At 45.4% G+C, this 56,373-nt stretch carries 65 protein-coding genes, 1 rRNA gene and 1 pseudogene (1 of these 67 only partly in view); 27 read left to right on the top strand and 40 right to left on the bottom strand.

Annotated features, from left to right (window positions below; translation table 11 throughout):
• Together Q0K92_RS04065 and prfB are read right to left on the bottom strand one after the other, a co-directional pair.
• A 16S ribosomal RNA gene (locus tag Q0K92_RS04065) occupies positions 1-195 on the bottom strand; the annotation flags it as partial.
• 322 nt (positions 196-517) lie between these two features.
• A protein-coding gene (gene prfB / locus Q0K92_RS04070; RefSeq protein ID WP_297324529.1) for a peptide chain release factor 2 occupies positions 518-1,625 on the bottom strand; the annotation gives its coding sequence in 2 pieces (ribosomal slippage) (positions 518-1,543 and positions 1,545-1,625; 1,107 coding nt in all).
• Positions 1,626-1,871: 246 nt separating this feature from the next.
• On the opposite strand from prfB, the gene ispD reads away from it, so the two are divergent.
• The 6 genes from ispD to Q0K92_RS04100 all read left to right on the top strand — a co-directional run bounded on the left by ispD (position 1,872) and on the right by Q0K92_RS04100 (position 5,552).
• Positions 1,872-2,576, top strand: coding sequence for a 2-C-methyl-D-erythritol 4-phosphate cytidylyltransferase (ispD, locus tag Q0K92_RS04075; protein ID WP_297324607.1), 705 nt, complete (start codon positions 1,872-1,874; stop codon positions 2,574-2,576).
• A gap of 5 nt (positions 2,577-2,581) precedes the next feature.
• Entirely contained in the window at positions 2,582-3,073 is a 492-nt protein-coding gene (gene ispF / locus Q0K92_RS04080) for a 2-C-methyl-D-erythritol 2,4-cyclodiphosphate synthase (protein ID WP_297324608.1), read from the top strand.
• Positions 3,066-3,614, top strand: a complete 549-nt coding sequence (thpR, locus tag Q0K92_RS04085; protein WP_297324530.1) for an RNA 2',3'-cyclic phosphodiesterase — start codon at positions 3,066-3,068, stop codon at positions 3,612-3,614. Before ispF ends, thpR begins: the two co-directional genes overlap by 8 nt.
• Before the next feature lie 77 nt (positions 3,615-3,691).
• Complete coding sequence (tsaB, locus tag Q0K92_RS04090) at positions 3,692-4,366, top strand: tRNA (adenosine(37)-N6)-threonylcarbamoyltransferase complex dimerization subunit type 1 TsaB (RefSeq protein WP_297324531.1); 675 nt, start codon at positions 3,692-3,694, stop codon at positions 4,364-4,366.
• Complete coding sequence (gene rimI, locus Q0K92_RS04095) at positions 4,363-4,824, top strand: ribosomal protein S18-alanine N-acetyltransferase (RefSeq protein WP_297324532.1); 462 nt, start codon at positions 4,363-4,365, stop codon at positions 4,822-4,824. The genes tsaB and rimI overlap by 4 nt, the downstream gene beginning before the upstream one ends.
• The gene (locus Q0K92_RS04100; RefSeq protein ID WP_297324533.1) at positions 4,821-5,552 is read left to right on the top strand and encodes a uracil-DNA glycosylase; all 732 of its coding nucleotides are present in this window, start codon (positions 4,821-4,823) and stop codon (positions 5,550-5,552) included. Before rimI ends, Q0K92_RS04100 begins: the two co-directional genes overlap by 4 nt.
• A gap of 42 nt (positions 5,553-5,594) precedes the next feature.
• Here Q0K92_RS04100 and lplT read toward each other — a convergent pair whose 3' ends face one another.
• On the bottom strand, positions 5,595-6,869 hold the full coding sequence (gene lplT / locus Q0K92_RS04105) for a lysophospholipid transporter LplT (protein ID WP_297324534.1): 1,275 nt from the start codon (positions 6,867-6,869) through the stop codon (positions 5,595-5,597).
• 244 nt (positions 6,870-7,113) lie between these two features.
• On the opposite strand from lplT, the gene alr reads away from it, so the two are divergent.
• On the top strand, positions 7,114-8,193 hold the full coding sequence (alr, locus tag Q0K92_RS04110; protein WP_297324535.1) for an alanine racemase: 1,080 nt from the start codon (positions 7,114-7,116) through the stop codon (positions 8,191-8,193).
• 41 nt (positions 8,194-8,234) lie between these two features.
• Here alr and Q0K92_RS04115 read toward each other — a convergent pair whose 3' ends face one another.
• From Q0K92_RS04115 to Q0K92_RS04180, 14 genes are all read right to left on the bottom strand, one after another.
• Positions 8,235-9,029, bottom strand: coding sequence for a peptidylprolyl isomerase (locus tag Q0K92_RS04115; protein ID WP_297324536.1), 795 nt, complete (start codon positions 9,027-9,029; stop codon positions 8,235-8,237).
• A 147-nt stretch (positions 9,030-9,176) separates the two neighbouring features.
• Positions 9,177-9,479 (bottom strand): YciI family protein, encoded by a 303-nt coding sequence (locus Q0K92_RS04120; protein ID WP_297324609.1) that lies wholly within the window; start codon positions 9,477-9,479, stop codon positions 9,177-9,179.
• Positions 9,479-10,081, bottom strand: coding sequence for a septation protein A (locus tag Q0K92_RS04125; RefSeq protein ID WP_297324537.1), 603 nt, complete (start codon positions 10,079-10,081; stop codon positions 9,479-9,481). Before Q0K92_RS04125 ends, Q0K92_RS04120 begins: the two co-directional genes overlap by 1 nt.
• The gene (locus Q0K92_RS04130; RefSeq protein ID WP_297324538.1) at positions 10,078-11,229 is read right to left on the bottom strand and encodes an FAD-dependent oxidoreductase; all 1,152 of its coding nucleotides are present in this window, start codon (positions 11,227-11,229) and stop codon (positions 10,078-10,080) included. Before Q0K92_RS04130 ends, Q0K92_RS04125 begins: the two co-directional genes overlap by 4 nt.
• 3 nt (positions 11,230-11,232) lie before the next feature.
• A complete protein-coding gene (locus tag Q0K92_RS04135) occupies positions 11,233-11,397 on the bottom strand; it encodes a rubredoxin (protein ID WP_297324539.1) in 165 nt (54 codons plus the stop codon).
• A gap of 243 nt (positions 11,398-11,640) precedes the next feature.
• Positions 11,641-12,411, bottom strand: coding sequence for a VacJ family lipoprotein (locus Q0K92_RS04140; RefSeq protein ID WP_297324540.1), 771 nt, complete (start codon positions 12,409-12,411; stop codon positions 11,641-11,643).
• A 233-nt stretch (positions 12,412-12,644) separates the two neighbouring features.
• The gene (locus tag Q0K92_RS04145; protein ID WP_297324541.1) at positions 12,645-14,738 is read right to left on the bottom strand and encodes a M3 family metallopeptidase; all 2,094 of its coding nucleotides are present in this window, start codon (positions 14,736-14,738) and stop codon (positions 12,645-12,647) included.
• 83 nt (positions 14,739-14,821) lie between these two features.
• Positions 14,822-16,096 (bottom strand): dihydroorotase, encoded by a 1,275-nt coding sequence (locus Q0K92_RS04150; protein WP_297324542.1) that lies wholly within the window; start codon positions 16,094-16,096, stop codon positions 14,822-14,824.
• A 10-nt stretch (positions 16,097-16,106) separates the two neighbouring features.
• Complete coding sequence (locus Q0K92_RS04155) at positions 16,107-17,063, bottom strand: aspartate carbamoyltransferase catalytic subunit (protein ID WP_297324610.1); 957 nt, start codon at positions 17,061-17,063, stop codon at positions 16,107-16,109.
• Positions 17,063-17,569, bottom strand: coding sequence for a bifunctional pyr operon transcriptional regulator/uracil phosphoribosyltransferase PyrR (pyrR, locus tag Q0K92_RS04160; protein WP_297324543.1), 507 nt, complete (start codon positions 17,567-17,569; stop codon positions 17,063-17,065). The genes Q0K92_RS04155 and pyrR overlap by 1 nt, the downstream gene beginning before the upstream one ends.
• On the bottom strand, positions 17,550-18,035 hold the full coding sequence (gene ruvX, locus Q0K92_RS04165) for a Holliday junction resolvase RuvX (RefSeq protein WP_297324544.1): 486 nt from the start codon (positions 18,033-18,035) through the stop codon (positions 17,550-17,552). Before ruvX ends, pyrR begins: the two co-directional genes overlap by 20 nt.
• A gap of 21 nt (positions 18,036-18,056) precedes the next feature.
• Complete coding sequence (locus Q0K92_RS04170; protein WP_297324545.1) at positions 18,057-18,617, bottom strand: YqgE/AlgH family protein; 561 nt, start codon at positions 18,615-18,617, stop codon at positions 18,057-18,059.
• A 97-nt stretch (positions 18,618-18,714) separates the two neighbouring features.
• On the bottom strand, positions 18,715-19,341 hold the full coding sequence (coq7, locus tag Q0K92_RS04175; RefSeq protein ID WP_297324546.1) for a 2-polyprenyl-3-methyl-6-methoxy-1,4-benzoquinone monooxygenase: 627 nt from the start codon (positions 19,339-19,341) through the stop codon (positions 18,715-18,717).
• 168 nt (positions 19,342-19,509) lie between these two features.
• Positions 19,510-20,796, bottom strand: a complete 1,287-nt coding sequence (locus Q0K92_RS04180) for a (Fe-S)-binding protein (RefSeq protein WP_297324547.1) — start codon at positions 20,794-20,796, stop codon at positions 19,510-19,512.
• 161 nt (positions 20,797-20,957) lie between these two features.
• On the opposite strand from Q0K92_RS04180, the gene rpsP reads away from it, so the two are divergent.
• Genes rpsP through rplS form a run of 4 tightly spaced genes read left to right on the top strand, consistent with a single transcriptional unit; the run spans position 20,958 to position 23,009 of the window.
• The gene (gene rpsP, locus Q0K92_RS04185; protein WP_297324548.1) at positions 20,958-21,224 is read left to right on the top strand and encodes a 30S ribosomal protein S16; all 267 of its coding nucleotides are present in this window, start codon (positions 20,958-20,960) and stop codon (positions 21,222-21,224) included.
• A 25-nt stretch (positions 21,225-21,249) separates the two neighbouring features.
• Entirely contained in the window at positions 21,250-21,768 is a 519-nt protein-coding gene (gene rimM / locus Q0K92_RS04190; protein WP_366084025.1) for a ribosome maturation factor RimM, read from the top strand.
• A gap of 11 nt (positions 21,769-21,779) precedes the next feature.
• A complete protein-coding gene (gene trmD / locus Q0K92_RS04195; RefSeq protein ID WP_297324549.1) occupies positions 21,780-22,550 on the top strand; it encodes a tRNA (guanosine(37)-N1)-methyltransferase TrmD in 771 nt (256 codons plus the stop codon).
• 33 nt (positions 22,551-22,583) lie between these two features.
• On the top strand, positions 22,584-23,009 hold the full coding sequence (gene rplS / locus Q0K92_RS04200; RefSeq protein ID WP_297324550.1) for a 50S ribosomal protein L19: 426 nt from the start codon (positions 22,584-22,586) through the stop codon (positions 23,007-23,009).
• 134 nt (positions 23,010-23,143) lie between these two features.
• On the opposite strand, the gene Q0K92_RS04205 is transcribed toward rplS, so the two are convergent.
• The 9 genes from Q0K92_RS04205 to Q0K92_RS04245 form a co-directional block, all read right to left on the bottom strand.
• Entirely contained in the window at positions 23,144-23,488 is a 345-nt protein-coding gene (locus Q0K92_RS04205; protein ID WP_297324551.1) for an arsenate reductase family protein, read from the bottom strand.
• Positions 23,489-23,588: 100 nt separating this feature from the next.
• Positions 23,589-24,104 carry an invasion associated locus B family protein gene (locus Q0K92_RS04210; RefSeq protein ID WP_297324552.1) on the bottom strand — a complete coding sequence of 172 codons (516 nt, stop codon included), beginning with the start codon at positions 24,102-24,104 and terminating at the stop codon, positions 23,589-23,591.
• A gap of 69 nt (positions 24,105-24,173) precedes the next feature.
• Positions 24,174-24,428 carry a DUF2024 family protein gene (locus Q0K92_RS04215; RefSeq protein ID WP_297324553.1) on the bottom strand — a complete coding sequence of 85 codons (255 nt, stop codon included), beginning with the start codon at positions 24,426-24,428 and terminating at the stop codon, positions 24,174-24,176.
• A gap of 166 nt (positions 24,429-24,594) precedes the next feature.
• Positions 24,595-25,242, bottom strand: a complete 648-nt coding sequence (locus tag Q0K92_RS04220; RefSeq protein ID WP_297324554.1) for an O-methyltransferase — start codon at positions 25,240-25,242, stop codon at positions 24,595-24,597.
• Positions 25,243-25,284: 42 nt separating this feature from the next.
• Entirely contained in the window at positions 25,285-26,292 is a 1,008-nt protein-coding gene (locus Q0K92_RS04225; protein ID WP_297324555.1) for a class I SAM-dependent methyltransferase, read from the bottom strand.
• A gap of 51 nt (positions 26,293-26,343) precedes the next feature.
• Positions 26,344-27,516: an O-antigen ligase family protein gene (locus Q0K92_RS04230; protein WP_297324556.1), complete on the bottom strand. Its 1,173-nt coding sequence runs from the start codon at positions 27,514-27,516 to the stop codon at positions 26,344-26,346.
• Between the two features lie 66 nt (positions 27,517-27,582).
• Complete coding sequence (locus Q0K92_RS04235) at positions 27,583-28,698, bottom strand: glycosyltransferase family 2 protein (protein WP_297324557.1); 1,116 nt, start codon at positions 28,696-28,698, stop codon at positions 27,583-27,585.
• A gap of 6 nt (positions 28,699-28,704) precedes the next feature.
• On the bottom strand, positions 28,705-29,469 hold the full coding sequence (locus Q0K92_RS04240) for an FkbM family methyltransferase (RefSeq protein ID WP_297324558.1): 765 nt from the start codon (positions 29,467-29,469) through the stop codon (positions 28,705-28,707).
• Positions 29,470-29,532: 63 nt separating this feature from the next.
• Positions 29,533-30,798, bottom strand: a complete 1,266-nt coding sequence (locus Q0K92_RS04245) for a hypothetical protein (RefSeq protein ID WP_297324559.1) — start codon at positions 30,796-30,798, stop codon at positions 29,533-29,535.
• A gap of 280 nt (positions 30,799-31,078) precedes the next feature.
• Here Q0K92_RS04245 and Q0K92_RS04250 point away from each other — a divergent pair, with 280 nt between their 5' ends.
• The 10 genes from Q0K92_RS04250 to Q0K92_RS13045 all read left to right on the top strand — a co-directional run bounded on the left by Q0K92_RS04250 (position 31,079) and on the right by Q0K92_RS13045 (position 41,775).
• Entirely contained in the window at positions 31,079-31,828 is a 750-nt protein-coding gene (locus Q0K92_RS04250; RefSeq protein ID WP_297324560.1) for a 3-deoxy-manno-octulosonate cytidylyltransferase, read from the top strand.
• A gap of 8 nt (positions 31,829-31,836) precedes the next feature.
• On the top strand, positions 31,837-32,607 hold the full coding sequence (locus Q0K92_RS04255; RefSeq protein ID WP_297324561.1) for an aldolase/citrate lyase family protein: 771 nt from the start codon (positions 31,837-31,839) through the stop codon (positions 32,605-32,607).
• Positions 32,604-33,536 (top strand): phosphoglycerate dehydrogenase, encoded by a 933-nt coding sequence (locus Q0K92_RS04260; protein ID WP_297324562.1) that lies wholly within the window; start codon positions 32,604-32,606, stop codon positions 33,534-33,536. Before Q0K92_RS04255 ends, Q0K92_RS04260 begins: the two co-directional genes overlap by 4 nt.
• Before the next feature lie 11 nt (positions 33,537-33,547).
• Complete coding sequence (locus tag Q0K92_RS04265; RefSeq protein WP_297324563.1) at positions 33,548-34,477, top strand: NAD(P)-dependent oxidoreductase; 930 nt, start codon at positions 33,548-33,550, stop codon at positions 34,475-34,477.
• A 2-nt stretch (positions 34,478-34,479) separates the two neighbouring features.
• Positions 34,480-35,121, top strand: coding sequence for an HAD-IA family hydrolase (locus Q0K92_RS04270; RefSeq protein ID WP_297324564.1), 642 nt, complete (start codon positions 34,480-34,482; stop codon positions 35,119-35,121).
• Positions 35,122-35,137: 16 nt separating this feature from the next.
• Entirely contained in the window at positions 35,138-35,815 is a 678-nt protein-coding gene (gene pgl / locus Q0K92_RS04275) for a 6-phosphogluconolactonase (protein ID WP_297324565.1), read from the top strand.
• A gap of 10 nt (positions 35,816-35,825) precedes the next feature.
• Positions 35,826-36,881 carry a DNA cytosine methyltransferase gene (locus Q0K92_RS04280; RefSeq protein WP_297324566.1) on the top strand — a complete coding sequence of 352 codons (1,056 nt, stop codon included), beginning with the start codon at positions 35,826-35,828 and terminating at the stop codon, positions 36,879-36,881.
• 3 nt (positions 36,882-36,884) lie between these two features.
• A complete protein-coding gene (locus Q0K92_RS04285; protein WP_297324567.1) occupies positions 36,885-39,854 on the top strand; it encodes an ATP-binding protein in 2,970 nt (989 codons plus the stop codon).
• Positions 39,838-41,082: a response regulator receiver domain gene (locus Q0K92_RS04290; RefSeq protein WP_297324568.1), complete on the top strand. Its 1,245-nt coding sequence runs from the start codon at positions 39,838-39,840 to the stop codon at positions 41,080-41,082. The genes Q0K92_RS04285 and Q0K92_RS04290 overlap by 17 nt, the downstream gene beginning before the upstream one ends.
• A gap of 477 nt (positions 41,083-41,559) precedes the next feature.
• The gene (locus Q0K92_RS13045; RefSeq protein WP_366084030.1) at positions 41,560-41,775 is read left to right on the top strand and encodes a hypothetical protein; all 216 of its coding nucleotides are present in this window, start codon (positions 41,560-41,562) and stop codon (positions 41,773-41,775) included.
• Between the two features lie 557 nt (positions 41,776-42,332).
• On the opposite strand, the gene Q0K92_RS04295 is transcribed toward Q0K92_RS13045, so the two are convergent.
• From Q0K92_RS04295 to Q0K92_RS04300, 3 genes are all read right to left on the bottom strand, one after another.
• Entirely contained in the window at positions 42,333-42,545 is a 213-nt protein-coding gene (locus tag Q0K92_RS04295) for a transposase (RefSeq protein ID WP_297324569.1), read from the bottom strand.
• Positions 42,542-42,682 (bottom strand): transposase, encoded by a 141-nt coding sequence (locus Q0K92_RS13050; protein ID WP_366084043.1) that lies wholly within the window; start codon positions 42,680-42,682, stop codon positions 42,542-42,544. The genes Q0K92_RS04295 and Q0K92_RS13050 overlap by 4 nt, the downstream gene beginning before the upstream one ends.
• Positions 42,683-42,761: 79 nt before the next feature.
• Positions 42,762-42,890, bottom strand: coding sequence for a hypothetical protein (locus Q0K92_RS04300; protein WP_297324570.1), 129 nt, complete (start codon positions 42,888-42,890; stop codon positions 42,762-42,764).
• Positions 42,891-43,310: 420 nt separating this feature from the next.
• Here Q0K92_RS04300 and Q0K92_RS04305 point away from each other — a divergent pair, with 420 nt between their 5' ends.
• The gene (locus Q0K92_RS04305) at positions 43,311-43,511 is read left to right on the top strand and encodes a hypothetical protein (protein WP_297324571.1); all 201 of its coding nucleotides are present in this window, start codon (positions 43,311-43,313) and stop codon (positions 43,509-43,511) included.
• 14 nt (positions 43,512-43,525) lie between these two features.
• Positions 43,526-43,864: a hypothetical protein gene (locus Q0K92_RS04310; RefSeq protein WP_297324572.1), complete on the top strand. Its 339-nt coding sequence runs from the start codon at positions 43,526-43,528 to the stop codon at positions 43,862-43,864.
• 79 nt (positions 43,865-43,943) lie between these two features.
• Here Q0K92_RS04310 and Q0K92_RS04315 read toward each other — a convergent pair whose 3' ends face one another.
• Positions 43,944-44,366 carry an acyl-CoA thioesterase gene (locus tag Q0K92_RS04315; protein WP_297324573.1) on the bottom strand — a complete coding sequence of 141 codons (423 nt, stop codon included), beginning with the start codon at positions 44,364-44,366 and terminating at the stop codon, positions 43,944-43,946.
• A gap of 174 nt (positions 44,367-44,540) precedes the next feature.
• Here Q0K92_RS04315 and Q0K92_RS04320 point away from each other — a divergent pair, with 174 nt between their 5' ends.
• On the top strand, positions 44,541-45,386 hold the full coding sequence (locus Q0K92_RS04320) for a ferritin-like domain-containing protein (protein WP_297324574.1): 846 nt from the start codon (positions 44,541-44,543) through the stop codon (positions 45,384-45,386).
• Here the strand turns inward: Q0K92_RS04320 and Q0K92_RS04325 are convergent.
• The 6 genes and pseudogenes from Q0K92_RS04325 to Q0K92_RS04350 form a co-directional block, all read right to left on the bottom strand.
• A complete protein-coding gene (locus Q0K92_RS04325; RefSeq protein ID WP_297324575.1) occupies positions 45,383-46,000 on the bottom strand; it encodes a response regulator in 618 nt (205 codons plus the stop codon). The genes Q0K92_RS04320 and Q0K92_RS04325 overlap by 4 nt on opposite strands.
• Positions 45,997-46,272, bottom strand: a complete 276-nt coding sequence (locus tag Q0K92_RS04330) for an ATP-binding protein (protein WP_297324576.1) — start codon at positions 46,270-46,272, stop codon at positions 45,997-45,999. Before Q0K92_RS04330 ends, Q0K92_RS04325 begins: the two co-directional genes overlap by 4 nt.
• Before the next feature lie 92 nt (positions 46,273-46,364).
• Positions 46,365-46,592, bottom strand: a complete 228-nt coding sequence (locus Q0K92_RS04335) for a hypothetical protein (protein WP_297324577.1) — start codon at positions 46,590-46,592, stop codon at positions 46,365-46,367.
• Entirely contained in the window at positions 46,555-46,899 is a 345-nt protein-coding gene (locus Q0K92_RS04340; protein ID WP_297324578.1) for a hypothetical protein, read from the bottom strand. Before Q0K92_RS04340 ends, Q0K92_RS04335 begins: the two co-directional genes overlap by 38 nt.
• A gap of 381 nt (positions 46,900-47,280) precedes the next feature.
• Positions 47,281-47,427, bottom strand: a complete 147-nt coding sequence (locus Q0K92_RS04345) for a PAS domain S-box protein (protein WP_297324579.1) — start codon at positions 47,425-47,427, stop codon at positions 47,281-47,283.
• A gap of 763 nt (positions 47,428-48,190) precedes the next feature.
• Positions 48,191-49,273, bottom strand: a pseudogene (locus Q0K92_RS04350) (IS3 family transposase).
• A 281-nt stretch (positions 49,274-49,554) separates the two neighbouring features.
• Between Q0K92_RS04350 and Q0K92_RS04355 the strand changes: the two are divergent.
• Positions 49,555-50,451, top strand: coding sequence for a sodium-dependent bicarbonate transport family permease (locus tag Q0K92_RS04355; RefSeq protein WP_297324580.1), 897 nt, complete (start codon positions 49,555-49,557; stop codon positions 50,449-50,451).
• Between the two features lie 253 nt (positions 50,452-50,704).
• Entirely contained in the window at positions 50,705-51,034 is a 330-nt protein-coding gene (locus Q0K92_RS04360) for a transcriptional regulator (protein ID WP_297324581.1), read from the top strand.
• 245 nt (positions 51,035-51,279) lie between these two features.
• Here Q0K92_RS04360 and Q0K92_RS04365 read toward each other — a convergent pair whose 3' ends face one another.
• On the bottom strand, positions 51,280-51,438 hold the full coding sequence (locus tag Q0K92_RS04365; protein ID WP_297324582.1) for a hypothetical protein: 159 nt from the start codon (positions 51,436-51,438) through the stop codon (positions 51,280-51,282).
• A gap of 207 nt (positions 51,439-51,645) precedes the next feature.
• Between Q0K92_RS04365 and Q0K92_RS04370 the strand changes: the two genes are divergently transcribed.
• A complete protein-coding gene (locus Q0K92_RS04370) occupies positions 51,646-53,124 on the top strand; it encodes an alginate export family protein (protein ID WP_297324583.1) in 1,479 nt (492 codons plus the stop codon).
• A 131-nt stretch (positions 53,125-53,255) separates the two neighbouring features.
• On the opposite strand, the gene metW is transcribed toward Q0K92_RS04370, so the two are convergent.
• From metW to ptsP, 3 genes are all read right to left on the bottom strand, one after another.
• Positions 53,256-53,870, bottom strand: coding sequence for a methionine biosynthesis protein MetW (gene metW, locus Q0K92_RS04375; RefSeq protein WP_297324584.1), 615 nt, complete (start codon positions 53,868-53,870; stop codon positions 53,256-53,258).
• A 20-nt stretch (positions 53,871-53,890) separates the two neighbouring features.
• The gene (locus Q0K92_RS04380) at positions 53,891-55,018 is read right to left on the bottom strand and encodes a homoserine O-acetyltransferase (RefSeq protein ID WP_297324585.1); all 1,128 of its coding nucleotides are present in this window, start codon (positions 55,016-55,018) and stop codon (positions 53,891-53,893) included.
• A gap of 94 nt (positions 55,019-55,112) precedes the next feature.
• Positions 55,113-56,373, bottom strand: partial view of a phosphoenolpyruvate--protein phosphotransferase gene (gene ptsP / locus Q0K92_RS04385; RefSeq protein ID WP_297324586.1) — the 3' portion only. It continues 467 nt past the right edge of the window; the window shows 1,261 of its 1,728 coding nt (coding positions 468-1,728); the start codon falls outside the window, past its right edge — the gene reads right to left on this strand; it ends in the stop codon at positions 55,113-55,115.

Below are 56,373 nucleotides of genomic sequence, written 5' to 3' on the forward strand. Positions count from 1 at the left end.
ACTTTCCTCCTCAGAGAATATGCGGTATTAGCACATCTTTCGATGCGTTATCCCCCACTTTAGGACACGTTCCGATGCATTACTCACCCGTTCGCCACTCGCCACCAAGTGCAAGCACTCGTGCTGCCGTTCGACTTGCATGTGTAAAGCATGCCGCCAGCGTTCAATCTGAGCCAGGATCAAACTCTTAAGTTTAATTCTGTTTTACTCTCGCTTGACGTTTCTTGATGTTGATTAATAAACCAATATCTACCTATCTTGCGAATACCAAATTACTTTTTTTAGAGCTCTTACACTCCAAATTTTCTATTAAGTACTCACACCTATCGATTGTATTTTTTTAAAGAGCGTCGCTACTTACTAATGTGTTGCTAAGCAGCGAGAAGCGGAATTATACAGACTCTATCTTGCTGGTCAAGATGTTTTTATACTTAATCTTTATATAAAAATTATAATGAATCTACAAGTGCCATAAGCCTTTGTAAATTCAACCATTCAGTCGTTCCTCTTTTATATTTCATCTGACGCCTTGCTTAAGACTTGCTTCGATAAAATGATTTAGATCTCCATCTAAAACACTTTGCGTGTTCCCAATCTCTAAATTTGTTCGCAGATCTTTGATGCGCGATTGATCCAGTACATAGGATCGAATTTGATGCCCCCAACCGATATCTGTTTTAGTCTCTTCAATGGCTTGCTTTTCATCATTCTGCTTACGAAGTTCAGCCTCATATAACCTTGACCTTAGCATTGCGAGTGCATCTGCTTTATTGCGATGCTGTGATCGCCCACTTTGACACTGCACTACTATCCCCGTGGGGTTATGTGTAATACGAATTGCGGAATCTGTTTTATTAATATGCTGCCCACCTGCTCCTGAGGCTCTAAAAGTATCGATTCTTAAATCTGCCGGATTAATTTCAATTTCTATCGTATCATCCACTTCCGGGTAAACAAATACACTCGCAAACGATGTGTGTCGACGATTACCGGAATCAAATGGCGATTTCCTGACCAGACGATGAACGCCGGTCTCGGTACGCAAATATCCGTAAGCATATTCACCAGACACCTTTAAGGTAGCATTTTTAATACCGGCAATATCACCCGGCGACTCCTCTAAAACTTCGACATTGAATCCTTGTCGCTCACAATAGCGTAAATACATCCGCTCAAGCATCGCTGCCCAATCTTGTGCTTCGGTTCCTCCAGAGCCCGACTGAATATCCACAAAACAATTATTCGGATCCATAGGATCAGAAAACATGCGCCGAAACTCCAGGTCAGCTATCACTTTTTCCACATTCCCGACATCGTCAGCAATACTGGAAAGAGTTGCATCGTCTGATTCATCCTTCGCTATTTGAAACAACTCTTGGGCATCATTTAACTGATGCTCCATTGTCTCCAATGTGACAACCGTATCTTCCAATAGCTTTTTCTCACGGCCTATTTCCTGAGTGCGTTTACTGTCATTCCAAATAGCTGGATCCTCAAGCAACCGAGTTAGCTCACTCAATCGAGTCTGTTTAGTATCGAAGTCAAAGAAACCTCCGTAATTCATTGGCTCGATTTTCCAGATCTTGAAGATGATTAGCGATTGAATTGATTTGTTCTGCTTCCATAATTTTCACCTAAAATTTAATTCTTTAATTATACCTATTAGCGCACCAAATCTTGAGTATCTGCCATTAATTCCCGCAAACCATCTTTCTCCGCTACAACAGATACAATTTTTTAAACGGATAACACAACATTCTCAAACTATAGATCAGCAAAAAAATTATAATCGTTTGCAAGTGCAACTGAAGGTTCGTACATTTTTCATAAGCCGGTTAGTTTTATTAATCCATTCTTTCGAAAACTCAATGATGTCAAAGTTTATTGCATTAATTCCAGCGGCAGGCTCAGGTTCCCGCATGGGCCATGAGCTTCCTAAGCAATATCTATCACTGAATAATAAGCCCATGATTTATCATGCCATAAATACGCTATGGCAGAGTCGGCTCATTACAAGGATTCTTGTCATACTTGCACCTGGTGATCTTGAATGGTTTAAATACGACTGGTCACAATTCTCAGAAAAACTAACCGTACTAAACTGTGGCGGCATAACTCGGGCAGAAAGTGTGCTCAACGGCCTCATTGCAGCAAAACAAAAAGATCTGGTTCAATCCAATGACTGGATATTAGTACACGATGCCGCACGACCTTGTTTAACTTCAATCCAGCTGGAAAATCTAATCAAAGAATTAGCTGAAGACGAAGTGGGTGGATTACTGGCCGTACCAGTCGCCGATACATTAAAACGCAGTAATGCTAGTCATCGGATAATACAAACCGAATCGAGAGAAAGTTTATGGCAAGCACAAACTCCGCAAATGTTCCGTTATGACTTACTCACTCAAGCACTTCATAATGCAGCTAACGCAAATATCACGGATGATGCCAGTGCAATCGAAGCCTTAGGACTACACCCCCGACTTGTACTCAGCGATGCTTACAATTTTAAAGTAACCTACCCTCAAGATCTGGCTTTAGCCGAATTAATACTACAAGAAAGGAATAATTTGTGAATACCATGAGAATTGGACAAGGTTTCGATGTACATCAATTAGCTGAAGGCCGCCTACTCATTATTGGCGGCGTAACTATCCCTTACGACATGGGATTACTCGGTCATTCCGATGCCGATGTGTTATTGCATGCAATTTGTGACGCATTGCTAGGTGCCGCCGCATTGGGAGATATTGGTCAACATTTTTCAGATTCTGACCCGCGCTACAAAAATATTGATAGTCGCCTGTTATTGCGCAATGTATACAGCTTATTGGAAAGCAATCAATATCGAATTGTTAATATTGATGCAACCATTATTGCGCAAGCCCCCAAAATGGCCCCCCATATCCCTGCCATGATTGCAAATATCGCGCATGATTTAAAAACCCACCCGAACAATATCAACATTAAGGCCAAAACGGCTGAGCATCTGGGTGCAATTGGTCGCAAAGAAGGTATTGCGGCAGAAGCTGTATGTTTAGTTGATCGTACGCCGGGAAGTGAGATTGATTAAAAAACACACCCATTCCAATACAAAACCGATTCGAGTATTTTTTGCTATTTTTCCAGACAAATCTGTGCAAGCACAATTAGCTCATCAAGCAGAACAATTAGAATCCATTTGCGGTGGCAGCGCAGTCAAAATGCAACAGATTCATCTCACTTTGCTATTTTTAGGAAATATAGCTATTCACCAGCTTGAGATACTTCAGCAAGCCATGAAAAATATTTCTGCAGAAAAATTTGAATTTAAATTGGAGGAAATTTGCTATTGGAAACACAATCAAATTGTTTATAGTCAGACAAAACAATTCCCTGTAGCGCTGTTTACCCTTGTTGATACATTAAGGAACGCATTATCAGAAGCTGGATTCCAAATTGATACGCGCGCCTATAAGCCCCATGTTACGCTAATTCGGAAGGCAACTCATTGCACAAAAACCAACCTGGATATTCCCCTTGTCTGGCATGTCAATGAGTGGTTTCTCATTCAGTCCAAACAAACGCATAGCGGTGTTGAGTACATTCCGCTGAGTCAATGGCATTTGCGATAAATTGATATGAATGAACAACATCTCTTAATCTGTAACCCTGATTACAAAACATCGACAACCCATAGCACTTAATCATCTTGAAAATTCTCGCCCTCGAAACCTCTACTGAATATTGTTCAGTCGCACTTTATCTGGATGGCAAGATTCTCAATAAGGAAATTCTTGCTGAGCGTCGTCATTCTGAAATTCTTTTGCCTATGGTTCAAGAGATATTGGCGGAAGCTGAATTAACATTGCGTCAAATCGATGGCATCGCTTTTGGTGCAGGCCCAGGTTCTTTTACTGGTTTGCGCATAGCATGTGGAGTCGCCCAAGGTTTAGCGTATGCGGTCACTCTACCTGTTGTTGGCATTAGCACGCTGACAGCAGTTGCACAAAAAATCAGGAAACAAAAAGTCATTGTGGCACTCGATGCTCGTATGGGCGAAATTTATCATGCGGCCTATCAACAATTAACAAGCCACACCTGGGAAATCATTAGCCCCCCCATACTCTGTTCACCGCAACATTCACCCGCGATAGCAGGCAATGAATGGAATGGATGCGGTAGTGGTTTTGAGGTATATAGCAAAGAACTGGCATTGATTTATAATAACAACCTCGAACAGATTCATTATGGATTCCATCCCCAGGCTGGGGAAATAGCACAACTTGCGCTACCCAAATTTACTGATGGATCCGCTGCCGATCCAGCAAACGCAGCTCCCATATATATACGCAATAAAGTGGCCTTAAAGGAAAGTGAGCGATGAATACCACGGAACAACAAATGGTTGAGATCAGAAATATGCAACCAGCGGATCTGAATCGTGTCATTCTCATCGAACGAGAAATTTTTCTTTTTCCATGGTCACTGGGAAATTTTGCGGATTCAATCGAGGCGGGTTATGTCTGTCAGGTTCTGCAACAAACCGATACGCTGATGGGTTACGGCATCATGATGATGAGCCCCGAAGAAGCGCATGTTCTCACGCTGGGTATTGCCGCAAACTGGCAGAAAAAAGGCTGGGGGAAGAAACTCCTGCAACATTTCATTCACTATGCCAAAGATGAAAATGCAAAATCGATGTTCCTGGATGTACGGGAATCCAATCACGGTGCCGCACAACTCTATCAACAAATGGGTTTCCAACACATTGCCACACGCAAAGGCTATTATCCTGCCATGTGTGGACGCGAAGACGCGCTGGTCATGCAACTGATGCTATGAACACCCGGCGTAAGCAAATACTCAAAGAATTAGGTCTTACACCCATGTGGCATTTAAAATCAGCCGCGCTCATGCCCAATAAGATACTGGAATCTCAATCGATTGAGATCAATAACTTGGCAGCTTCACCTGATCCTGCAAAAGATTTGCAGCGGCCCCAGGAAATCCAACAGATGAATTGGGAGCAACTCAAATTATCGGTATCTCATTGCACTGCCTGCCCTTTAAGCCAGGCACGCACGCAAACAGTATTTGGCGTTGGTGACGAAAATGCTGATTGGCTCTTTGTAGGTGAAGGTCCCGGCGCACGAGAAGATGCAACAGGAGAGCCCTTTGTAGGGCAGGCTGGCAAACTGCTTGATCAAATGTTGGCGGCTATCGGCTTAAAACGCGACCATCAAGTTTATATCGCGAATATTGTAAAATGCCGCCCGCCCAATAACAGGAATCCCAGTTTAGCCGAGGCTCGTCGGTGCGAACCGTACCTGACTCGGCAGATTGAATTAATAAAACCTAAGCTTATCATTGCATTGGGAAAAGTTGCCGCACAGAATCTGCTTGGCTGTGAAGACAGCATCTCCAGCTTGCGTGGAAAGGTACATGATTATTCCGGTATACCCTTGATCGTCACTTACCATCCGGCCTACTTGTTACGCGCGCTCCCGGAGAAAGCCAAGGCCTGGAAAGATTTATGTTTCGCCCGATCAACAATGCAATCCATCCAATAAACCACTTATTCCACGCAACTGTAAAGCTTTATTCCATTAAAATCAGTGCTTCTTCTCTGCACCAATCAAATGCAACGAATCGGCTTTACTCTGATTCAACAAATGCCACTTTCTAATCAACGTCATCATAATCGATACAAATAATCCAAAAGCGACAATGACAACGTAAATATGCACTTCAAATAATATCAATACCGCATACACTGACAGCATCGCCAAAATGCTCAAATTCTCATTGAAATTTTGCACTGCGATGGAATGTCCGGCTCCCATCAAAATATGTCCCCGGTGTTGTAACAATGCATTCATTGGCACGACAAAGAATCCGGCTAATCCACCAATGAGCATCAACAAAATAATTGCGATCCACAAATCCTTTACGAAAACCATCGCCATCACGACAATACCCATTGCAATGCCCAGCGGAATAACTTTTACCGATTGCTTCAACGACACCCATCGCGCTGCCATGACAGCACCCACGGCAATGCCCACAGCAACCACACCTTGTAGCTGAGCAGCTTGATTGAGTGGATAGTTCATTGCCACTTCGGCCCATTTCAGGACAATAAACTGTAGCGTAGCTCCCGCCCCCCAGAACAGTGTCGTGACTGCAAGCGAAATCTGCCCGAGTTTGTCCGACCATAATAATTTTATGCAATGACTAAACTCATGAATCAGATAAAAAGGATTCTTCTTAGGAATGCGATGGTCAACACCGGTATTGGGAATATACAAGTTAAATAGCGCCGCAATCGCATAAATGATAGCTATCAAAAAAATGCCACTCTCCAATGCGCTGTCTATTCCCGTGTCAATGAGCGGAAAATCAAATCCCAACAAAATACTTGCGACAGCGGGAGTAATCAGAATACCGCCCAAAACAGTACCCAACACGATGGATGCCACCGTCAATCCTTCGATCCATCCATTGGCAATCACCAATTTCTCGGCTGGCAATAATTCGGTCAATATGCCATATTTAGCGGGTGAATAAGCTGCTGCGCCTAACCCCACAACGGCATAAGCAGCCAATGCAAAATATTGGTGCATGGCAATAAATAATAAGCCACAGCCTACAATTTTAATGGTATTGCTGACAAACATGACGCGCCCTTTCGGCATAGAATCAGCAAATGCACCAACGAAGGGAGCGAGAATGACGTAAAACAATACAAAAACAAACTTCAACATGGGTGTTAAGTAGGCGGGAGCATGCAAATCAATCAACAGCGCAATCGCCACAACCAGCAACGCATTATCTGCCAGAGAAGAGAAAAACTGCGCTGCCATAATGGTATAAAAACCGCGTTCCAAGCTATTTCCTTGTAGGGGTAAGTTTTAAAGAATTAATTTTTGTCATTCATTTGTTCTAAAAGCTATTTAAACAATGTCACACATCGTTTTTCATATTCTATTCATTGAGAGCGCGAGATTATCATATTATGTCGGTTATTAGCATGTCATTATCTGAAAGTTGAATTCAGCACACCCAATTAGATTATTATAAAAACCCTGCGAAAGAATATATTCACTGCTGCTCATTCTGGACACAATATCAATGCCGCGCCCCATCAAAGCTTCAATAGACCTTTCTGCTTTAGCACACAATCTGACCATAGTACGCCAATATGCGCCACACTCGCGCATTATGGCCGTCATCAAAGCCGACGCTTATGGCCATGGGCTACTGCATACCGCTAGCGCTTTAAAAGATGTTGATGGATTTGCACTGCTGGAACTGGGTGCTGCAATCTCTCTACGCGATGCCGGTTATCAGCAGCCCATCCTGCTGTTGGAAGGTTTTTTTTCTACACAAGAATTGGTGCTGTTTGAACAGTATCAATTAAGCGCAGTCATTCACCATAGTGAACAAGTCGCTATGCTATTAGATTCCAAGCATCAGAAATTGGATTTATTTATAAAAATCAATACCGGCATGAATCGCTTAGGACTGGCACCTGAACAATTTCCCGGAACAATGCGGCAACTCAAAGAAAATCGATATGCACACAATATTACATTGATGACGCATTTTGCCTGCGCCGATGAGTCTTCAGAAGAAGAAAGTGTGTTGCGACAGCTCCGGTGTTTTGAACTGACTACCAAGGAATACAACCATCCACGCTCACTTGCAAATTCAGCGGCCATCATACGTTATCCTAACACACATGCCGATTGGGTACGCCCTGGCATCATGTTATATGGCGCTTCCCCCTTTTCTGATCAAACCGCATCAGATCTCAACTTGCGGCCTGTTATGACACTGTCCAGCCGGATCATCGCAATACACAATCTAAAATATGGAGACAAAGTAGGCTATCACGGCCTATTCCAAGCTGACCGCCCAATGCGTATCGGAATTGTGGCGTGCGGCTATGCCGATGGATACCCACGCCATGCACCGACAAACACACCGGTACTGGTAAACAATCAGCGTAGCCGCTTATTGGGTCGAGTATCTATGGATATGCTGGCTGTAGACTTAACTGAAATTGAGAACGCCGGACTAAACAGCCCGGTTATTCTTTGGGGAGCAGGGGTATCGGTTGATGAAGTCGCTCATCGGGCGGGCACAACCAGCTATGAGCTGCTTTGCGCGTTAGCACCACGAGTAGATAAATTGTGCGCTAGTTATTAAAGAACCCAATCTACCCGTGGTAGCCCGACAATCCAGAAATACTATTCCACTTTTGCTTTACCACGTAAATCTTGCACAACTGTTGCAAATTCTCGCTGTAATACACGTTGCTGTATATTCTGTTTTACTTCTTCAAATGGTGGAACTTCCATCGGACGCGTATCCATTAATTGAATCACGTGCCAACCAAAAGAAGTTTGTACCGGTTGTTCTGTCAACCCACCTTTCGATAACTTTACCAGCGCTTCGGAAAAAGGCCGAACATAGGCCGCTGGCGGGCTCCAATTCAGTTCACCGCCATTTTCCTTGCTACCGTCATCGATGGACTTCTCTGCAGCGATTTTGGCAAAATTACCGCCTTTCTTAAGGTTAGCAATGATATCGCGCGCCGCACTTTCACTGTCCACCAGAATATGTCGTGCTTTATATTCTTTATCGCCCATCTGCACTTTCAGCATCTCATATTCTTTGCGCAACGTATCGTCACTCACCGCATTATGTTTGATGTAATCAGCCTGGAATGCTCTTACCAATACTGCTTGCCGGGATACTTCAAGCTGTGCAATAACTTCCGGATCTTTATCCAGTTTCTTTTTCATTGCTTCTTGCGCAAGAATCTCCTCAGCAATCAGATTTTCACGCAACGCTTTTCTCATTTCCGGACCATCTGGCTGACCTTGTGCAACACTTGCTTTCACCATTAATTCCAGACGCGATTGCGGAATTGCTACACCATTCACCTTAGCCACTACTCCTGTTGACTGGGCTTGAACTGATAGCGTAAGCAAGCCCAAAATACTAACTGTCATTACTTGTGAAAATTTCGTCAAACGCATGGAATTTCCTTATCGTGATTTGGATAAAATTTATATTCTGATGAATATAATTGCCTTGAGAAAGTATACGCCTTAACTTGATGGACGTGAATCCTTACGTATTTTCATTGCTCTTGAAGCAATTGGGAGAGTAAAGTGTACAAGCGCTTATGCAGGCAATACCTTTTTAAAAGGTTTAATGGTCACTTTTTGATAAACACCTGCATGCTTATAGGGATCAGCGTCAGCCCAGGCTTGTGCAGCTTCTAAGGATTCAAACTCTGCCACAATCAAGCTTCCTGAAAAACCCGCTGACCCCGGATCCTGATTATCGATCGCAGGATACGGTCCGGCTAAAATTAAACGCCCTGCCGCTTGCAACGCTTGAATTCTTTTTAAGTGCTCCGGACGAACCGCCATTCTTTTTTCCAAACTGTTCGGAACATCTTCACCATGGATAGCGTATAACATCATTGCTCTTTACTCACTTTATTTTCGTTCTTTTCCGTTGCATTACCCTGCTCGCTGACTGCTAATATTTGCGGTGTATCTTTTAGATATTTTCCTAGCATCATTACTTGCACTATGATGAAAACAAGCATCAAACCAGTCGCTCCAAATAATTTAAACGTAACCCAAGTATCTACTGAGAAACCAAATGCAACATAAAGATTAATACAACCCATTGATAGAAAAAATCCTATCCAGCTCAAATTCAGTTTATTCCAGACGATTGATGGCAATACCATCTGTTTTTCCAGCATCGCTTGAATCAGATTTTTTCTGAAAATCAGATTGGATACCAGTAAAGCAGTTGCAATCAGCCAATACAGCACTGTCGGTTTCCATTTAATAAATGTTTCATCCTGAGATACTAATGTAGCACCACCAAAAATGACAATGATAGCCAAATTTGACCACATCATTTTATCGACGTGGCGATGCCGGAACCAAAGCCAGCCAATTTGTACAATAGCCGCCGCTATCGCAACTGCAGTCGCGACAAAAATATCGTAAACCTTGAAAGCTACGAAAAACAAAATGACGGGAAACAAATCGAATAGAAACTTCATACCAATACTGCCGGTAATTGGCTTGTAAGATTATTTTTTTCCTTGGTTGCGGCACCCAATAATGCATACCCCAGTAAATTACCGGTCTCATCCCGATACAATGCTTTTACGCCATCGGTATCAGCCTCAACCTGCCATTCGCCCTGCACACTAAAATCAGGCGGTGAAACGACTGTTGGGCACGCCGGTGTTTTCACCATGACCGGCATTGCCGGATAGTGAACAGATGTTGGATTACCTGCAAGTGTTGCAGCTAAAGCCCGCGCTGCGTGTGTAATCGGCATCACAAAAGGTAACACTTTACTTTCGACTTCTGCACAATCGCCCAAAGCATAAATATTAGCAAACCGAGTTTGTAATAAGCGATTCACCACAATGCCACGATTAACTGGAATACCCGCTGCTTCAGCGAGTTGCGTACGAGGACGTAGCCCCACTGATGAAAGTACCAGATCAGAATCGATTGACTCACCACTGGTGAGTGTTAAACGTAGTCGGTCTTCAACCTGATCAACCGTCTGAGTTGTCGCATTTAAGTGAAAAACCACACCGGCCGCTGCCAATTTCTGCTGTATAAATGCACCACTTGCCGGTGGCAACAACCTCCCTAGCGGTTGTGTGCTGATATCAATGACATCTACCTGATATCCCGATGCCGCCAAGTCGTTTGCAAATTCACAACCGATTAAACCAGCGCCGATAATACTGACTCGTTTCTTACCAATCAACGCTTCACGGAAATTTTGATAATCATCCAGGTCATTCACGGTTAATATTTTTGCTACGCCATCTCCCTGCAACGGCAACCGCACCTGATCCGCGCCTAATGCCAGAACCAGTTGACCATAGAATATTTTCTCACCATCGGCCAAAATCACGGCGCTTTGCGATTGATCAATGGTAGTGACACGACAATGAGGGCGAATGGAAATCTTCAATTGTGACGCCATTTGAACAGCATCACTATTTAAAATAGATGCGGGAGTCTTACCGAATGACAAGGCATTCGATAACATCGGCTTGGAATAAAAACCACCGTGATCGGCAGATATCATCGTTACCGGAATATCTGTATTAAGTTTTCGTAACTCACGCGCCACAGCATAACCAGCCAGACCACTCCCCACAATAACTACCGGATTACCCATTACTCAGATCTCCACCATTTCAAAATCCGCTTTATCCACGCCACACTCAGGACAAGACCAGTTCTCGGGAATATCTTCCCAACGTGTCCCGGCTTTTACACCATGCTCGGGATCACCCACTGCTTCATCATAAATAAATCCGCATATATTGCATTGAAATTTCTTCATTTCTTTAAACTTTATTTACAGAACTGTATAAAAAATAGGCACATTAATTTAGAGAAACTTTCCGTCAATCAATGTGCCTATTTATTATTCAATAGCGGTGTAGTGCTGAATAGCTCTTCATCAGAAATAATATATGGAAAAATTTAACTTTCCGAAGTGCGGTCATGTAATCAATGTAAATAGGATAAGCAATCACTCACAAAACAGTAGCAACATAAAAGCAAAGTATACCTTCCACTTTTATTATTTATTTTCCACTGTAGCTGTGTTGTTGATCAAGCTGGTACGTCTTTGCAAATAGGCGTCACGCATGAATTCATATTTATCCAGTGCGGCCTCTTCAAGCGTTTTATCGTCATCAAGAAACTGTGCACGTGCATTGATAGTTCTCGCTGTTGCAACGGGTAAACGTAATGCCACCGTATTCAGATAATCCACATCTTTCATAAAAACCCCTGTTACCCCCTGTGTGACAGGATCCATAAAGAAACTATCAACAGCGATTCCGAATGTATCGCGTACAGAACTTGGTCCCAAGAAAGGCAGCACAATATACGGTCCACTGGCAACACCATAACGTCCCAATGTTTGACCGAAGTCCTCGTTGCGTTTATTAAGATTAACATCGCTTGCTGCACTGATATCACTGGCAATATCAATCAAGCCGAATATACCAAAAGTGGTATTGATCAATACCCGTGTACTGCTGACAAGTGCGCTCTCATAATTTAATTGCAGCACAGAATTAGTGGCCACCACCACGTCGTTCAGATTGGAGAAAAAGTTTCCAACCACCAGTTCGATAGGATCTGGAGTAACTCGCTTATACCCTCTGGCAACCGGATCCAATACATTGTCATACACCATTTCATTAAAATTAAAAACGGCGCGGTTCATGGGCTCCAGAGGATCATAAGGACCATTCTGGTTATTCGTTTTGGTTGCAGCGCAGCCCGTTAAAAATAAACCAAATACCAGAATAGCAACAACTTTGGAACGGATAGTATTCATCATGCTCTTATTTATTTTAGTAAAAATTCGGTCGATCTTGCCACATTTACACAATTGGTTCAATACGCCTTGCCGCTAAGTGTGATTCGTTTGAATCAACTTTCAGTCGAGACACCACATGCAAAAACCAAAAAGTTTTCATTAAATCAACTACCAAGTCTCTGATATACGGAAAGTTTCCCATAGCACTTCATAACATTATATTTATTCAATGAGAAAATAATGTAGTTTAACGATTATGCTGTTTCCATCCCATTATGACGCAACAATGCATCCAGTTCCGGTTCACGGCCGCGAAATGCCATAAATGATTCCAATGCTGAACGGCTTCCGCCCATCGCAAGGATCTCTTCAAGAAAACGTGAACCGGTTGCAGCATTGACTACACCATCCGAAGCAGTCTCTTCAAACATACTATAAGCATCTGCCGAGAGTACTTCCGCCCACTTATAGCTGTAATAACCCGCAGCATACCCCCCAGCAAAAATATGTGCAAAACTATTAGGAAAGCGATTAAAATCCGGCGGAATGATGACCGCGACCGCTTTGCGAATATCATCCAGCAGTTGTAGCACCGTCTGGTCACCACTTGGTTTAAAATCAAAGTGGATATGCATATCAAAAAGTGCAAATTCTATCTGCCGCAACATCTGCAATCCACTTTGAAAGTTCTTGGCTTTGATCATCTTATCGAATAAAGTTCTCGGCAGCGATTCGCCGGTATCGACATGCTGCGTCATTCCGGTTAGCACATCCCATTCCCAACAAAAATTCTCCATAAACTGACTGGGCAATTCCACTGCATCCCATTCAACCCCGTTAATACCCGATACGCCCAAATCTTCCACTTGTGTCAGCAAATGATGCAAGCCATGGCCGAATTCATGAAACAGCACGATCACTTCATTATGGGTGAATAAAGCCGGACGATGTTGGTTATTGATAGTCACAGGCGCCGAGAAATTACACGTGAGATATGCGACCGGTATTTGTATATCGTGATTTCCTGCTTGTGCATTGTTGATTCGACGACGTGTAATCGCATCATCCATCCATGCGCCGCCCCGCTTGGTAGGCCGTGCATAGAGATCAAGATAAAATTGACCGATTAATTGACCTTTCGCATCGTTAATATCAAAAAATTTCACATCAGGATGCCAGCACTGAACATTGCGTGCAGCTATCGCTGGCACAATATGTATACCGTACAGCTTTTCCACTAACTTGAACATGCCCGCCAATACCTTATCTTCCGGGAAATATTGCTTAACTTTCTGATCTGAGAAAGCATAGCGCTCTTCGCGCAATTTCTCACTCACATAGGCCAAGTCCCAAGCTTCAAGCTTCGGCAGATTCAGCTTCTCTGCTGCAAATTGCTGCAGTGCTTTCAGATCTCGTTCAGCGTACGGTTTTGCTTTGGCGGCTAATTTCCTTAGAAAATCCAAAACCTGTTGCGGGGAAGTCGCCATTTTCGTTGCCAGCGAAACTTCAGCATAATTCTCATACCCCAGCATTTGCGCTGCTTCCTGGCGTAGCGCCAGTATCTTGTTGATAAGCGGCATATTGTCTTTATCTAGTCCGGCCTGACCATCTAACTCACTGGCACGCGTCGCATAAGCACGGTACATTTGCTCGCGAAAATTGCGATTGTCGGCATACTGCAGTATTGGAAGATAAGATGGCATATGCAAGGTAAATTTCCATCCCGTTTTGGAATCCGCTGCAGCCTGTTCCTTAGCGGTTTGTAATACATCGTCCGGAATACCTGCTACGGTTTCTGCATCTTCAACAAATAATGCATAGGCATTCGTGGCATCCAGTAAGTTATCATTAAACTCTGATGATAATTTCGACAGGTCTTCCTGGATCTGCATGAATCGTTGCTTTTTGTCAGACGGCAATTCCGCGCCACCTAAACGAAAATCCCTTAATTCATTTTCAATAATTTTTTTTCGCGCCGCAGTCAAATGGTCAAATTCCGCACTTGCTCGCAATTGCTTAAACTTTTCGAACAATACCAAATCCTGCGATAGTTCAGCGTAAAACTGCGTAATCAATGGAAGATTCGCATTATAGATCTCGCGAAGTTGCGGACTGTTCATCACTGCATTCAAATGCGATACCTGCCCCCAAGCACGTGATAAACGTTCATTGGCATCCACCATCGGCTGCACAAAAATTTGCCAGGTAGGCACCTGATTATCAGTCCGCACTTTTTCGATCACCGTGCGATTTTCTTTCAACAAGGTCTCGATGGCTGGTGAAATATGTTCATTCTTTATTTCCGCAAAACGGGGCAATCCGGAAAAATCAAGTAACGGGTTTGACATGTTGTTCCCAATAATCAGTTAAAAACTTGCGTCGTGCTAATGCGCATTGACAGGCCGTTGAAATCCGTGAAACACCATCAGACTCAGCGCTCGTAAACAATCTGGCCGTTCACCAAAGTATATTTAATACCACCGGGTAATTCCATACCCATAAAGGGCGTGTTTTTACCTTGACTCAGAATGGCAGTCGATGTCACCTTCCAATAATGGTCAGGATCAAATATGCAGATATCCGCGGCACTTCCGACGGCGATATGTCCTGCATCAATTCCCAGTATTTGTGCCGGGTCCGATGTAATCTTCGCCAACACTTTCAACAAAGGCAGGCGCATTTCCACCCCCCATTTTAAGGTTAGCGGCAGCAATAATTCCACACCGGTAGCACCGATCTCGGACTGACCGAACGGCAGCAATTTAGCATCTTCATCCACCGGCGCATGATCTGAACAAATCGCATCGATCGTGCCATCCAGCACACCTTGCCGCAACGCGTCCCGGTCACTGAAACCACGCAACGGCGGCATCAGATGACAATTGGAATCGAAGAAACCGATGTCCATGTCAGACAGATGCAGATGATTGATCGTCACATCGCAACTTATTGGCAAACCCTGCTGCTTAGCGACACGAACCATCGCCAGACCTTCAGCACTGGAAATCCGACACAAATGCACTCTGACGCCTGTTTCTTTCGTCAGTAAAATAATATTGGCTAAAGCAATTGTTTCAGCACACACAGGAACTGTGGGCAAACCCAGCCGAGTTGCCACTTCTCCATCATGCGCCACGCCATCACTGGTCAAGCTGATTTCTTGTGGCCGTAACCATACGCTGAAACCGAATGTAGAAGCGTACCGCATTGCCTGCATCAACACGCGCAAGTTGGATAATAAGCCATCCGACTGACCAAACACAACACACCCGGCATCATTCAATTCCGCCATCTCAGTCAGGCGCTCACCGTTTAATCCTTGAGTAAGCGCACCAATGGGATAAACATGTGCCTGATTAAGACTTTTAGCACGATGCTTCAGCATTTCGACCAACCCCGGTTCATCCAATGGAGGATCCGTATCCGGCGGACAGGCAAAACTCGTTACACCACCCGCAACCGCCGCTCCCATCTCAGATTCCAGCGTTGCTTTATATTCAAAACCAGGTTCGCGCAAGCGCACTGACAAATCAACGAAACCCGGGCAAACGATTAACGAGCGCGCATCAATGACGCGACTGGCCTGAAATTCCTTGGGAATTTCACCTATGGCGACGATTTTACCCTTCGCAATAAAAATATCCTGAACGGCATCAACACCATGCTTGGGATCAATCAAACGCCCATTCTTAATATGAATTTTCATGCAGACGACCTTAAGCTTGATTACCCGCCAGAATCGACATCACAGCCATGCGTACTGCGATACCAAATGTCACCTGAGACAAAATCACCGACTGTTTACCATCTGCAACCGCAGAATCAATTTCCACGCCCCGATTCATCGGTCCAGGATGCATGACAATGGCGTCACGCCGCGCAAGCGATAACTTTTCCGGAGTCAGTCCATAGTATTTAAAATATTCTTCCGGGCTAGGCAGATTCGCACCTTGCATGCGTTCATTCTGCAGGCGCAGCATCATCAACACATCAATATCCTTCAATCCTTTCGCCATATCATGATAGACATGTACACCCAAGCGTTCTACCATTTTTGGCAACAAAGTTTTAGGTGCAATCACACGCACTTCCGGTACTCCCAATGTAGTCAACGCATGAATCTGAGAACGCGCGACTCTGGAATGTAGAATGTCGCCAATGATTGCAACGCGCAAATTATGGAAATCCTGCTTGTAACGCCGGATCGTGAACATATCAAGCAATGCCTGCGTTGGGTGTGCATGACTGCCGTCACCGGCATTAATTACATGAATATCTGACCGCACATGCCTTGCAATCAAATGAGCAGCGCCACTCTGCGCATGCCGCACCACAAACATATCTGCATTCATCGCGGAAAGATTATTGACGGTATCCAGTAGCGCTTCGCCCTTGGATTGTGCAGAAACTGCAATATTGAGATTAATGACATCGGCCGACAACCGTTTAGCGGCAATTTCAAAGGTCGTTCGTGTACGCGTACTGGGTTCAAAGAAAAGATTGAATATCGATTTTCCACGCAATAATGGAATTTTTTTAACATCGCGTTCGGTAACGCCAACGAATGATTCGGCGGTATCCAATATGTGCAATAAAATAGATGCCGGCAATCCTTCCGTCGTCAGCAAATGCTGCAGCACACCATTCTCATTCAATTGCGGATTCCTATTCATCATTCCGCAAGGCTCTTGTCATACAAATTCAAGCTTAATTTTCCACTCGTTTCGCGCTTCAATTCCAGCATCTTGTCTGCCGGTAACTGAAGTTCAATGCCCGTATATTGTGCGGCAATCGGCAATTCCCGCCCACCGCGGTCAACCAGCGTAGCGAGCCTAATACAAGCGGGACGGCCGTAATCAAATAACTCATTAATCGCCGCACGAATTGTTCGTCCCGTATTCACAACATCATCGACCAACAAAATACGCGCCCCTTCCACTTCAAAGGGTATTTCCGATGGTTTGACTTGCGAGTGCAATCCAATTTTATCAAAATCATCCCGATAAAAAGATACACTCAATATACCCAGCGGTTCTGTAATTGCCAGTTCCTGATGCAAGCGCTCCGCCAGCCAAACCCCTCCCGTGCGGATACCTATAATTGCAAAACCCTTATAATCATCGGCTTGGATCTTTTGGACGAGATCCTTGAATACTGCTTCAGCGTCTGGTAATTGCATGCTGTTCGTCAAAAAATGATTGTAGTATCTGTTGTGCGGCTACCTGATCCAGCACTGTTTTTTGTTTTCTGCCGGTAATACCTGATTCACGTAACGCAGCACTGGCAGTTTGACTAGTATAACGCTCATCTTTCAATATCACTCTGATGTTGAAACGCCCTGTCAAACGCCGCGCAAAACGCCGGCTCAACTGGGTCAGTTCATGCGCGGTCCCATCGCTATGCAGCGGCAACCCCACCACCAGCAAAACTGGCTGCCAGGTTTCAATCAATTGCGCAATTGTAACAAAACATCGCTCCGTCACTTCGCCATCAATCGTCACCAAGGGACGCGCCGTGCCTAGCATATTATTGCCAATCGCCACACCAATGCGTTTTTTGCCAAAATCAAAAGCCAGTACGGTACCTTGCGGGAGCCGCTCCAGTGACTGGTGTTCCGAATCCACGTCTGAAAGAATTTCTGCCATCGGCAATGATAGTGATGATAATTATGCGTGCCCAACTTCATTGGAGAGGTTGGCATCATGAATGCCCAGTAACTGCATTGCCGCTGAGAGCCTTTCTTCCGATGGCATGTTAAATATCACATCGGATGAAGCCGGCACCGTCAACCATGCATTCTGAGCCAATTCGTGCTCAATTTGACCTGCGGCCCAACCCGCATAGCCAAGGGCAATCAATACTTGATCCGGCCCATCGGCACTCGCAATGGCTTTTAAGATGTCCAGCGACGTAGTCAATCCCACTTCCTGATTCACCGCTAACGTTGACTGCCACTTGCCTATGGGATGATGTAATACAAAGCCGCAATCCATTTGCACAGGCCCGCCAAAAAGCACAGGAATTGTCTGTGCTGAAAAATTATCTTGCGGAATGCCTAATTGATTGAATAAATTAACCAAAGTAAGGTCAGTTGGCCGGTTAATGACGATACCGATCGCGCCTTGTTCATTGTGCTCACAAATATACGTCAATGTCTTAGAAAATATAGAATCCGCCATTGTCGGCATAGCAATCAGGAAATGATGTGTCAGATTAATATTTTTCATGGCGAAATCGGTATTCCATTTACTTATTGCATCACTGTTTTATCTTGCTTATTTGATACCAGTTGATAATTAACAATTCTTAAGCTATTTATTATGATCAAACCCAATAAGCTGTTTGAGTCATCACCTTTGACCCAAGCTTCATCGTGAATTTTACAGGCAGCGGCAACTCGGCGCCGCCATAGGACAGCGCCATGGTCGCATGACTGGCTTCATCAATTTTCATTTGCGTGACAATAGCACGGCTTTTCTCATCCCTATTCGGCAAGCGTTCCAAATGACTTGCCAGATGCATACCCACTTGGTGCTCTGTTTCAGCAAGAAACCCCAAATTCCATTTATCACCCAACATTCCTGCCACTACGCCTATGGCAAAAGACCCGCCATACCACAGCGGATTCAGCAAGCTTTTACGCCCGCTCAGCTCAGCAATACGCCGCTCTGTCCATGCCAGATGTTCTGTCTCTTCGCGTGCAGCCTGCATCAATGTTTGCTGTACGGTTTCGTTACGCGCTGTTAACCCCTGCCCTTGATACAGCGCTTGCGCGCACACTTCGCCGACATGATTCACACGCATGAGCGCACAGGACAGTCGTTTTTCTGCATCAGTCAGCTCAACTTCGGGCAGTTCGCTACCCGGAACAGGTCGTAAGGTTTGCGCCGACGTCAGCAGAGTACGCAAAGCACTATCAAAACCAATGATAAGCTTGTCGATAGTAACCATAATCTATTAAAAATGAATGATGAATATAGGCGCTCATTATAGACTGATATTCAAAAAATCAGCCACCCTTTAGTACACAGAGGATTACTTACTGCTTTGCCAAATACTGTGTTGTATCAACAAGCTTCTATGAAATAAGCAACAGAATCACATAATCATTTGTTTTCACTATGATTCCAAGCCCATTTGCCTTGCCAGCAAAGTAACCGGATGCAGCACTTCAATATTTATTTTTTTCTCATACAAACCATTGGCAATATGCATGGAGCAACCAATATTAGAAGTAACCAGGTACTTGGCATCACCTGCCACCAGGGCGGATATCTTATCATCCAGCAACATGCTTGCGATTTCAGGTTGATCCATAAAATAACTTCCCGCGGCACCACAGCATTGATCATTACCCGCCAACGGCACTGCCTGCGCACCCGGTATCCGCGCAATCAACTGATACGGATATATTTGATCATGCAATACATTACGCAAACTGCATGGATCATGCACCAGAATTTTTTGCGGCAATGGCGCTATTTTCACACTTTCCCATCCCTCGGCTTCAATCAGAAATTTGCTGATGTCTGTAATCCGGCTATGGCCATCAGCCACTTCAGATTCAAGCAGCTGCACACCACACCCCGATGCAGTACTGATTATTGCACTGACATTCAGCGCAGCAAAAGCTGCTTTATTTTGTTTTGCCAATGCAGCAGCCTGCTCTAGCCCGCCACTATGCTGATGTAGCGCACCACAGCAAGTTTGATTGGATGGAACATGAACGGTATAACCCAGACGATTTAATACATAAATGCTTGCATTCAATGTTGCGACATCGGTTATCCGCGCCACACAGCCCAGAAATAAAGCGACCTCACCTCGTTTTTCTCCTTTCGCAGGATAAACTTTCGCCCAGGTATTGCTAATCATGCGATTTCCATCTGTGGTTGCCGCATAGGGAAATTCAACTCGAGGCAGTTGTGCAATAAATTTAAATAATCTGTTTTTCTCCAGCAGATTAAATTTTAACAACCATCGTAACAAACCATTTTTCTGCAAAAAAGAAAGCAATTGCCGCAATTGCACCATGCGTGCAGACTTCGTCAGCAATAGCATTCGCAATAATATTTTTATATTTACATTTTGGCTCGACGTAGAGGATCTTGATTGATCTGCAATCAGAACACGAGCTTCATCAATTAAATGCCCATAAGCAACATGATTAGGGCACACTGCTTCACAAGCCCGGCACGTTAGGCAACGATCCATGTGCTGAATAAATTTTTTATTCAGTGGAATGCGCTCATTAGCAACCCCACTCATCAAAGCAATGCGCCCACGCGGGGAATCAGCTTCTGATTTCAACAAGCGATAAGTTGGGCAATGCGGCAAACACAGACCGCAAGAAACACATTGATTTGACTCAGCAATAATAAAATCCTTAGAGACCTCTGAAGACAATTTAATTAATCCTATGATAAAAATTCATGCTCAGATCTCCCCTTGCCAAGGAGAAATCAAAAACTTGATCAGTTTGCCACTTGTCAATAATAAAGAAATTACTGTAAAATTAAAGGTTCTTTGAAGACTTCTCGTGCAATTATAGGCTTATAGGCAAAAATATGGTTATTATTAGATTGGCAAGGGGCGGCGCTAAGAAACGCCCGTTTTTTAATATGGTTGTTGCAAATTCTCGTGATGCGCGCGATGGTCGATTTATAGAGCGCGTTGGTTTTTATAACCCAAGAGCTATTGGTGGCGAAGAAACGCTGCGCGTTCAACTGGATCGCATTACCTATTGGCAATCCAAAGGTGCGCAATTATCAGCAACAGCAAATCGACTGGTTAAGCAGTTTACTGTTAATAGCACAGCACCTAAAAATAGCTAAAGTTAACACAAACCAACAGTCGACCATGCCAATGGTGATAATGGGGCATGTTATTGGCCCTTTTGGTGTTCATGGTTGGATTAAAGTTCTCCCTTACACTGAGTATGCTGACGGATTAATGGAATATCCATCATGGTGGCTGAGTAAAGAAAATAGTGAATGGCAAGAAGTGCAAGTTGTGGCAGGTTACAGTAATGGTAATGCTTTAAACGCACAATTAAAGGAATATACCGACCGCACACAGGCTCTCAAGCTGAAAGGAATGCAAATAGCCATTCCACGCGATCAATTACCCGCTCTGCCAGAAGAAGGAGAATGCGGTTACTATTGGTCAGACTTGATTGGCACCGATGTATTCAATCTAAACAATGAGAACCTTGGTAAAGTCGCAGGATTGTTTGAAACTGGCGCGAACGATGTTTTACGCGTACAAAGTATAGATAAAGAAAAAAAAGAAATCCTCATTCCTTTTATTGAACAAGTTATCGTAAAAGTCGATTTGAAGCTTTCTCGGATCATAGTTGACTGGGGTATAGATTATTAAGGTCATGGACAATGCCTTTTGAATGTGACGTGATCACATTATTTCCGGAAATGTTCAACGCCATCACTCAATATGGTGTAACAGGAAAGGCTAGCAGAAACACCGTCTTTCAACTTAATACCTGGAATCCTCGTGACTTTACTCACGACAATTATCGTACTGTAGACGACAGTCCTTATGGCGGAGGACCAGGTATGGTAATGATGGCTCAACCGTTAGAAGATGCCATCATTCAAGCCAGAGCAAGACAAACCGCATTGGGTGTTGAGAAAACCAAAGTTATTTATCTGACACCACAAGGCAAACAATTGAATCATGCGTTGGTCAAGCAACTCAGCACCTTGCCGGGGTTTATTTTACTCTGCGGACGTTATGAAGGAATAGATGAGCGACTAATCATGCGCCAAGTAGACATGGAAATATCTATTGGGGATTATGTAGTCTCAGGTGGTGAATTAGCTGCAATGGTATTAATTGATTGTGTTGTTAGACAAATTCCGGGTACATTAGGTGACCCGGAATCAGCAAATCAGGACTCGTTTGTGGATGGTTTATTAGACTACCCACACTATACTCGACCTGAGTCGTATCAAGGCGATCATGTACCTGAAATACTGATGTCAGGCAATCATGCACATATAAACCGCTGGCGCTTACAGCAAACCATCGGTAGGACATGGCTCAAGCGACCTGATTTATTTGAGTTAAAATTTGCACACGGCATGACGATAGAAGAAGAGAAACTGTTGGAAGAGTTTAAACAATCCTGTAAATCCAGGTAGAATCAGCAAAATAGGGAAGAAAAGGAAGGAAATATGAACTTAATTGAGCAATTAGAAGCTGAAGAGATAAAACGTCTGAACAAAGACATACCCAATTTCTCCTCCGGGGATACAGTGATTGTTAATGTCAACGTTGTTGAGGGAGACCGCAAGCGTGTACAAGCTTATGAAGGTGTCGTCATCGCCAAGCGCAACCGTGGCCTGAATTCAGCCTTCACAGTACGTAAAATTTCAAGTGGAGAAGGCGTAGAACGTACCTTTCAAACATATTCGCCATTGATAGCGAATATTGAAATTAAACGCCGAGGTGCAGTGCGTCGTGCAAAACTTTATTATCTTAGAAATCTTGCAGGAAAATCCGCTCGTATTCGTGAAAAATTACCGACTCGTGAAAGTAAAAATTTAGCGTCAGCCAAACAGCAAACTTCGACACAAGAAGCTTCTGAAGCTGCTACCTAGCAGAAAAATAAGTCATCCGAAAAACAAAAAACCGTACGCCGTATTGTTAAATCAGTCGTACGGTTTTTTATGCAACACAATGATTTTAATAATCAAACAGAATGAGAAATCAAGTAACAGAACAACCTTGTTATTTATTTGAGTAGATCCAAGACATTCTCCGGCGGTCTACACAATTTAGCTTTGTCACCACGCACTACGATTGGACGCTGCATCAAATCAGGATTCTCCACCATTGCTTTGATGATTTCATCATCCGATGCAGTACTTAAATTACGCGCCGATGGCTCATCCTTGCGCAACACATCATGCACCGACATATTGAGCTTCTGAATCAATTCTTGCAATTTATCAGTCGTTAAAGGTGCTTCATAATAATTAACTGATTCAAATTCCTCACCACTATCTTTTAACAACGATAGTGTTGCTCTACATTTACTGCATGTAGGCTTCTGATAGATAATTATTTTATCACTCATAACACAACACTCTCTGATTTATACCGGTTCAAATCAATTCTTTGATTCAAAGTAAGTACATTTTAATTATTGGCACTTACAACAAGGCAAAAATATATGCTTATTTCACGCCACATTCAGATGAAATGGCTTTATAAGCAGATGATGATCCATTCAGTCCGAAAGTATCCACTGTTTCCGTCCCACGCGCTGATGCGCCCTTGACTACCAGAGAACTTCCACGTTTTATTGCATCCGTTATTTTATTGTCGGTCGACTCATCCGGAGCCCAAGCCGAATCATCCTGAGTAAAAAGACGAAAATTCTGATTATTGACTGTCACTGTCGCTTCACTACCAGGCTTGTACGAATAACCGGCAATATAGCTAAAGACATTTTTACTTTTCTCCGCTGGCCGGTGCGTTACCAAAACAAATACATCGCCTCGTTTTGTGTAATTACCCGAAGTTTTTTTGGGCTGACTCACCATATAGCAAACTTTATTATTGTTCTCCACAAACATATAGGCCGCCCAGTCACCATGTTCGCCAATCAATTTTGGCTCGGTAGCCTGAGCTGAGTTACACAACATAAGAATAGCGCTAGAAATTATTAATTGTTTAAATTTGAGCTTCATTTCGGAAACCTTCAGAATTAGGGGTACGGCATTATTACTCTACAGTGCTCTTACGACCTACAGTCACAATTAACAGCCCTCCATTTTGTAAATATAAAAACCGCTCTTGTTAATCTCATCGATGACATTTTCCGGAGCGCCTTGACTATGACAGAAACTACATTCCTTACTCGTCACGATTGCGTCACTTTCACCAATAGAAGTCAGCCATTGTTTTGCATATTCAACAGCTTTCTGATCATCTTTCACCGCGGTAAAAACATCAAAGTGCATCGTATGCCCATCTTTAGCTTTAACATAAGTATCATAAACATGAATTTGCATAATATTTCCTTAGAAAATCAATCATAACCAATAACACGCTCGTCACAGCAAGTTATTTTACAAATCAGATGTAACTATACCAATTAATCAATTGTACCGCCATGAGAATCACATAGCCCATCATGCTTCCGGCAACTGAATATGCTTTGTCTAGCGCGACTTAGCGCTATTTTTTTCTAGCGACAATCACGCCATCACGAACTGGGTTAATAAATGCATCGAATTCTGAATCATTAAAAATCAGTCGATTATGTTCCACAATTGCTTCCGTTGAACCTAATACCGCATCAATATAGTTCTCCATAGCAACACGGCCATGCCACAAGGCATTATCAGCAATATAAAGCCCCCCTGAACGAATGCGATTTCTGGCCATTTGCCAAATCTCCGGATAAGCATCTTTATCTACATCGTTATAACAAATATCAAACAAGCCATCCGTTTGCGCAAAAACATCCTGTGCCAGGCCTACACGAAATTCTGTGCGCTGCCATAAATCAACCGCAGCAAGATATTTCTCCGCACGTTCGCGATTTGCTGCATCAGCATCACTGCACATGACACATCCATCAGCACCGACCGCCTTAGCGAACCAGTACGCCGAATAACCAAAACCACTGCCAAATTCAAATACCCGCTTTGCGTTAATCATTTTGGCCTGAGTTTCAAGAAAAATACCGACCAAGCGATTAACAATCGGAAAATCTCTCAGTCGTGCAAATTCTTCCATCTCGATGAGAACAGGATGATCAGTATGCGTTAACAAGCTGCGCATATAGTCTTCAATGACCGGAGATTGAATACCATCACTCATACCTTCTCTCTATCAATAAATAGCAAATCAAAGCGGAATTATTCACTTTGTAGCCATCAATACACATTCTTCACCTGAGTTTTTATCTGCCCGAAAAACCCAACTGGCCGCAATTTGGAACCAGAATCCTCGCAAAATATCGCGAATCGTCACTAACCTATGCCCATCTTTAGTTGTTACTTTCTTCGATGATAAGCTGTTTTGACCAATGCCATCCGCACCGACAGGCGTCGTCCAACAATGTTGATGGCTAAAGCCCGCTTGTTGTGAAATTTGCATCAATGTTGCGCAGGTAAATAAATGCAGATGCCTCGGCGGCTCAAGGCCACGCCAGACTGCACCAAATTTACGGTGACCATAGCTTGCAGTGTTGGGAGTCAGCAATACCAATAAGCCATTCTTTTTCAGAATACGATTGCAAACGGTTAATAAGGCAACGGGGGCATGCACATGCTCAATCACATGACTCATAACCACCACATCATATTCTGCGGTTATTTCCATCGTCTCAAGCGGCCCCGTATGCACGTCAATGCCTCTGGTTTTGCGCACATATTCGGAAGCAATCGGATCAATCTCCTGCCCCGTAACTTCCCAGCCCAATGCCTGCAGCCGCGTTAATCGTTTGCCATTACCGCAACCCACTTCCAGCAATCGGCCTGGCGGCATCTTATCCAGATACATACATTTGTAACGCCGGCGCTCAGCACGCAAACCCAGCATCATAATACTCAGTGTATGCAGGATGGCGCGGACCACACGTGCCGATCGCGTTTGTTGCGCATCACTTGCTTGACCGTGTGTATAGTAACGCTGATAAGCTTTACCAATTTCACTGGGCGTTGGTCTTGGATCCAACCAGACAAGACCACACTTAGGGTCAGAGCACTTCTTTAAAGTCCATTCACCGGGTGAACCAAAAAGATAGTCCACCAAATTGCGATAAAGTAACTCGCCCTGTCTGCCACATAAATAGCAAACCGGCTTAGTTTCCGTACCAATTTGATCAGATTGCACCGTATCCTTGTTCACATCCGATAAATCTTGCATGACTACTCCACGCTTTATTAATCCGCAATCAGTTTAAAACACCACAAATAATTAACACAACCTTCTTTGCCAACTGACAGCAACTGCAGTGATCATCAGTAATAAAATCTGAGCCTTGCTAAAAATAATAAACGCATCCGTCAGTCCTGCCACAAAAATATAACTCAATAAACCAGCCCCCAGTATGCTTAACTGATTTTCCTTGAATATTTGATACCAACCCCGGAATAGCAGTAGCAAAGCCATTAGACCCAGGATGCCGATATGCATCGCAATTTCAATCCAATCATTATGATAGTGGGAGGTTTCCTGAAACTGCGGCAGGTTTTGGTAAATACCATTCTTGTAGGTCAGAATCGTGCGCTCAAAATAACGCTCAGGCACCCCGGTTCCATGACCCAATAATGGGCGCTCAATAATGCCATGTACGCCCACATCCCACATAGCCAGCCGATATCCCAAACTGGAGCTGTAGTTACCTTGTTGTAACAACTCGATATCATTTTTTACCTGAGACCATCTATCCTGAAAAACCGGACTGTTAGCAGCAAAAATCGCAGCGATCAAAAACACAGCTGCAGCAATGCCCATGAATTTCTTAATATCCACTTGATAGCGCAAGAAAAATAAACACAGCATAGCAACCAGCGTTGCAACCAGAAGCACTCTACCGCCTTGATGAAATTGCATCCACAATAATGCAAGCGCAACAATCCACAATATTATTTTCAGCGCCATTGATTGCTTCAAACTCGCCAGATAAGTGACCACTACGACACCTATCCCAAGCATCGCTGAGAAACTCAGGTAAGACATTCCCAGGGCTGGTACACCCTGCTCCCCCTTAACCAGCCAGTAATAAAGGCCCAGCGCTAAAACACCCAGATAGCCCAGCACAAGCGCGCCTATCACCCACGGCAGACGCGCTTTATTCAGAAGCGCGTAGAAAGGAATAAAAATCAGCAGAATAAAGTACTTCAACCACTTCATCCTGCCATCATCGGGTAACTCACCCCATAACAACCCTAGCAGCAGCAACGCACATAGCAGAAGAATGGCTTGTACAAATGGTTCTTTGATGACCTGATCAAATCGGTATAAGCCGCCATCCATCAACCAGGCTATGCCTAACAATGGAAAAGAAATAAAATTCAAACCGCCACGCCAGAATCCCACGCAGATAAAAATCAGCGACAATCTGATAAACAACTCGCGCCATGTCATATTAGTTTGTATGAAATCAATCGGTTGATATTTTTACTTCGCTGCTAACACTGCTAAATTGGACACTTATTCCGGATGTCGTTTGGAAATATCTTGCCTGGATACAGACTCGATTGATCCATCTTTCTGAGAATCTGAGCGTCGTGCTGCTAATTCAAACTGTCTTTTTTCCATTTTCATATCATCCAGTTTACGCATATGGACAAACAGTGCTAATAACATGCGTAGCACGATTGAAACGCCCGGCAGAATCCACACCGCAGCAATGCGTTTATCCTCGCGTGACCAACCGCGCAGCATCAATTTCATGATTATTCTGAAACTTGCCGCGCTGTTGCGCATCTGCAGGCAAGATAACTGAGGTAATGGCACGGGCGTCAGCCAATGAATACCGCCGCCTTGCCGCAACACATGTTCGATCGAATCAGCGAGCTGAGCCGGCAAATCGGTCAGCGTATAGTGCCCTGACACCAGCAGGATATTTTGGCGCGCTTCCGGATAACGCGATAGGTACAAGTCACGATTACGCTGCGCCAATAACCGGTAGGTTTGTCCGCGCCCGAATGATGCGCCGCCCGCATGACGGATATGAGCGTCCGGATGCACACCCATGTGCCACCCTTGTTGATCCAGCCGGCGTCCCAAATCCGTGTCCTCAAAATAGCCCCGACCAAATTGTGCGTCAAATCCACCCAGCGCAACAAATAGATTGCGTCGGATTAAAAAAGCGTAGCCTTGAAAGCGATAGGTAGCAATATATCCACCAGGCCGCCGCACGTAACGTTCAAGACGATGCTTGGCAAAATTGTCAACGGCAGGACTGATCACTGCTAATTGCGGATCAGCCGCAAAAGCCTCGCACAATATTGGCAAGAAATTTTCATGAATCTCTGTGTCTGAATTGAGTACCAATACCAGGTCAGCATCAGAGCGCGCAATCGCTTCATTGACCGATTTGCCGTACCCTTGATTTTCAGGCGCGTGATGAATATGCAACTGCCGGTAAGACAAGCCATCGAGCATTGCGCCGGTTTCAGCGCCTGATGCGTCATCCTGAACGTAAATAGTCCTGATCGACTGACCAAGATAGGTTACAACTGAATCAATGCAACGCTTGGTCAACGCCGACGCATTATAAACCGGGATAATGACATCAACAGACGGTGCAACGGACTCATTCATACGAATTTAGGCCCTTTCAAATATCAGGTACGCCTCTCCCCAGTTTCTGGTCGATCTTTGTTTAACCTTAAGACCTGCCTGTTCCATTAAAGCAATCGCTGTATTCTGTTCCTCGTCAGTGCCCAGCTCAATGATAACCGACCGCAATGCGGGATGTGCAAATACCGATTTGGCACCGTTCAGAATAGAGATTTCTATGCCATCGACATCGATTTTCATATAATTCGGATAAGGAAATCCCCACTTGCCGCACAAATCATCCAGTGTAACGCCAAACATCCCCTGGACATGCGTCGCTGATATTTTCATATTCTCAATGTCTTCATGCCCGAATTGCGACCGGTTCCCGCCAGGGATAAATTTGGGGATATACAATTTGGAAAATTCACTTTGGCCCGACACTGCAACGCAGTACGATAAAATATTTTCTCCCAGGTTATTAAAAATAATATTTTTGTTGAGCGCATAGTAGTTGTTGCTTTGCGGCTCAAACGCATACACCTGGATTTTGTCGCCATATTTTTTGGCTGGATATAAGGAATATTGGCCGATATTGGCACCAATATCAAAATAACATGAGCCCGGTTCAAAACTGTCCAGCCAATCCAGCGTATCCGGCTCTTTAATCGAATAGGTTCTTGCCCGTTGAAGGGTGCGCAAGTGATCGACTGAAATTAAAATTCGCTGATCTCTAACCTGTATATCCGCATACCCGCCTTTCAGCTTATACGCTGCCACAACCAACTCATTGAATATGTCTTTCGCTGACATCATGATCACTTTAAAAGTTATATGGATTAAGCCTTGGTTTTATAAGGCAAGCATGGAAGTCGCTCAACACGCTGATTGCTCAAGCAGCGCGACATAACGAGGCAACACGTCCGCATCCGGAAAATCCAGCATTTCCTTCAAGAAATGCTGCCGATGCTCTTCAACATAAAAAGCATCGCAACCATGGGCTAAAAAACCATTAATTTTCTCATACACATCATCGCGGCATTTCAATTCCGTTTCCGGCATGTAATAAGCCACAGCTGAGCGAGCGGCGATTAAATAATCAGCGGCCAACACCGGTTTTTTTGCTCTGACAGCTTCAAAAACTACCGAAGTTGCCAAATCAATAATGACATCGGACCAATTCATCAAATGAACCGAATGCGCATCATCGCCGGCAATGCGCACATTGGGCAATTGCTTGATCGTGCTGTCCTTCGTCAGCGACTGCTTCCAACCGCTGCGCGTATGCGGCTTGATGATCAATTCCACGCCGGGAAACTCAGCGATCATATGCACCACTTCACTCACTTCTTCCCAGAATGTCGTGAAGTTGGCTTTTCTCAGGAACATCACAATCTTAAGCCGGCTATCCGAACGGACTAACGGCGAAGGCGGCATCAACCCGGAAAGTATTTTCAACCACTCTTCACAGTACCGTGGCGAGCCTAAAACAGCCAGCTGGTCTGCCGTCATAAATGGACGAAAACGTATGGCGCATAGCTGGTTGGGCACCACCACCTTATCGAATATCGTGGCTGCCGAGAATGTAACATCGGGCTCCACGCGCCTTTCACCGCGACGAATCAATTGGCTGGCGTGCGGACTATCGCCATGCGGCAAGGATACGGCACCCAATCCTCGGCTTTTTGCCATTGCCACCACCACTTCGACCCATTCCACACAAATCACCGAATTCCGTTCAATCCAGTCAAAAGCGATAACGCCCTTGCCCGCACTGCCAAAACTTCTGTTCAGCAGATATTCCGCCGTATGCCGCCACAACGGTTCGCGTCGTTTTTCATCATAGCGCTCAGCCAATCGGGTCACTAATGGGCCGATAACTTGTATGCGCCGTACATTGCGCGTCAATAAAAACATCTGTAAACGCCATTTGATATATTCGAGCGATGAAAATAGCTCGCGTATATGCGCTACACGCACACCTTCCAGCTGACTTAAATATTTAACGCGAAAATCACGACGGAATGCTGTGGAACCGATCAGTACCACGTCGCATTGATGACCCGATTTGATCCATTTGTAAATGACCGGAGTGACATGATCGATGTCGTTATAGTGGCGCAGAAAAAAGAGAGCCTTCATAGCGATAAGATGATCACAAAAATATTCAAAACATGCAGCATCTCTATTATTTTCCCAATTTAAACAAAAGATTCTGTAAAGCGCGCCATTCTACTCTTGCCACTATCCAATTACCAGCAGCGCATCTGCACATCGCCGCGATAAAATTTCAGCACGCAACATATCGTTTAAATTTAACAATAAATATTGCCCAACAAACAAGAAAAACCTGATAATCAGCAAATAGCTTCTGGGCATAATTTCTAATACTTGTAAAACTAACCAATCACACACTATTTCCATGAAAACAATCGCTGTCATACCTGCCCGCATGGGCTCATCGCGTTTCCCCGGCAAGCCCATCGCAAAAATACTGGGACGCCCGATGATTGAGCACATCTATAAACGCGTCGCCTTGAGCAAATCACTCGATGCCACCTATATTGCAACCTGCGATGAAGAAATCCGGCAAGTGGCAGAAAGCTTTGGCGCACCCGTCATCATGACATCCGATACGCACGAACGCGCCAGCGATCGTGTCGCTGAAGCAGTGGTCTACCTGGATGCCGATCTGATCGTCATGGTGCAAGGAGATGAACCGATGACGCACCCGGACATGATTGATACCGCCGTGGCACCGTTTAGAGATGACCCGCAATTGGGTTGCGTCAATTTGGTGCGCAAAATTGATCACGAAGCGGATTATCTGGATCCTAATACCATCAAGGTGGTGATGAATCAACAAGGTGACGCCCTGTACATGTCACGCCGCCCCATTCCGACATTGGCCAAAACCGGTTTCGCCGATACCGCCGCTTACAAACAGGTCTGCATCATCCCATTTCGCCGCACCACACTGTATCAATATACCCACCTGACACCAACGTCATTGGAGCAATTGGAATCCGTCGACATGCTGCGCCTGCTCGAACATGGCTTCAAAGTCAAAATGGTACACACGGAATTCAATACCCAGGCAGTGGATACCGCAGCGGATTTGGCACGTGTTGCCAAACTGATGGAAACAGACCCACTACTCTCTCGCTACTAGGAAATGCCATGTCATTAAAATCAAGATTGAACCGGTCTGAATTGACCATTGGTTCTTGGGTCACACTGGGACATCCGTCGATTGCCGAAATCATGGCGGCAGCGGGATTTGACTGGCTGGTGCTGGATATGGAGCACAGCGTACTGGAACTCAGCGAGGTGCAAGCCATCATCCAAGTGCTGGACGGCAAGCAATGTCCGGCGATTGTACGCCTGACGTCAAACCATCCCGATCAGATCAAACGCGTCATGGATGCCGGCGCGACCGGTATCATGGTACCGATGATCAAATCCGCCATGGATGCCCAGGCAGCCGTAGATGGTATGTACTATCCGCCACGCGGGCAACGAGGTGTCGGCCTGGCGCGCGCGCAGGGTTATGGTTCAAGCTTCCAGGCCTACCGGCAATGGCTGGAAGACAATGCGGTGATCGTCGTCATGATCGAACATGTCGACGCCGTCGGTGCTATTGACAGCATACTGGCCGTTCCCGGTATTGACGCTTACATCATCGGCCCCTACGATTTGTCCGGTTCGATGGGCCGCCCCGGCGATCTTAATCACCCTGACGTGCAAGCGGCCATCGCCAAAGTTCTCGAAGCAGGCCGCCGCGCCCAAAAACCCGGCGGCATCCATGTCATCGAACCCGATCCACAAGCGCTGCAACAACGCATTCAGGCAGGTTTCAATTTCCTCGGCTATGGCTTGGATATCCGCATTCTGGATTCGATCTGCCGCACACACTTACAAAGTATCCGCGCAACACTCAAAACATCATGAACGCATTGGTCATATCCACTTCCTCCTTCGACATCGACAATAATCCGCCGCTTCAGCAATTGCTGCAACAAGGCATGCACATCATCACCAATCCGCATCGCCGCAAACTCACCGAAGATGAAATTATCGAATTACTGAGCGGCGGCGCAATCGGCCTGATTGCCGGCATCGAACCGTTGACTGAGCGGGTACTTGAATCCACCCGGAATCTGAAAGTCATTTCACGCTGCGGTGCCGGGTTGGACAGCGTCGATCTGGCTGCGGCAAAGCACCATGGCATTACCGTACTGAACACGCCGGAAGCACCGGCGCAAGCGGTGGCGGAACTGACGCTGGGGTACATTTTGACGTTATTGCGGCAAATCAACCCGATTGATCAAGCGGTACGCAAAGGCGAATGGCCGCGCACGCAAGGTCGTCTGCTGGCCGCGCAAACGGTCGGTATCATCGGCATGGGACATATTGGCCGCCGTGTCGCGCGCCTGTGTCAGGCATTTGAAGCCACCGTCATCGCGCATGATCCATATGCCAATCAGGTACCTGAAGACGTCACATTGATGCCGCTGGAACAATTGCTGGTCACCGCCGACATCATCACGCTGCACCTGCCTTACGCACCAGACACGCATCATCTGTTGGATACCAAGGCATTCGCCGCTATGAAGCCTGAAGCAATTGTCATCAATGCGGCGCGCGGTGGACTGGTCGATGAAAACGCGCTGGCGGCGGCATTACAAACCGGAAAACTCAGTGCCGCTGCGTTGGATGTCTTTGAGCAGGAACCCTATCATGGTCCACTCATCGAATGCGGCAACATCATCCTGACCTCGCATGTCGGCTCCCTTGCCAGAGAATCGCGGCAGCGCATGGAAATCGAAGCCGCTGAGAATCTACTGCAGGGTTTGATCAAAACCGGTTTAATCAAATAACGGATAACACTATGTTGAACGAAACAGTTGTGGTATTTGGCGCCAGTGGTTTCTTGGGCAGTCACGTTGCCGATGCCCTGTCGACCGCTGGTTACAAAGTACGATTATTTGACCGCAGCCCGTCACCGTATCTTAAAAGCAATCAGGAGATGATCATTGGCGATATCATGAATCTCGATCAGGTCATCGAAGCCGCCAAAGGCACATCCATCGTTTACAACTTTGCCGCGATTGCGGACATCGATGAAGCCAATGACAAGCCTATTCCCACTGCAACCATCAACGTATTAGGCAACATGCACGCATTGGAAGCCGCGCGCATCGTCGGCGCCCGCCGTTTTGTCTTTGCCAGCAGCATTTATGTGTATTCCGAGTCCGGTTCTTTTTATCGCGCCAGCAAGCAGGCCGCGGAACGTTTCACCGAAACCTATCATGACCGCTACGGCCTGGATTACAGCATCCTGCGCTATGGCTCGCTGTATGGTAGGCGCTCAGATAAACGCAACGGCATTTACCGCATGCTGCACGAAGCCGTTGCACACCATTCCATTACCTACAAAGGCAGCGGCGATGCCATGCGCGAATATATTCACGTGGAAGATGCCGCGCGCATGAGCGTGCAAATTTTAGCGCCTGAATTTGCCAACCGGCATCTGATTCTGACCGGACAGGAAAGGCTGCGCATCAAAGATGTCATGACCATGATCTCGGAAATCCTGCCGTGGCCGGTTGAATTGCATTTTGACGAAGCCAATGCCGTGCACCACTATGAAATTACGCCTTATGCGTTTCAACCACGCATCGGCCGCAAATTGGTATTGAACGAACATGTCGATCTCGGGCAGGGCATCCTCGATTGCCTGCGCGAAATTCACCAGGATCTGCATCACGGCGATGAAAACGACGACGCCACCCCGGCAACCTCAGATAACCGCGCATAAACATGAAGAATTTCGACTGGCAGGCGATCATCTTTGATTTTGACGGCGTGGTGGTGGAATCCGGAAAAATCAAAACCCAGGCATTCGCGGAACTCTACCGTCCTTATGGCGAAGACATCGTCGTCCAGGTCGTGCAATTTCACACCCAGAATGGCGGCATGTCGCGCTACCGCAAATTCCGCCATTTCCAGCAACATTTTCTCAACAAACCACCTTTAACTGAAGCGGAAGAAAAACAACTGGACACCCGTTTTTCCGAATTGGTGGTAGAAGCTGTCATCGCCGCCGAAGCCGTCCCCGGCGCGATAGAATTGATCCGCCAGCAAGCCGAAAAAATCCCTTTATTTGTCGCCTCCGGCACACCGGAAACAGAACTCAAAGTCATCGTCGAACGCCGCGGCCTGACCCCTTACTTTAAAGAAGTGCGCGGCGCACCGGCACTCAAACCAACCATCATCGCGGAAATATTATCCGCATACGCACTCCAACCCGAATCGGTGCTCATGATCGGCGACGCCATGGCGGATCTTGAAGGCGCGCAAGCCAACGGCACCGCTTTCCTGGGCCGCGTCTTTCCCGGCGATCCGAATCCTTTTCCAGCCGATGTGAAAATCGTTCCAGATTTACGCGGATTAGTCGCTTAAGACTATCAGTTTCCCGATGCAAAGACATGTCTACCCGGATATCGAATCGTTAAGCCAAAGCTTCGCGGAATACGTTGAAACCACGCTGCAAAACACCTTAACCCGCAAACAGCACGCAACACTGGCTGTTCCCGGCGGCAACACCCCGCGCCATTACCTGCCCGCATTGGCAAAATGTGCATTACCCTGGGATCGCATCACTGTCACACTCAGCGACGAGCGCTGGGTCGATGTCACCAATGAACAATCCAACGAACATCTGGTGAAACAACACCTGATGAATCACCTTCCCGCAAATACGCCTTTCGTCGGACTCAAAACCCAACACGACAATCCTTTTAATGCTGTCGATGAGATTCACCAGCGACTAAATAACCTGCCGCCACCATTAAGTTTGACGGTACTAGGCTTGGGAGAAGATGGGCATATTGCTTCACTATTTCCGGGAATGAATCCCGATCTGCTGTCTATACATCACTGTGTGGCTGTTGAACCACCGATTGCGCCATCACTGCGGGTTAGTCTTTCATTGAAAATGCTGACGGAGAGTGAACATATTGCGTTGGTTGTTACTGGGAAGGCCAAACGGCGGTTGCTGGATCAATTGAGTGAGCATTCTGATTCGGGAATACCTTTGACTTGGCTATTACAGCACACTCAATCACCTGTTATAGTGTTTGAAAATAACGATTAAATATATCAATATGTCTCTAAATGTATTTGATTTTTTCTCGGGATGTGGAGGAACCAGCAAAGGATTTCAAAATGCTGGTCTAAAGCCGGTGTTTGCACTGGATCATGATCTTGATGCAGCAGACACTTTCAGAAGGAATTTCCCGGATGTTTGCTTTAGTCATTCCGATATAACAAAATTTGATGAAAACGAACTTAATTCGATATTCAATGAGAAAAAACGAAATGCCACGCTATTTTGTGGATGCGCCCCATGTCAGCCTTTCACCCGGCAAAACACGAAAAAACCGGACTCGGAAAACGACATAAGAAGAACTTTATTATCCAGATTTGGTGAGCTTATAGAAAAATTTTCCCCTGACTATGTATTTGTGGAAAATGTTCCAGGCATTCAAAGTATCACCGGACATGGTATTTTGGTTCGCTTTAGAATGCATCTTGAGAATTTAGGGTATAAAACGGTAATTTATGTTGTTGAATCTCAAAATTATGGGGTGCCTCAGCGTCGCCGCAGACTTGTATTTCTGGCATCGAAAAATGCGGAGATCGATCTGCCTACGCCTACTCATGGACCGGGTACTGAACTTCCTTATGAAACGGTACGAAACCGGATCAGTCATTTACCGGCGATAGAAGCCGGCGAAATTCATAAAACCGTACCCAATCATCGTGCTGCAAGATTATCATCCCTTAATTTGCAGAGAATCATGTCCACTCCACCGGAAGGTTCACGGGCCGATTGGCCAGCTGAATTGAGACTGGCATGTCATACCAAGACCGGCTATACCGGACATACGGATGTGTATGGCCGCATGAAATGGGATGAACCGGCTACTGGACTGACTACCCGTTGTGTCAGTTTATCGAACGGAAGATTCGGGCACCCGGAGCAACACCGGGCGATCAGTGTGCGGGAAGCAGCTGCATTGCAAACATTTCCTGATGATTTTATTTTCCACGGTTCGTTAAATTCACAGGCCCGCCAAATAGGAAATGCGGTACCGGTTTTACTGGCCGAAGCATTCGGACGGCATATCTTGGAACACATGAAGCGGCATCAACGATAAGACATGGCCAAATTCAAGACAAGAGCAAGAACGGTGGATATGTTGGGTCGCCAACAGATTGCTAATGTCTCGACCGCAATTAGTGAACTGTTTAAAAATGCTCATGACGCATACGCGGATCACGCCGAAGTCGATTATTTCAGAACCGATAACTTACTCGTAATAAGAGACAATGGTGTAGGTATGACACCAGATGAATTCGAAAACCGATGGCTTGTGCTGGGTACCGAAAGTAAATATGTTGCTCACGGAAAGAAAGCCGAAACCTATAAGCCTAGCGGAAAACCGGAGCGTGCGATTATGGGCGAGAAAGGTATCGGTCGCCTGGCTATTGCACTGCTGGGCCGCCAGGTATTGGTTCTGACCCGTGCCGAACGTCATGGAAAAATGCATGAATTGGTCATGTGTTTCATTAACTGGCAGCTTTTTGAAATGTCCGGGCTCAATCTGGATGAAATTGAAATACCTATGAAGCTGATCCAAGGCGATCGACTGCCAATCGCTGAAGACGTGGAGGAACTGATTGGAAAACTAAGGGAAAACGTTGTCAGTTTATCTTCAAGATATGGAGAGCAAGGTTTTCGCGAGGTTTTGGATGATCTGGACGATTTTCAATTGGATCCGCAGGCCATGGATGAATTTCTGGGCGGCATAAGTTTACGTAATAATGGCTGCGGCACCCATTTTTATATTGCTCCCGCCAATGAAGGAATAGTTCAAGAAATAGAGAACGAGCGCGAAACAGGCTCAAAAGAATTTACCAAGTTTCTCCTCGGTTTCTCCAATTCGTTATTTCGTGAATCTCCGCCACCGCCAATTGAAACCGCTTTCCGCTATTGGCCGACCGATGCGTTTGGAGAGGATTTAATTGGTGAAGGTGAATTTTTCACGCACGAGGAATTGGATACGGCGGATCACAGGATCAGCGGCCAGGTTGATGCATTCGGCCAATTTCAAGGAAATATTCGTACCTATGAGGAGGAAATCAAAGATCATGTTATTTCATGGAAGAATGGGAGCGGGAAACCGACTGATTGCGGGCCTTTCGAAATAGAACTGGGTTATATCGCGGGGGTTCAGCGTGAAAGCAGATTGCCCCCCGATGAGTGGAAACGTATCACTGACAAGCTTGATCGCATTGGCGGAGTATATGTATACCGGGATCGTATACGCATATTACCTTACGGCAATTCTGATGTGGATTGGCTCGATATAGAGCTTAAGCGCACAAAGTCTGCGTCTTACTATTTCTTTTCTCATCGAAGAATTTTTGGCGCCGTAAAACTGACACGCGAACACAATGGATTGCTAAAAGAAAAGGCCGGCAGGGAAGGTTTTCAACGGGATAACGCATACCGGCAGTTAAAAGACATCCTTGAAAACTTCTTCCTGCAACTGGCGACGGATTTCTTCCGGGAGAGCGGCGATTATTCGGAATACTTCAATTCCCGCAAAGCGGAATTGGAGAGATTGGAGCTGGCTCGACGAAAACGGGAAAAACAGGTTTCCACTAAACGAAGGAATATTGCAACTTTACTGGAAGGATTTTTCCAACGAACAGGGAATGGTTTGCCAGAAACGGAATTAGCAACTTTACGTAGCATGATCAAGCAGCGAATGGATTCCGCGGCGAGAATGAAAAACCCTGATGAAGCTTCCACGGCATTGCTGGATGCGGAAAAAGAAGCCAATCGCAGATTATCCGAAATACGTGAGAATTACCGTCTGGTGAAGCCGCGAGGAGTGGGTTTATCCCGAGCATTGCAGCGTGATTGGGATGCCTATTTGGCCGAGCAGGAGAAACTGGAAAAAGAATTGTTTATTCCATTCAGTCAGGAAGTTGCAAGATCACTCGGTGCGGTTGCCAAAGAAGCCAAGCTATATGTTGATCAGCGGAAACGTCTGAGTGAATTGATCAAGCAGCAGGCGGATGCAGAGAAAAAATCCGTCGGCCAGGAAGCCAGACAACTCAGAAATTCCGCCAATGATACACGATCGGCCGCATTACGGTTTGCAAGGGGGGCGATCCACGAATTACAGGATACGATCTCCAATGTGGAAGTGGAATTTGCGCAAAAGGATTTGGCCGGACTTTCGGAAGATGAAATTGAACATATCCGCAATAGTTTTGAAGGCCGGATTGAGTCTGTGGGGCGGAAGAACACCGAAACATTAAGCAAGGTTCGCGACATGCTGACCGCTATATCGTCAAATCTTGAGCAAGGTGTGGATATCGCGCAATCGGACATTGTTGAAGCGATGGATCAGGAATTACAAGGGTTAAGGGAACAAACGGACGCGGATGCCGAATTGGTTCAACTGGGATTGGCGGTTGCCGTGATCAATCACGAATTCGAGGCTGCAATAAAAGGTGTTCGGAGATCCTTGCGGGAGCTTCGGCCATGGGCCAGTTCGAATGATGGCCTTGCCGTTCTCTATCAGGAAATCAGGAACAATTTTGATCATCTTGACGGGCACTTAAACCTGTTTACACCGCTGCAAAGACGCCTATACCGGAAAGCCATCCCGATAAAAGGTTCCGACATCAACCATTATGTCCGCACCCTTTTTGAAGTGCGATTAAAAAGGCACGGTATCCAATTAAATGTAAGCGAGAGCTTTATAAATTCTGAGATCGTAAGTTTTCCTTCAACCGTCTACCCGGTATTTGTCAATATTCTGGATAACGCTATTTTCTGGCTTAAGGGTAAAGAGGGTGAAAAAATAATTGACTTGGATGCTGATGCAGGAACATTTCTCATTTCGAATAATGGACCGGCCATTCATAGGCGCGATTATGAAGCGATTTTCGAACAGGGATTTACCCGAAAACCCGGCGGACGAGGTCTTGGTCTCTTTATTTCCAGAAAGGCATTAAGCAAGGAAGGAATGGATATTACCGTTGTTCCTACCGAAGATAAAAATGGCACTACATTGAGGATTAAATGGCCTGATCATGATGACAATTCCTAATACCGTATCCGAATTCTCAAAATACGCTGCACAGGAATTTTTGCAGACGGCGGTTTTTATTGATGATCGAATCTATGGAAGGAAAGATGGGTCGGTCTCAGAATCTAAGCAAACATCCACGCCCAAGGGTCGTCCAAAAGCTTTAAAAAGCACGGATCAGAAAATTTCTAGCGAAATTGATGGAAACATTGAAGAAAATGACCAGGAAGAATACTCTCCTCGAAAGATTGTTACCAGTTTTGCAAAGAAACAAATAATTTGTTCGCTTTATCAGCCTAACATTAGAGAACCATTTACGGAAGAGTCCGATATTTTCGCTCTCTGTTTGGCTGCGGATATTGTAATAGTGGATTGGGATTTGGGTGGAGGCCCGGGTGAAAAAGTAATCGAGCTTGTTGATGGACTAATACAACAGGCTGTCGAGGATGTTCCTGAGCAATTACGTTTAATACTCGTATACACTCAAGAGCTCAATCTTTTTGATATCGCGGATCGCCTTTATCAAAAAATAAGCGAAAGTGTCGGGAATGCGATAAGTCCATTAGATGAAGAAGGTGGGCTTGCATTTCACACTTTAAACAGCAGAATATCGATTTTGGGAAAAACAGGAAGAAAGAGATCAGCGGAATACAAAAATCATGAAGTTCAAGAAAAAGACTTAGCCGACTTTGCCGTAAAAGAATTTGCCAAATTGGCCTCCGGTTTGTTACAAGCCACAACCCTGTTAGGTCTTGCTAAAATTAAAAAAAACAGTCGCAAGATTTTGTCCAAGTTCAATTCATCTTTGGATCCTGCTTTTCTTACACACAGGGCTATGTCTTTACCAGATGAAGATGCAGTTAATCATTTGGTGCCTCTTTTAATATCAGAAATCGAAGCGGTATTGGAGGATAGTTTGCCAAAGCCTTTAATAAGCAATGCGCTAATTAAAGATTGGTGTAAGAATGAATGGAAGCCCGGCCCACATATCCCGCCCTTACTCGGAAAAAATGCGGATCAAGTCAAAATCGCCATTGATTTTTGCTTAAAAGGGAAGGGAATGGGAAATGACCATAAAAGTGTGAGCTTAATTACTCAAGCAATTAAGAAGGGGGAATGGGTTGGAGATCGTAAAAAGATACGCGAGATCTCAAGCATTCTGTTAACTAGTGAAGATTCCATTTCTAACCACGAATTTTCAAGGCTAATGAGCAGCAGAACCTTTTACGGTAAACATCAAAAGATTTAAAGTTGGGAACAATAGTTTGCTTGGAAAATTCAGTATATTTACTTTGTCTTCAGCCGGTATGCGATAGCGTAAGATTAGAAGATGCACGGAAATTCATATTTGTTGAGTTGGATGAGATGCAGCAAGATGGAAAAAATAAAGCATCACATGTTCTTCTTTTATCAGAAAATAAACCAAAAGCAAGTTTTTGTATCAGCCAAAATCATTTAAATGCTATGTTTCCGAACTCCGGCCGGAATCTGATAAAAAGCAAGTACTACCAAAACTATCGGATAACAATCAGGTGTTTTCTGATACAAAATCGCTATCTCTTTGGCTTGATCAATTGAAGACATCACATGCACAGCGGGCTGTCGAAAAATTTGCAAGAGAGCTTTCGCGTATCGGGTTAACAGAATCCGAATGGTTAGGCTTCTGGACAAACAATAGCCTGCTGCAATGCCTGATGTCCTTACCCCTGAACAAAGACGAAGATGCATGTCTTCAGTTCGTGGTAGTAATACAAAACCGGAGTTGCTACTTAGAAAAGCGCTTTGGCATAAAGGATTGCGATACCGGCTGAAATCAGAGCTGCCCGGAAAGCCGCTTTGTATATACCTGATAAAATTGCGATTTTTGTGGATGGACGTTTCTGGCATAACTGTCCTGAGCATGGCTTTTTTACCGAAAAAAGAGATCATTCTGGAAAAATAAGATCACAAGAAATATTGATCGCGATAAAGAGGTGAATGTTTTGCTGAAACAGAAAGGTTGGATAGTTATGCGTATATGGGAGCACGAAATAAAACAATCACTGATAGAATAACAAAAAGAATTCTTTCATCATTGCCAATTCCTCGATCTGGAAGAGTGACCATTATCTGTACTAGCTCAAATCAACTTTAAAAGGAAAATTTGGCTAAATTCAAAGCAGCGGCCAGTGCGACTTTTACCAAGGACAAGCAAGTCAATTCTTCACTAATCCATTGAAAACAACTCAATTGGAATAAAAAAATATTTCTATTGATCATCAACAGTCAACAATATATAGATAACACTTGATTTATATATAATAGTTGAGACCTTTGCAAAACCATAAACCTTTCGCTGCAGATTTTTGTCAATGTTGAAGATCAGGTAAATTTCGGTGAATTCTTTGCAAAAAACTAAGAGATAAAGGCGCTATTGCGCCATTCTTGGTTAAAAGACGTACCTTGTCTGTGGTTGTTGTGAATAAAGATTCTTAACATACATTTCGGCAACTTTTCAGGTTATACGCCATTGCCTGCAGGGATATGCCAGGCATGAGCTTTGGCTAAACCTTGATAACGCAGAATTTTGCTGCCAAACCAGCGTGCCTGACTGCCAAAAGTACGTTCCACTACATACCGAGCTCTGGTGATTAAACGATTACGCTGTGATTGCCGCTGTGTCAGAGGCTTGTTCTTCATCGTTTCTCTACGCCGAATGCCGCGTGATTTCAAAGCTTCAAATGTTTCTGACTACAGTAAGCCTTATCAGCATGAATCGTAGTGCCTGGCTCGATTTCGGCTTTATCAAGTAGTGTTAGCAGCGGCTTGCTGTCATGCCGATTGGCAGCTGTGGTTTCAACTGCCACCACCAAACCGTTGTCACAACCAGAGTGTGCTGTTTATAGCCAAAAACCGACTTACCACCTTTCTTAAAACGTGCCTCGGCATCTAATGAACCACTTTAACACGCATGGCCGCTTGGGCATCCGACTCATCATCTCGTTCTTCACGATCATTGATCACTTCATAGGGTGGCTTGGTCTTAGGGCTTACGTGGACTATGTGTGATGCTGGCATTGATGTGACAGCCAGTAGCTACAGTAACATTGAGCATTGAAGGTTCTCCACAAACTAAATTCCAAGCGGCTAAATGCCACAACACTGACTATTGGGAGCATCATCTTCAAGGCCTAGAAAAAAGTGCGATTAGAATTAGCCATGCTTCAGGACAAGCATTCCATATACGATCAACAGCTTAGCAGTCCAAGGGAACAGGCGCCCCTGAACAAGGTGCAACCGAGCAATTGGAATTCCAATCAATCAGTTGGTTAATCTGATTAGTTTCCTTTACGGGTGCGGCGATACATTTCCGAAAAACAGTCAATCATATATTCGTAAGTATAATATATCATTCTGCTCGTTCATAGCGGCTTTTAACCGTGCAATGGTCTCTAGTTATATACATTCTATATATCATTTTCAACACAGGAGCTAACCATGCCGGTCACAACCTTCAATATTGATGAAAAAATGGGGAAAACACTTGAAGAACTACAAACCCATTTTGGCGCTTCTTCCAAAGCTGAAGTATTAAGAAAAGCGGTTGCGCTTTTGAAGATTGCCACGGAATCGGAAGCGGCGGATGGGTCGATTACTATCCGCAAAAATGACGAGGATCAGAAAATAATCATCAAGTAGCATCTCATCCCGTCATGACCACCCGTCAACTCAATCAAGAGACTGCTCAGCTCGGTGAAATTAACGAGGAAGCCAAGGCGCGTATTCGCAGTATAGATGCCGATACGCGTGTGCGCCTGTGGATGGCGTTAGTGATCAGTGCGTTGTTTATCCTGCTGAATGCAGCAGTGATTTTTCTGATCTGGAATGCTTTTAACGCTGATATCTCGCTGCTTAGAGAAAAGCTCATTCAAAACGATCAACGCCTGATCACGGAAAACGTATTCATGTCGTTAATCGGCGCCACTGTTGTGCAAGTGGGGGTAACGCTGGTTGCGATTATCAGCTATCTGTTCCCTAAAAATAGCGGGTAAGGCGATCAAAGTACAGTAGTGCCGTACTATTTTCCCTGACATTTACACCAACCAATCCGCTACATTCCCGTCAAATAAATCATTCCTGCGGCACCGCTCTCGGACGTCGGTTATTATCGATCGCCACATAAGTCAGCACCGCTTCGGTCACTTTGATACAGATTTCTTCACCGCCCTCGCGCACGCCGCGTTGGGCGTATACCGCCACATCGACGGTAATCGAGGTGCGCCCTACCTTAATAATGTCTGCATAAAAACTGACGAGATCGCCGACGAATACCGGTTGCTTGAATACGAAGGAATTAACGGCCACGGTTGCGACCCGCCCGCGTGCGCGCCGGATCGCCGGGATGCTGCCCGCCATATCGACTTGCGACATGATCCAGCCGCCAAAAATATCGCCGGCATAATTGGTATTGGATGGCATCGGCACCATACGCAGGATGGGTTGGCCTTCCGGTAAAGAAACACTGAGTGGTGCATCATTCGAACTATTGGACATGGCTGGTTTAGCGCTCACGGATTGTCATGGAAACAGAATCATTGTCATAGAAGTCCAAGAATACAATGATCCTGCATTTTGAACCAGATTTTCTTTGGCACAAGTTTCCATTCGTTTTTCCTCAAGAAACGCGCGAAAATAGCACCATCAATTATTCTTCTCGCGTAAATACTTATGGAACCCCTGTTTAATGCCGCCGCTCGCTGCTTGTCGGCTTGTGAAATCGAAGAAAAACTGCGCTTGACCGAACAAACCGCAGCAGCTTGGCGCGCTGGACTGTTATCGCTGCAATCCCAAAGCGAGCCCGAGCCCATCGGTGAATCAGGGCATCCCGCCAAACCGGTTCTAGTACCACCAGGCGATGTGCCTAAACGCCGTTTCGGCTCACAAACCGGGATCATTGCCTTGATTCATGCCATCACGCATATCGAGTTCAACGCCATCAATCTCGCTTGGGATGCAGTGTACCGTTTTCGCCATTTGCCGCAGCAGTTTTACCATGACTGGGTGCAAGTGGCCGCTGAGGAGGCCTATCACTTTCAATTGTTACGCAGTCGTTTGAATGAGCTGGGTAGCGACTACGGTGATTTACCGGCGCATAACGGTTTATGGGACATCGCCACGCGCACGGCTCTTGATCCGCTGGTACGCATGGCACTGGTACCACGTGTGCTGGAAGCCAGGGGGCTGGATGTGACGCCGGGTATTATCAAGCGATTGCATCAGGCGGGTGACGACAACACAGCAGCAGTACTGGAGATTATTCTGCGCGATGAAATCGGCCATGTGGCGATCGGGTCGCGCTGGTTTAAATATTGCTGTGATCAACGCGGACTGGATTCCGAGCAAACGTTTCGCGCATTAATCAGTCACCACTTCATTGGGCAAATCAGCGGCCCTTTTCATTATGAAGCAAGACAAAAAGCAGGATTTACCGCAGCGGAATTACAAGCACTGGAACACATGGAAGCACCCACAATCAGTTCGGAAAACTTTAAGTCATGGGATTCTCAGGATTAATTGCTCAGTCCGCTTTCACGAGTAATACGCGCAAGATCAAGCAAGTTGGCGGCACCAGTCTTGTGCATGATCTTGGATTTGTAAATTTCTACCGTCCGGTGACTGATACCCAGGCAAGACGCAATTTCTTTGTTGGAACGCCCTTGAACTGCCAAAACCATCACCTCCCGTTCACGTTCCGTAAGCTTTGCCAAGCAAGATATCATTTCTTGATTCCGTATCATCTCACCGACCCTTTTCTCAGCCTCAGCAAAAGCGGTTTGCACACAAACCAAAAGTTTCTCGCGTATCACCGGCTTGGTTAGAAAATCCATTGCGCCAGCCTTAATCGCTCTGACACTCATGGGAATATCACCATGCCCGGTAAGAAAAATGACGGGTAATACGATTTTGCGCCGCGACAATTCTTCCTGAAGTTGCAACCCATCCACGTCCGGCATTTGTACATCGATAATGATACAACCGAAAAAATCCGACTGAAAAGCACTCAGAAAAGCTTTTGCACTATCGAAAGATTGCACATGAATACCGACTTGTTCGAGCATCAAAGTGAGAGAATCCCGCACTGCGGCATCGTCATCTATGATAAAAACTATTGGGTTATGAGTGCTCATGGTGCAAGCGGCAAAGTAAAATGGAATTTAGCACCTGACTCAGCACCGGAATCCACCCAGAGCTGGCCACCATTGGTTTCAATCAGTGCCCGACTAATCGCGAGCCCCATCCCGATACCCGTTGGCTTGGTTGTAAAAAAAGGTTCAAATATGCGCTTCGCCATGGCTGAATCTAGACCCGGCCCATTATCCTGTATGGTTACTATCATCAGGTTAGTTTCGGCTAACACCATGGCAGTAATCGTCAAGGTAGGTAACTTTGTTGCATGCATGGCTTCAATCGCATTTCTAAATAGATTGACCGGAAAAAACTTTCTGTATCTGCGTGCAATTACATTGAACAGCAGGAAGATTCTGCTGCAAATCAAGCACTGGATAGAAAGTACCCATGACCATCATTACCAATAATGTTTAGCGCGTCATTGATAATATCATTCAGATTTGATCGCTCGGTTACCAATTCGCCTTCCTGCAGGAAAGCCAGCAACTCGTGCAGGCTATGACCAGCACGTTGCGCTTGTTCTACGCAACCTTCAAGTGCGCGTTTTAAATTATCAGAGTTTAAAACATCGTTGCCTAATTCGTGCAACACCACTTTCCCCATAAGCGGAAATTGCTGTAAGTGGCTGATTAAGTTCATGAGCAATCGCCGAAGCCGTGAGCGCTGCCACCTGCTGTTTAAAAATATTTTCCGTTTCGTCGCGTTGTGCTTGCAGCTTTTTCTGTAGATTCTTCTGTTCTGTCACATCCCGTGTAACGCCTACCAGCCGATCCGGTTGCCCGTTGTCAAAAATACACCCGCCCCCTTGCAGGATATCCAACGTGTAATACCATTGGCCGAATTTAACAACACGATATTCCGCTTTGAATTCGCCATCACCAGCGGGATTCAGTCGCATGATCGATAGCGGACTGTCGCGCCTGCGATCTTCCGGTGTATCCTCACGAATTCCTCATAACTGACGGTTTCACCCAAATGTTCACCCCATAATTTGCGCATCTGATTATCCCAATAAACGATATTGCGTTTCAGGTCGCAGTCAAAATACCTAAACCCGCTGCTTGTTTCGCTAAACGCAATCGCTCCTCACTGGCTGCGCAGTGCTCCTGGCCTAAGAACGCCGGCTCAGCAACATTGAATGTAATCAAAGATATAAAGCTGTTGCTGAGCTTCTATCGGGCTGAGGCTAACATCTAACAGCATCTCTTTGTGGTCTCGGCCTTGTGCGACAAATTCGTTGCTAACGCTCACAGAGTGCTTGATCGGTTCGAAGAACAGCTCATGACGATATCGATCTGTTTCCCGATACCGGCACAATCAGTATTTCAACCGCCAATCCACTGAGTTCATCTTCGGTATAGCCAAACAATTTTTGCGCCACTGGGTTAACCAACACAATGTGGCCAGAATCTTCAGTCAATAGCATTGCATCGGCTGCTCGCATCAAACAGCGTTTGAAAACCTAAATTTTTCAGCACTTCTATCAAAGTTATATCCCTGCTCTTCAGCATTTCATAAAGAAGATTTAAAAAGCTTTACCAACAAAAACCAATTCTTCTCTATAAATATTTGACACATAAGGGTTTACCCTTACGTGCTACAGCGCGGATTTTGCCGCTTGTTATTTCTCTTGTGTAGGATTTGCAAAGGTAGGAAATATGATACAGATTTGCCAGTCACTTTCTTAGGTTATTGATATCGCTTAGGTTCTTCGGGACGGCTTTTTCAATGATATGGATATATCGGGAAATTATCTACGTGTGGTCATCTGCCTCATATTTAGCAAAAGATAAGAAATTATGACCAAGAAAAACATAGGAATAACTTTCACAGTTACAGCAAATGACCAGTAATTTTCTTATTGTTATTTTGCGAAATTCCGTTGACAGCACCTATCAATAAAGGCTTCAGACCAATCTTCGACATCATAATTTTATATATCTATTAACTACTTATGCCCTTTGATGTGTTGTTTTCGCTACGTTAAAACTTTTAACAGTTTTGGAGAAAATTAAATGAATAAAAATACACTAGCCCTGCGGATATATTCTGACTTCCTATCGATGCTGCCGAACACAATATTCGCTGAAGATGTATCGAAGAACCAACCGACAACAGAGAAAACTGAAGTGGTCCCCCTACAACTGTACAACCTGAAAGTAGAATTAAGCTCTGCCATGGGTAGTTAATCAAGCTACGGCGGCCTGATGAATTGCTTGAAATTGATAGTAAACCTCATTGGGAGTTTGGTTATCGAGAGCTTTGATGAAAACGTTCCTGATTGTACCAGTCAAACCACTGAGTCAAACTTTTCCTTACCTCCTTTAAGTCACTAAATGCCCTGGTGTATAAGAACTCATACTTTACTGTACGCCATAGCCGTTCAACAAAAATATTATCCTGATAACAACCCTTTCCATCCATGCTGACCTGAACATCGTGATTTCTCAAAACAGCAATCCATGCTTCGCTGGTGAATTGAGCACCCTGATCGGTATTGAATATCTGCGGACAGCCGTGATCTTGAATAGCATCCTCCAATGCCTGAACGCAGAAATCCGCATTCATCGTGTTGGATAAGCGCCAGCTCAGTACTTTACGGGAATGCCAGTCCATGATGGCAACCAAATAGCCAAAGCCTTTCTCCATCGGTACATAGGTAATATCAGCAGCCCAGACTTGATTGGGTCGATTGATTACCTTACCTTTGAGCAGATAAGGATATATTTTGTGTTGTTTGGCTGGAATACTGGTTCCCGGTTTGGGCGCGGTGCTGATAATGCCCAGAGTCTTCATCATGGATGCTGCTTTCTTGCGACCGATCAGTATTCCCTGACGCAAAAACCACGTGGCGTAGCTGCGTGATCCATATTGCGGTGTTTTTAGGTATTGCTCATCCATTTTTCGTAGCAAAGTCAGTTCCGCGTCAGTAGCTGGTTGTGGCTGATAATAATATGTCGAGCGCGCCAAACCTAGTAAGTGGCATTGGCGAACACGACTTGGTTTGTCGTTAAGCTCAATCATCATCTTGCGTTCCGTTGTGCTTAATGATCGAGCTTTCTGGCTAAAAAATCGCGTTCTCCGTCAGTTGCCCTATGACACGATGTAAATCGTCTGTGGTTTGTCCGCTTGCTTTGCCAGCACTGTTGTTCTTGGAAAACAACTCGGCCGCTTGTTCTATGAGTTGCCGTTTCCAGCTATTGATCTGCGTGGGATGTATTCCATAACGTGTGCCAGTTGCGCAATGGTTTCATCTCCCATATCGCCGCCAGCGCTTTTTTCGCCTTGAATTCACTGGACTATTGTGCGCGTATATGCTCATGATTATGATCCTCGGATTGTCCATATTCGCTGAAGATGTATCAACCTGTACAGTTTTGCGGTACCACTTCAAACTCCCAATGAACTTCAGCGCGAACAATCCCAATCACTAACTTTATTATAAGAGGAGCGTAACCATGTCATTGTCCAGTCTTCTCGTACCGGCGATACTGTTCTTCGCATTGGGTATGTTTGCCTGTCTCATCAAATCGGATCTGAAATTCCCCCCGATATGCATAAGATGATCGTGATCTATTTGCTGATCGGTATCGGGCTTCATGGTGGCAAGGCACTTGCCGGATCAGACATGGCATCTGCTATTCCTGCTGTATGGGCAGCACTTGCGTTTGGCTGTGGCTTGCCTATCGTTGCTTATATCATCTTGCCAGCACTCGGAAAAATAGATCCTCTCAATGCTGCTGCCATTTCTGCGCACTATGGTTCGGTGAGCGCAGGGACCTATATGACGGCGGTAGCGTTCCTGGGAGGTATCGGCGTAACGTATGAGGCTTATCCCGTCATCATGCTGGCGATCATGGAATCACCTGCAATCATGATCGGCTTGGTGCTTGCCGGTTATTCCCGAAGAATCATGGGCGGAGCGTCCAAAATGGACAAAGGGATGATGAAGCATCTGATGATCGACGCCTTTACCAATGGCAGTATCTTATTATTGTTCGGCTCCATGGCAATTGGTTGGGTTGTTTCAGACGTCAGTTACAAGAAAATTGAACCTTTCTTTGAACTCATCTTCATGGGTGCTTTATGTATCTTCCTGTGCGATATGGGGATGGAGGCCGGCAAAAGGCTGTCGGAGTTCAAATCTGTGGGTCTTTTCTTGGTCAGTTTTGGCATCGCCATGCCCATAATTGGCGCGATATGTGGGCTATTTGTAGGTCACTTCCTCCTGGGCTATTCGGTGGGAGGTATCACGTTGGTAACAGTACTTGCAGCCAGTTGCTCCTACATCGCGGTTCCACCGGCGATGCGCCTTGCAATCCCTGAGGCCAATCCATCGTTCTATCTGACTTTATCGCTCGGAGTTACTTTCCCGTTTAACGTGGTGGTTGGTATTCCCACCTATTATGCAATTGCCCAGTACTTACATGAAACTTATTATCCGTGGTAATTGGCATTCACCGGCTACTATGGAGCAGGTTTGGTATCGCCTAATACTTATCCATTAATGTCATGCTGTAAGTTATCAGGCGGTGGCGTCGTAAAAAAGCGCTGCCGCCAAGTGTCCAGGATGGCAACACAGGGTAAGAACCTGACTCATTTGAATGCATTACTTATTGAAATTCCTCAAGATAACCTCCAGTACTTATTTACCGGAGTGTTCAAATCTTGACTATCACATAACTATCTTTTGGAGGAAAATCATGGCATTAGGACCAGAAATATTAAAAAAAATGATACGGATCGAGATCGTCGTTAACGAAGAGTCACTAGACACTCTGATCAAATTGTTTCGGGATGCCAATGTGCGCGGCTACACAGTCATCAAAGGGGCAGGCGGCCTTGGATCAACCGGCGAACGCAATCCAGATGACTACGTTTTGCAGCAACCCAATGCCGTCATGGTACTCGCCTGCGAAGAAAATCAAGCGGAAAAAATCATCATGCTACTTCACCCCGAGTTAAAAGATCTCGGCGGCATGTGCTTGGTTTCCGAATGTCATTGGGTTCTGGGACCCACGGTTTCATATTGAACTGAACGAATGCAGAACGATCCAGAAGCAATCAAACTAAGGAGCCAAACTGAGCCTCGGCTGATATCAGCCGGGGCTCAGCATTCAGCTTGATTGAAAATAAAAATGGTTCCTGCATTACAGAGCACAAGCGTTTATGGAAGCAGCGAAGAAGGAATCGCAACAATCCAGCCGATTAGGTTGCCAATCAGTATCTAAACACTCCTATTTGAGCAGTGCGTCAATCCACGCACAGTACGTTCAGCCTAATTCTCACCGATTGCAGCACTATCCAATATGACATATTCATGGCTCCAGTCAAACTGCCAGTTCCACTGGCCAAGAATCCCGGCAGGATAAAAACTTGTGTCGTTGATGTGTGGGGCTTGTTGTCCCAATCCAGTATAAAACGTTGCACTAGACATACGATCCTTGTAACCCTAAACCTGTAGTAAGCATTCGAACAAACATTGTGCTGTTCTTAGTTGTTTTTTTCGCAATATAAGGGTTTGCGCTTAGGTGCTTGCACGGATTTTACCACTTGCCACTCCCAAGTAATATTTAAAAAAGCTAACAAATTAAATTGGGTTTTTACCTGAGCACAGCTGATTTAAAGAAAGGAGTATAAAAATATGACTTGGAAGAATATGCAAATTACCTGCTGGGTAGTCTTTCTCATCATTGGATGTTTCTTGTGGAGTAAGCATCTATTCGCTGCCGGAGAAGACGATCCGAAGAAAAAAACAACCGAGAAGCCATCCATTATCTTCAAAAACAACACCGCACCCAACGGCACTCCATTCAGTGCTCAGGAAACTGTAGGGCACACACGGTTTGACTTTGATAGCCTAACTACATTAATGGAACAACATAAAACGCCACTTGCAGCCATGGCGCCGGATTGGCTTAATGTAGCGATCGAACATCGTACCCGTTACGATGTATACGATCACGGCTTCACCAAAAGTATTCCAGGGTTCAATGACCAGATTCATCAACGCACTCGATTCTTGATGGAAATTAAGAATATCATTGATCCCCTCAAGTTCACGCTTGAACTGACAGATATCCGTGCTCCGCTGGCCAACTTCGGGCAAGATCATAACCCGAATATAGCCGATCATTTTGACTTTACCCAAATGCACCTTGGTTTGCACGACAAAAATTTTCTAGGTACGGGCTATGCGGGGAAATTCGAAGTAGGTCGTTTCATGATGGATTTGGGTGAATCCCGCCTGGTAGGCGGCCATCGCTGGGGAACCTTATCGCCCGCATTCGACGGCTTGCACTTCATGCTCGGCAATACGGATCAAAAATGGAGTTTGCGCGTGTTTGGTTCACGGCCGGTGCAACGGGAGACGACATCGTTGAATTGGAACACTCCCGAATCTTATTTCTCAGGCGCGTATATCACCAACCGCGACTTGCGCTGGATTAACTTCGATGGTTATTTTTTCCAGTTGAACGAAAACAATTCTCTTAAACAACGAAATTTATCAACCACCGGTTTCAGATTGTTCGCCAAGCCTACAAAAGGCAGCATGGATTATGAGATTGAATCCATGTATCAGTTTGGCGATACCCGGGATAAAAGCCTGTTCGCCCATCGCCATCACGGCGAGGTAGGATATAGTTTCAATACGCCAATGCCGCTCAGAGCTGTTTACTTGTTCGATTTTTCATCAGGAAGTCGCGATCCCGATAAGAATTTTGATATTTTGTATGCAAAGCGCCGCGTCGAGTATGGTCCGACGGGGATGTTCGGCCCCTTTTTCCCATCCAATCTTTTTTCCCCCGTCGGTTTTCGTGCAACGCTTGTACCAACACCTACCGTACGGTTGATGCTGGCTCACCGTGCCTACTGGTTAGCCGATAAAAATGGCGCGTATGTCGGTAGCGGCTTGCAAGACCCAACCGGCCGAGCCGGCAGTTTCTTGGGTAATATGCTGGATGTCAGCTTAGGATGGGATCCGCAATGGAGTTACTTAAAACGTGTGAGCTTCGATATTGGTTATAGCCACATATTCAAAGGATCTTACTTTGATAAAGTTGCACAAGGCCTTTCCGTTGACACTAACTATGGATATACGATGGCTACCTTTAAATTCTAGCTTCTTGAAGTAAGAATAATATAAATCTAAAAGTATATAATTAGCCGCTCTTGAAATACATGCAGAAACTTGAACATGGCGCGTAATTATCGATGATTCCAAAGATTCCTATGATACAAATGGACGATCTTTCATACGCGCCGTTCAAACCGATAAAATGCCAGCACGCCCATCAGATTCGGCAAAAAATGGACGGGGCAATTATTGTTCATCACCCGGCGCTCCAGGATACGTGCATTACATTGCTGGCACAGCGCTTCAAAATCACCCAGCGTACAGAGATGAATATTGGGTGTGTCGTACCAGTGATAAGGCAGTTCCTTTGAAATAGGCATATGACCGGAAATAACCTGCATACGGTTTTTCCAGTAGCCAAAATTGGGAAATGAAACGATGCCTTCCTTGCCGACCCGCAGCATTTCCTGAACGATACCCTCGGTGTGCCGCATGGCCTGGAGCGTCTGGGATAGAATGACATAATCGAACGAATCCGATGCAAAGCTGGACAATCCCGACTCTAAATCATTTTGAATGACGTTGATACCGTTAGCGAAGCATTTGAGCAGTTTGTCATCATCAATTTCAACGCCATAGCCGAAGACATTGCGCGTATCACGCAAATAACGCAGCAATGAACCATCGCCACAGCCTAAGTCGAGTATTTTTGCGCCGGGTTTAATCCATTCGGCAATGGCCTCAAAATCCGGGCGTAATGCGATGGGTGATGGCACTGTTGTATCATTCATGGTCAATTAATAGGCTCAACTTAGGTAGAAATATTATCCATATACGCCCGCACCAGTTGATGGTAATACGGCGTTTCCATTAAAAACGAATCATGGCCATGGCTGGAAGTGATTTCCGCATAGCTCACGTTAATTTTATTGTCCAGCAATGCTTTGACAATTTCCCGCGAGCGTTCCGGCGAGAAACGCCAATCCGACGTAAACGATAAAATCAGGTAATTCGCCTTAGCAACTTGGAAGGCTGCGCTTAGATCGCCGTCATATGCATCGGCGGGATTAAAGTAATCCAACGCCTTGGTCATCAGCAAATAGGTATTGGCATCGAACAAATCTGCAAATTTGTCACCTTGATAGCGTAGATACGATTCAATTTCAAATTCCACGTCGAAACCGAAAGACAGTTCGCTTTTACGCAGATTGCGCCCGAATTTCGCCGCCATCGAGTCGTCGGAAAGATAAGTGATATGCCCCAGCATACGCGCCAGCCGCAAGCCGCGTCTCGGCAAAGTGTCATAGGCATAATAATTGCCGCCGTAAAATTCCTGGTCGGTCATGATCGCCTGGCGGGCAACGTCATTAAACGCGATATTTTGTGCGGTCAATTTGGCAGCGGCTGCAACTACCAGTGCGTGCCGCACTTTTTCCGGATAATCCAGCGTCCATTGCATCGCTTGCATACCGCCAAGACTGCCACCCACCACCGCTGCAAATTGCTCAATCCCTAAATGCTCCGCCAACTGTGCCTGGGTTTCCACCCAATCCTCCACGGTGACTACCGGAAAGCTGGCACCGTAGTGCTTGCCGGTTTTGGTGTCGATACTGGCGGGGCCGGTAGAGCCGTGACATCCGCCCAGATTATTTACGCCAATGACAAAGAAGCGCGTGGTATCTATCGGTTTGCCAGGCCCCACCATGTTATCCCACCAGCCGTGGCTCTTTTCTGTTTCGGCATAAACACCGGCCACATGGTGATTGCCTGAAAGTGCATGACAAATCAATACCGCATTGGATCGTGCCGCATTCAACTGTCCATAAGTTTCATACACCAGGTGATAACTATCGAGCACCAATCCGCTTTTCAACTGCAACGGCTTATCGATCTGCACGTACTGAGGGGTTACAACACCCACTGATTTTGAATCTTGCATGTATATATAAAAATAATCCGAAGAAACGGTCAATTTGTGTTGACGATTATATCGCCAAAGAACCGCCACGCACTAGCAGACCGTTGAAAAACAACTAGTCATTCAATTTGGCCAGCAATGCAAGCATTTTTTCCGGGTGATCCGTTTTGATGATCTTATGGACCAGCGGAATAATATCTGGCAAGTGGCTTTTTAGCACCTGGTTTTTAACAGTCAGCAGCTGAGCCGGGTACATGGAAAATTGCTGCAGCCCCAAACCCAGCAGCAAGCGCGTAAACTGCTTGTCACCTGCCATTTCACCGCAAAGCGATACCGGCACTTTGGCACGATTGGCGCTCTGAATGATGTGCGAAACCAGCCATATGATGGCCGGATGAAACGGATCATAAAGATGCGCCACGGTATCATCAATCCGGTCAACTGCCAGGGTATATTGAATCAAGTCATTGGTGCCGATGGAGAGAAAATCCAGTTTGCGCATGAAAACATCCAGACTCAGCGCGGCCGCTGGAATCTCAATCATACCGCCTACCTTGATATGCTCGTCAAAATGAATCTTCTCATCGCGCAACGTCTTTTTTGCATAGTCAATGAGATGCAGTGTTTGATCAATTTCCGCCACATTCGACAGCATGGGTATCAAAATACGCACATCACCGTACTTGGAAGCACGCAAGATAGCGCGCAGTTGCGTATGAAACATCTTGGGTTCCGCCAGGCTCCAGCGAATCGCACGCAGCCCCAGCGCCGGATTTGCCGCAACTTGCACGGCGCCTCTAAGATTCTTGTCGGCGCCCAGATCAAATGTACGGATGGTAACCGGCTGTTTATGCATTTTGACCGCAACCGTGCGATATGCTTCAAATTGCTCATCTTCACCGGGCAGATCATCGCGGTTCATGAACAAAAACTCGCTGCGAAACAGGCCAATGCCCGTGGCACCGCTTTCTTTGACTTGCTCGATATCTTCCGGCAACTCGATATTGGCATATAAATCAATCGGCGTACCATCCAATGTCATTGCAGCAACGCTTTTAATGCGCTTTAGCTTCTTTTTCTCCAGCTCCAGCTGGCCTTGCCGCAAGCGATATTCATCCAGCACGTATTTGTCCGGATTGACGATGATAATACCCTGATTGCCATCAACAATCAGACAATCATCTTCCAGAATGAGCTGATGCGCGTGATGCAGCGCCACGATCGAAGGAATATTGAGGCTGCGCGCAACAATGGCCGTGTGCGAAGTTTGGCTGCCCAGATCGGTCAGAAAAGCGATAAATTGATGCTGTTTGTATTGCATCACATCGGCAGGACTCAGATCATGCGCAATCAGAATGCTGTCGCCGGTATGTTTC

This window comes from Nitrosomonas sp. (assembly GCF_024282095.1).
Classification (GTDB): Bacteria; Pseudomonadota; Gammaproteobacteria; order Burkholderiales; family Nitrosomonadaceae; genus Nitrosomonas.

Coding starts and splice junctions, on each gene's coding strand:
- Q0K92_RS04135 (WP_297324539.1), bottom strand. CDS start 11,397: ATGAAGAAATTTCAATGCAATATATGCGGATTTATTTATGATGAAGCA.
- Q0K92_RS04345 (WP_297324579.1), bottom strand. CDS start 47,427: ATGCTATTGACTGAAGATTCTGGCCACATTGTGTTGGTTAACCCAGTG.
- rimI (WP_297324532.1), top strand. CDS start 4,363: ATGAATACCACGGAACAACAAATGGTTGAGATCAGAAATATGCAACCA.
- Q0K92_RS04170 (WP_297324545.1), bottom strand. CDS start 18,617: ATGAAAAATATTAATCTGACACATCATTTCCTGATTGCTATGCCGACA.
- Q0K92_RS04250 (WP_297324560.1), top strand. CDS start 31,079: ATGAAAACAATCGCTGTCATACCTGCCCGCATGGGCTCATCGCGTTTC.
- Q0K92_RS04210 (WP_297324552.1), bottom strand. CDS start 24,104: ATGAAGCTCAAATTTAAACAATTAATAATTTCTAGCGCTATTCTTATG.
- pgl (WP_297324565.1), top strand. CDS start 35,138: ATGCAAAGACATGTCTACCCGGATATCGAATCGTTAAGCCAAAGCTTC.
- Q0K92_RS04240 (WP_297324558.1), bottom strand. CDS start 29,469: ATGTCAGCGAAAGACATATTCAATGAGTTGGTTGTGGCAGCGTATAAG.
- Q0K92_RS04280 (WP_297324566.1), top strand. CDS start 35,826: ATGTCTCTAAATGTATTTGATTTTTTCTCGGGATGTGGAGGAACCAGC.
- Q0K92_RS04220 (WP_297324554.1), bottom strand. CDS start 25,242: ATGAGTGATGGTATTCAATCTCCGGTCATTGAAGACTATATGCGCAGC.
- Q0K92_RS04330 (WP_297324576.1), bottom strand. CDS start 46,272: ATGCATGCAACAAAGTTACCTACCTTGACGATTACTGCCATGGTGTTA.
- Q0K92_RS04150 (WP_297324542.1), bottom strand. CDS start 16,096: ATGAAAATTCATATTAAGAATGGGCGTTTGATTGATCCCAAGCATGGT.
- ispF (WP_297324608.1), top strand. CDS start 2,582: ATGAGAATTGGACAAGGTTTCGATGTACATCAATTAGCTGAAGGCCGC.
- Q0K92_RS04260 (WP_297324562.1), top strand. CDS start 32,604: ATGAACGCATTGGTCATATCCACTTCCTCCTTCGACATCGACAATAAT.
- Q0K92_RS04130 (WP_297324538.1), bottom strand. CDS start 11,229: ATGGGTAATCCGGTAGTTATTGTGGGGAGTGGTCTGGCTGGTTATGCT.
- Q0K92_RS04270 (WP_297324564.1), top strand. CDS start 34,480: ATGAAGAATTTCGACTGGCAGGCGATCATCTTTGATTTTGACGGCGTG.
- Q0K92_RS04230 (WP_297324556.1), bottom strand. CDS start 27,516: ATGACATGGCGCGAGTTGTTTATCAGATTGTCGCTGATTTTTATCTGC.
- Q0K92_RS04120 (WP_297324609.1), bottom strand. CDS start 9,479: ATGTTATACGCTATCCATGGTGAAGATGTTCCGAACAGTTTGGAAAAA.
- Q0K92_RS04100 (WP_297324533.1), top strand. CDS start 4,821: ATGAACACCCGGCGTAAGCAAATACTCAAAGAATTAGGTCTTACACCC.
- Q0K92_RS04145 (WP_297324541.1), bottom strand. CDS start 14,738: ATGTCAAACCCGTTACTTGATTTTTCCGGATTGCCCCGTTTTGCGGAA.
- Q0K92_RS04215 (WP_297324553.1), bottom strand. CDS start 24,428: ATGCAAATTCATGTTTATGATACTTATGTTAAAGCTAAAGATGGGCAT.
- Q0K92_RS04310 (WP_297324572.1), top strand. CDS start 43,526: ATGACCACCCGTCAACTCAATCAAGAGACTGCTCAGCTCGGTGAAATT.
- Q0K92_RS04290 (WP_297324568.1), top strand. CDS start 39,838: ATGATGACAATTCCTAATACCGTATCCGAATTCTCAAAATACGCTGCA.
- pyrR (WP_297324543.1), bottom strand. CDS start 17,569: ATGCAATTACCAGACGCTGAAGCAGTATTCAAGGATCTCGTCCAAAAG.
- Q0K92_RS04305 (WP_297324571.1), top strand. CDS start 43,311: ATGCCGGTCACAACCTTCAATATTGATGAAAAAATGGGGAAAACACTT.
- Q0K92_RS04300 (WP_297324570.1), bottom strand. CDS start 42,890: ATGCCAGCATCACACATAGTCCACGTAAGCCCTAAGACCAAGCCACCC.
- Q0K92_RS04155 (WP_297324610.1), bottom strand. CDS start 17,063: ATGAATAGGAATCCGCAATTGAATGAGAATGGTGTGCTGCAGCATTTG.
- Q0K92_RS04315 (WP_297324573.1), bottom strand. CDS start 44,366: ATGTCCAATAGTTCGAATGATGCACCACTCAGTGTTTCTTTACCGGAA.
- Q0K92_RS04325 (WP_297324575.1), bottom strand. CDS start 46,000: ATGAGCACTCATAACCCAATAGTTTTTATCATAGATGACGATGCCGCA.
- Q0K92_RS04320 (WP_297324574.1), top strand. CDS start 44,541: ATGGAACCCCTGTTTAATGCCGCCGCTCGCTGCTTGTCGGCTTGTGAA.
- Q0K92_RS04285 (WP_297324567.1), top strand. CDS start 36,885: ATGGCCAAATTCAAGACAAGAGCAAGAACGGTGGATATGTTGGGTCGC.
- trmD (WP_297324549.1), top strand. CDS start 21,780: ATGCCTTTTGAATGTGACGTGATCACATTATTTCCGGAAATGTTCAAC.
- Q0K92_RS04140 (WP_297324540.1), bottom strand. CDS start 12,411: ATGATGAATACTATCCGTTCCAAAGTTGTTGCTATTCTGGTATTTGGT.
- Q0K92_RS04245 (WP_297324559.1), bottom strand. CDS start 30,798: ATGAAGGCTCTCTTTTTTCTGCGCCACTATAACGACATCGATCATGTC.
- rimM (WP_366084025.1), top strand. CDS start 21,250: ATGCCAATGGTGATAATGGGGCATGTTATTGGCCCTTTTGGTGTTCAT.
- Q0K92_RS04380 (WP_297324585.1), bottom strand. CDS start 55,018: ATGCAAGATTCAAAATCAGTGGGTGTTGTAACCCCTCAGTACGTGCAG.
- alr (WP_297324535.1), top strand. CDS start 7,114: ATGCCGCGCCCCATCAAAGCTTCAATAGACCTTTCTGCTTTAGCACAC.
- Q0K92_RS13045 (WP_366084030.1), top strand. CDS start 41,560: ATGTCTTCAGTTCGTGGTAGTAATACAAAACCGGAGTTGCTACTTAGA.
- Q0K92_RS04115 (WP_297324536.1), bottom strand. CDS start 9,029: ATGCGTTTGACGAAATTTTCACAAGTAATGACAGTTAGTATTTTGGGC.
- Q0K92_RS04340 (WP_297324578.1), bottom strand. CDS start 46,899: ATGCGACTGAATCCCGCTGGTGATGGCGAATTCAAAGCGGAATATCGT.
- rplS (WP_297324550.1), top strand. CDS start 22,584: ATGAACTTAATTGAGCAATTAGAAGCTGAAGAGATAAAACGTCTGAAC.
- Q0K92_RS04365 (WP_297324582.1), bottom strand. CDS start 51,438: ATGTCTAGTGCAACGTTTTATACTGGATTGGGACAACAAGCCCCACAC.
- Q0K92_RS04370 (WP_297324583.1), top strand. CDS start 51,646: ATGACTTGGAAGAATATGCAAATTACCTGCTGGGTAGTCTTTCTCATC.
- Q0K92_RS04360 (WP_297324581.1), top strand. CDS start 50,705: ATGGCATTAGGACCAGAAATATTAAAAAAAATGATACGGATCGAGATC.
- Q0K92_RS04255 (WP_297324561.1), top strand. CDS start 31,837: ATGTCATTAAAATCAAGATTGAACCGGTCTGAATTGACCATTGGTTCT.
- Q0K92_RS04235 (WP_297324557.1), bottom strand. CDS start 28,698: ATGAATGAGTCCGTTGCACCGTCTGTTGATGTCATTATCCCGGTTTAT.
- Q0K92_RS04265 (WP_297324563.1), top strand. CDS start 33,548: ATGTTGAACGAAACAGTTGTGGTATTTGGCGCCAGTGGTTTCTTGGGC.
- Q0K92_RS04355 (WP_297324580.1), top strand. CDS start 49,555: ATGCATAAGATGATCGTGATCTATTTGCTGATCGGTATCGGGCTTCAT.
- ispD (WP_297324607.1), top strand. CDS start 1,872: ATGTCAAAGTTTATTGCATTAATTCCAGCGGCAGGCTCAGGTTCCCGC.
- rpsP (WP_297324548.1), top strand. CDS start 20,958: ATGGTTATTATTAGATTGGCAAGGGGCGGCGCTAAGAAACGCCCGTTT.
- Q0K92_RS04125 (WP_297324537.1), bottom strand. CDS start 10,081: ATGAAGTTTCTATTCGATTTGTTTCCCGTCATTTTGTTTTTCGTAGCT.
- coq7 (WP_297324546.1), bottom strand. CDS start 19,341: ATGGTTACTATCGACAAGCTTATCATTGGTTTTGATAGTGCTTTGCGT.
- Q0K92_RS04205 (WP_297324551.1), bottom strand. CDS start 23,488: ATGAGTGATAAAATAATTATCTATCAGAAGCCTACATGCAGTAAATGT.
- Q0K92_RS04225 (WP_297324555.1), bottom strand. CDS start 26,292: ATGCAAGATTTATCGGATGTGAACAAGGATACGGTGCAATCTGATCAA.
- ruvX (WP_297324544.1), bottom strand. CDS start 18,035: ATGGCAGAAATTCTTTCAGACGTGGATTCGGAACACCAGTCACTGGAG.
- metW (WP_297324584.1), bottom strand. CDS start 53,870: ATGAATGATACAACAGTGCCATCACCCATCGCATTACGCCCGGATTTT.